Annotated in this window: 40 protein-coding genes and 2 tRNA genes; 31 read left to right on the top strand and 11 right to left on the bottom strand. The window is 52.4% G+C overall.

Features of this window, described 5'->3' with window-relative positions; translation table 11 throughout:
• Positions 1 to 491: 491 nt before the first annotated feature.
• Together RIC19_RS20715 and RIC19_RS20710 are read right to left on the bottom strand one after the other, a co-directional pair.
• Positions 492 to 2,747, bottom strand: a complete 2,256-nt coding sequence (locus RIC19_RS20715; protein WP_350180275.1) for a PKD domain-containing protein — start codon at positions 2,745 to 2,747, stop codon at positions 492 to 494.
• Between the two features lie 45 nt (positions 2,748 to 2,792).
• Positions 2,793 to 5,072, bottom strand: coding sequence for a PKD domain-containing protein (locus tag RIC19_RS20710; RefSeq protein WP_350180274.1), 2,280 nt, complete (start codon positions 5,070 to 5,072; stop codon positions 2,793 to 2,795).
• A 269-nt stretch (positions 5,073 to 5,341) separates the two neighbouring features.
• Between RIC19_RS20710 and RIC19_RS20705 the strand changes: the two genes are divergently transcribed.
• From RIC19_RS20705 to ftsY, 6 genes are all read left to right on the top strand, one after another.
• On the top strand, positions 5,342 to 5,941 hold the full coding sequence (locus RIC19_RS20705; protein ID WP_350180273.1) for an L-threonylcarbamoyladenylate synthase: 600 nt from the start codon (positions 5,342 to 5,344) through the stop codon (positions 5,939 to 5,941).
• A gap of 194 nt (positions 5,942 to 6,135) precedes the next feature.
• Positions 6,136 to 6,209 (top strand) — tRNA-Arg (locus RIC19_RS20700).
• A 96-nt stretch (positions 6,210 to 6,305) separates the two neighbouring features.
• On the top strand, positions 6,306 to 6,554 hold the full coding sequence (rpmB, locus tag RIC19_RS20695; RefSeq protein WP_350180272.1) for a 50S ribosomal protein L28: 249 nt from the start codon (positions 6,306 to 6,308) through the stop codon (positions 6,552 to 6,554).
• Positions 6,555 to 6,579: 25 nt separating this feature from the next.
• Entirely contained in the window at positions 6,580 to 6,768 is a 189-nt protein-coding gene (gene rpmG / locus RIC19_RS20690; RefSeq protein ID WP_350180271.1) for a 50S ribosomal protein L33, read from the top strand.
• 73 nt (positions 6,769 to 6,841) lie between these two features.
• Positions 6,842 to 7,018 carry a DUF4295 family protein gene (locus tag RIC19_RS20685; RefSeq protein ID WP_072013634.1) on the top strand — a complete coding sequence of 59 codons (177 nt, stop codon included), beginning with the start codon at positions 6,842 to 6,844 and terminating at the stop codon, positions 7,016 to 7,018.
• 242 nt (positions 7,019 to 7,260) lie between these two features.
• Positions 7,261 to 8,223 carry a signal recognition particle-docking protein FtsY gene (gene ftsY / locus RIC19_RS20680; protein WP_350180270.1) on the top strand — a complete coding sequence of 321 codons (963 nt, stop codon included), beginning with the start codon at positions 7,261 to 7,263 and terminating at the stop codon, positions 8,221 to 8,223.
• A gap of 85 nt (positions 8,224 to 8,308) precedes the next feature.
• On the opposite strand, the gene RIC19_RS20675 is transcribed toward ftsY, so the two are convergent.
• From RIC19_RS20675 to gltB, 3 genes are all read right to left on the bottom strand, one after another.
• Positions 8,309 to 9,346: a fatty acid desaturase family protein gene (locus RIC19_RS20675; protein ID WP_350180269.1), complete on the bottom strand. Its 1,038-nt coding sequence runs from the start codon at positions 9,344 to 9,346 to the stop codon at positions 8,309 to 8,311.
• Positions 9,347 to 9,802: 456 nt separating this feature from the next.
• Complete coding sequence (locus RIC19_RS20670; protein WP_350180268.1) at positions 9,803 to 11,269, bottom strand: glutamate synthase subunit beta; 1,467 nt, start codon at positions 11,267 to 11,269, stop codon at positions 9,803 to 9,805.
• Between the two features lie 32 nt (positions 11,270 to 11,301).
• Positions 11,302 to 15,852, bottom strand: a complete 4,551-nt coding sequence (gene gltB, locus RIC19_RS20665; RefSeq protein WP_350180276.1) for a glutamate synthase large subunit — start codon at positions 15,850 to 15,852, stop codon at positions 11,302 to 11,304.
• A 501-nt stretch (positions 15,853 to 16,353) separates the two neighbouring features.
• On the opposite strand from gltB, the gene RIC19_RS20660 reads away from it, so the two are divergent.
• The 3 genes from RIC19_RS20660 (at position 16,354) to RIC19_RS20650 (ending at position 19,850) form a co-directional block, all read left to right on the top strand.
• Positions 16,354 to 16,911 carry an HD domain-containing protein gene (locus RIC19_RS20660; RefSeq protein ID WP_350180267.1) on the top strand — a complete coding sequence of 186 codons (558 nt, stop codon included), beginning with the start codon at positions 16,354 to 16,356 and terminating at the stop codon, positions 16,909 to 16,911.
• A gap of 10 nt (positions 16,912 to 16,921) precedes the next feature.
• The gene (locus tag RIC19_RS20655; protein ID WP_350180266.1) at positions 16,922 to 18,757 is read left to right on the top strand and encodes a pyruvate kinase; all 1,836 of its coding nucleotides are present in this window, start codon (positions 16,922 to 16,924) and stop codon (positions 18,755 to 18,757) included.
• Positions 18,758 to 18,905: 148 nt separating this feature from the next.
• A complete protein-coding gene (locus tag RIC19_RS20650) occupies positions 18,906 to 19,850 on the top strand; it encodes a phytanoyl-CoA dioxygenase family protein (protein WP_350180265.1) in 945 nt (314 codons plus the stop codon).
• Between the two features lie 22 nt (positions 19,851 to 19,872).
• Here the strand turns inward: RIC19_RS20650 and RIC19_RS20645 are convergent, their stop codons facing one another.
• Positions 19,873 to 20,421: a DinB family protein gene (locus RIC19_RS20645; RefSeq protein ID WP_350180264.1), complete on the bottom strand. Its 549-nt coding sequence runs from the start codon at positions 20,419 to 20,421 to the stop codon at positions 19,873 to 19,875.
• 172 nt (positions 20,422 to 20,593) lie between these two features.
• Here RIC19_RS20645 and RIC19_RS20640 point away from each other — a divergent pair, with 172 nt between their 5' ends.
• Positions 20,594 to 21,325, top strand: coding sequence for an esterase family protein (locus RIC19_RS20640; protein WP_350180263.1), 732 nt, complete (start codon positions 20,594 to 20,596; stop codon positions 21,323 to 21,325).
• Here the strand turns inward: RIC19_RS20640 and RIC19_RS20635 are convergent.
• The 3 genes from RIC19_RS20635 to RIC19_RS20625 all read right to left on the bottom strand — a co-directional run bounded on the left by RIC19_RS20635 (position 21,304) and on the right by RIC19_RS20625 (position 25,090).
• Entirely contained in the window at positions 21,304 to 21,810 is a 507-nt protein-coding gene (locus RIC19_RS20635) for an NUDIX hydrolase (RefSeq protein WP_350180262.1), read from the bottom strand. The two genes, RIC19_RS20640 and RIC19_RS20635, sit on opposite strands and share 22 nt — an antisense overlap.
• Positions 21,811 to 21,952: 142 nt before the next feature.
• Positions 21,953 to 23,788, bottom strand: coding sequence for a glycoside hydrolase family 15 protein (locus tag RIC19_RS20630; protein WP_350180261.1), 1,836 nt, complete (start codon positions 23,786 to 23,788; stop codon positions 21,953 to 21,955).
• A 30-nt stretch (positions 23,789 to 23,818) separates the two neighbouring features.
• Entirely contained in the window at positions 23,819 to 25,090 is a 1,272-nt protein-coding gene (locus RIC19_RS20625; protein ID WP_350180260.1) for a cystathionine gamma-synthase family protein, read from the bottom strand.
• 338 nt (positions 25,091 to 25,428) lie between these two features.
• Between RIC19_RS20625 and RIC19_RS20620 the strand changes: the two genes are divergently transcribed.
• From RIC19_RS20620 to RIC19_RS20575, 10 genes are all read left to right on the top strand, one after another.
• A complete protein-coding gene (locus tag RIC19_RS20620) occupies positions 25,429 to 25,893 on the top strand; it encodes an Lrp/AsnC family transcriptional regulator (RefSeq protein WP_350180259.1) in 465 nt (154 codons plus the stop codon).
• Between the two features lie 130 nt (positions 25,894 to 26,023).
• Positions 26,024 to 26,590: a PepSY domain-containing protein gene (locus tag RIC19_RS20615; RefSeq protein WP_350180258.1), complete on the top strand. Its 567-nt coding sequence runs from the start codon at positions 26,024 to 26,026 to the stop codon at positions 26,588 to 26,590.
• Between the two features lie 100 nt (positions 26,591 to 26,690).
• Positions 26,691 to 26,972, top strand: coding sequence for a type B 50S ribosomal protein L31 (locus RIC19_RS20610; RefSeq protein WP_350180257.1), 282 nt, complete (start codon positions 26,691 to 26,693; stop codon positions 26,970 to 26,972).
• 402 nt (positions 26,973 to 27,374) lie between these two features.
• Positions 27,375 to 28,586 (top strand): GlmU family protein, encoded by a 1,212-nt coding sequence (locus RIC19_RS20605; protein ID WP_350180256.1) that lies wholly within the window; start codon positions 27,375 to 27,377, stop codon positions 28,584 to 28,586.
• Positions 28,586 to 29,263, top strand: a complete 678-nt coding sequence (locus RIC19_RS20600) for a polyamine aminopropyltransferase (protein WP_350180255.1) — start codon at positions 28,586 to 28,588, stop codon at positions 29,261 to 29,263. Before RIC19_RS20605 ends, RIC19_RS20600 begins: the two co-directional genes overlap by 1 nt.
• Positions 29,264 to 29,657: 394 nt before the next feature.
• Positions 29,658 to 31,871, top strand: coding sequence for a hypothetical protein (locus RIC19_RS20595; RefSeq protein WP_350180254.1), 2,214 nt, complete (start codon positions 29,658 to 29,660; stop codon positions 31,869 to 31,871).
• Entirely contained in the window at positions 31,861 to 32,526 is a 666-nt protein-coding gene (locus RIC19_RS20590) for a hypothetical protein (protein ID WP_350180253.1), read from the top strand. Before RIC19_RS20595 ends, RIC19_RS20590 begins: the two co-directional genes overlap by 11 nt.
• A 139-nt stretch (positions 32,527 to 32,665) precedes the next feature.
• Positions 32,666 to 33,334 carry a hypothetical protein gene (locus tag RIC19_RS20585; RefSeq protein ID WP_350180252.1) on the top strand — a complete coding sequence of 223 codons (669 nt, stop codon included), beginning with the start codon at positions 32,666 to 32,668 and terminating at the stop codon, positions 33,332 to 33,334.
• 307 nt (positions 33,335 to 33,641) lie between these two features.
• Positions 33,642 to 34,298: a hypothetical protein gene (locus RIC19_RS20580; RefSeq protein ID WP_350180251.1), complete on the top strand. Its 657-nt coding sequence runs from the start codon at positions 33,642 to 33,644 to the stop codon at positions 34,296 to 34,298.
• Between the two features lie 186 nt (positions 34,299 to 34,484).
• Entirely contained in the window at positions 34,485 to 35,567 is a 1,083-nt protein-coding gene (locus RIC19_RS20575; protein ID WP_350180250.1) for a Gfo/Idh/MocA family protein, read from the top strand.
• A gap of 175 nt (positions 35,568 to 35,742) precedes the next feature.
• Here the strand turns inward: RIC19_RS20575 and RIC19_RS20570 are convergent, their stop codons facing one another.
• A complete protein-coding gene (locus RIC19_RS20570; RefSeq protein ID WP_350180249.1) occupies positions 35,743 to 37,245 on the bottom strand; it encodes a helix-turn-helix domain-containing protein in 1,503 nt (500 codons plus the stop codon).
• A 148-nt stretch (positions 37,246 to 37,393) separates the two neighbouring features.
• Between RIC19_RS20570 and pckA the strand changes: the two genes are divergently transcribed.
• The 4 genes from pckA to RIC19_RS20550 all read left to right on the top strand — a co-directional run bounded on the left by pckA (position 37,394) and on the right by RIC19_RS20550 (position 41,093).
• Positions 37,394 to 39,022, top strand: coding sequence for a phosphoenolpyruvate carboxykinase (ATP) (pckA, locus tag RIC19_RS20565; RefSeq protein WP_350180248.1), 1,629 nt, complete (start codon positions 37,394 to 37,396; stop codon positions 39,020 to 39,022).
• Positions 39,023 to 39,316: 294 nt separating this feature from the next.
• Positions 39,317 to 40,165, top strand: coding sequence for an Rpn family recombination-promoting nuclease/putative transposase (locus RIC19_RS20560; RefSeq protein ID WP_350180247.1), 849 nt, complete (start codon positions 39,317 to 39,319; stop codon positions 40,163 to 40,165).
• Between the two features lie 50 nt (positions 40,166 to 40,215).
• Entirely contained in the window at positions 40,216 to 40,920 is a 705-nt protein-coding gene (gene rluF / locus RIC19_RS20555; protein ID WP_350180246.1) for a 23S rRNA pseudouridine(2604) synthase RluF, read from the top strand.
• Positions 40,866 to 41,093 (top strand): hypothetical protein, encoded by a 228-nt coding sequence (locus RIC19_RS20550; protein WP_350180277.1) that lies wholly within the window; start codon positions 40,866 to 40,868, stop codon positions 41,091 to 41,093. The genes rluF and RIC19_RS20550 overlap by 55 nt, the downstream gene beginning before the upstream one ends.
• 42 nt (positions 41,094 to 41,135) lie before the next feature.
• Here the strand turns inward: RIC19_RS20550 and RIC19_RS20545 are convergent, their stop codons facing one another.
• Positions 41,136 to 41,825 carry a hypothetical protein gene (locus tag RIC19_RS20545; protein ID WP_350180245.1) on the bottom strand — a complete coding sequence of 230 codons (690 nt, stop codon included), beginning with the start codon at positions 41,823 to 41,825 and terminating at the stop codon, positions 41,136 to 41,138.
• Positions 41,826 to 42,015: 190 nt separating this feature from the next.
• Here RIC19_RS20545 and RIC19_RS20540 point away from each other — a divergent pair, with 190 nt between their 5' ends.
• From RIC19_RS20540 to RIC19_RS20510, 7 genes are all read left to right on the top strand, one after another.
• Positions 42,016 to 42,705: a DUF4956 domain-containing protein gene (locus tag RIC19_RS20540; protein WP_350180244.1), complete on the top strand. Its 690-nt coding sequence runs from the start codon at positions 42,016 to 42,018 to the stop codon at positions 42,703 to 42,705.
• A gap of 2 nt (positions 42,706 to 42,707) precedes the next feature.
• Positions 42,708 to 45,686, top strand: a complete 2,979-nt coding sequence (locus tag RIC19_RS20535) for a right-handed parallel beta-helix repeat-containing protein (protein WP_350180243.1) — start codon at positions 42,708 to 42,710, stop codon at positions 45,684 to 45,686.
• A 10-nt stretch (positions 45,687 to 45,696) separates the two neighbouring features.
• Positions 45,697 to 48,408, top strand: coding sequence for a PQQ-dependent sugar dehydrogenase (locus tag RIC19_RS20530; RefSeq protein WP_350180242.1), 2,712 nt, complete (start codon positions 45,697 to 45,699; stop codon positions 48,406 to 48,408).
• Positions 48,409 to 48,432: 24 nt separating this feature from the next.
• Positions 48,433 to 49,731, top strand: a complete 1,299-nt coding sequence (locus RIC19_RS20525; RefSeq protein ID WP_350180241.1) for a hypothetical protein — start codon at positions 48,433 to 48,435, stop codon at positions 49,729 to 49,731.
• A gap of 43 nt (positions 49,732 to 49,774) precedes the next feature.
• Positions 49,775 to 51,100 (top strand): GntP family permease, encoded by a 1,326-nt coding sequence (locus RIC19_RS20520; protein ID WP_350180240.1) that lies wholly within the window; start codon positions 49,775 to 49,777, stop codon positions 51,098 to 51,100.
• Positions 51,101 to 51,270: 170 nt separating this feature from the next.
• On the top strand, positions 51,271 to 51,477 hold the full coding sequence (locus RIC19_RS20515) for a hypothetical protein (RefSeq protein ID WP_350180238.1): 207 nt from the start codon (positions 51,271 to 51,273) through the stop codon (positions 51,475 to 51,477).
• Positions 51,478 to 51,621: 144 nt separating this feature from the next.
• Positions 51,622 to 51,706 (top strand) — tRNA-Ser (locus RIC19_RS20510).
• Positions 51,707 to 52,258 lie beyond the last annotated feature (552 nt).

Here is a 52,258-nt window from a genome sequence, read left to right as displayed (position 1 = left end):
GAACACAGATTGGACTGATTGCGCAGATTTCCACGGCTTGCGCGCGGTGGCATGCTAGTGTGGCGGCACCGGATTGCCAGGATCAGTGCCATCAGTCGGATCAGCGTCATCAGTGTACTATGAGAGAGGGGAACACAGATTGGACTGATTGCGCAGATTTCCACGGATTGCGAGCGGTGGCATGCTAGTATGGCGGCACTGGTTTGCAAGATCAGTGCCATCAGTCGGATCAGCGTCATCAGTGTACTATGAGAGAGGGGAACACAGATTGGAGGGATTGCGCAGATTTCCACGGATTGCGAGCGGTGGCATGCTAGTGTGGCGGCACCGGATTGCCAGGATCAGCGTCATCAGTCAGATCAGCGTCATCAGTAGTGTACGCTTGTTTTGTTTGGAGAGTAGGAGCATGGATCGGAGGGATTGCACAGATTTAAAAGCGGGCTTCTCCAGCTGTACAATCACTGCAAAACAAATCAACCCACCCCAAACCATCACCGAATAACCGTAGCCGCACTCTTATACTCATATTCATCGCCCCTGGGCCCGGTAAAAGTCACTAACACCATATACACCCCGTTGGGTACAAAGTCGCCGGCATTACTTTTTCGCCCATTCCAGCCGTCGAAGGGGTCATTCGTTTCAAAAACGGTTTCTCCCCACCGGTTGACGATCACCATTCGGAAATTCGTCGCCCCTTCAAGAACACCGGCACCCAGGTATTCATCGTTCAGGCCATCCTGATTGGGCGTGAATGCATTGGGCAGGAAGTAGCGCACCTGAGGAATGACGTCTATCAGCTGTACCAGCGTATCCTGGCAACCACTGGGGTGGGTAACAATCTGCCGCACCTCGTACACGCCAGTGTCCCGGAATTCATGGGTGGGGCTGGGTTCGACCGACTGCCGGCCGTCTCCAAAGTCATACGACCAACGGGTAGCCCCCGTTGATTCATCAAAAAAGCTGACCAGGGGCTCCAGGTTACTGGGGCGGCTTGGTGTGAAGGAAAAACCCGCCACCGGAGAAGGCAATACCGTGATCAAATTACCGAAGGTGGTATCCGTTTGGCATCCAACCGGAGATACGATATCAACGGTAACCGTGTAGGTCCCGGGGGCCTCGTAGGTATAGGTAGGGCTGATGGTGGTGTCTGTTCCGCCGTCTCCGAAGTCCCAGGTGATGTTGTAGGCTTCACTAATGGGAGTGGAGAGGTTGTTGAAGAAGATATCCGCGGGCGCACAGCCGATAAATTCACTCGGTGCAATCACAATCAGCTCGGGCACGGGGAAGTATTCAATGGGCAAGGTGTAGGTGTCTTGGCAATCATTGATATCGGTGACTGTGAGTGTAGGAGGGAATGAACCTGGACTGGGGTAGGTGTAGACCGGGTTCTGTTCGCTTGAAGCCCCCCCATCACCAAAGGTCCAGGACCAATCGGTGATTTGACCGCTACCAGAGACCGAGGCATCAGTGAAAACAGTAGGCCCTGCCGTGCAGGTATCATATTCAAAGCTGAAGTCGGCTTCGATGGAAGGGTAAATTTCCACTCGGATGTCTGCGGTATCTCCGCACAGGGTATTGGGGTTCAAAATAAGGTTGCCAAAATAAGTGCCGGTATCAGGGAAGTTGATGGCGGGCTCCCATTCGTCAAACGAAACCTCCTGGCCATCCACCATGAAAGACCAGTTGTAGACATCTATGAAAGACTCCTGGAAGCTTTCGTTCCGGAAGTTCACGGTATTATCCCCACAGGATACGATCACATATTCCTGGTCTTCGGTGATTTCGGCTGATCCTACCACGGCTTCTACGGTAGGATCACAGGGAGCCACATTGAACTGGAAGTCGCGGGTGGTAGTACTTAGTAAATTACCGGCCGAATCGTATTCCTGCACACATACCGCCACCACGTATTGCCCCAGGTTGATGGGCGTACCGGTCAGCAGGCCCGTATTGGGGTCAATTTGGAGATTCGCCTGCGGCCCCATCGGTTGAGTGGGGGAGAAGTTGGGCCCTAAAAAGTTAATGGTGTTGTAAGGGGGCGGACAAGCCGGGCCCGGCCGCGCGCCATCACAAGTAAGGTAGAGCGGATCGGTCAGCAGGTTGCCGCCGCCGTCGTAGGAAGAGCAAAGGCTGTACACCAGTTGGTGCCCTTCGGGGTCGGTAGCGCTGTGGTCAAACTCCAGGGGTGCCCCCGCGCAAATGATAATAGGCGGGAACTCATTGAACACCGGACTGCTGTTGCAAACCTGCTGGGCTTCCGGCGTGATTTCCGTGAAGAAGGTAGAACCCGTGTCACCGGGCGCGATAATATTGGAAATGGTCACATTGCGGCAGCACCGCTGATAGGCAATGAAATAGCTTTCGGGCGACTGAGGCAGCTGCAGCTCAAAACGGTAGAGCCCCTCTTCCACGCTCACATTAGGAGGGATCAGGCAGGGGTAGTCCGGGCGTTCCACACTCGTGACATCCAGGAGCGGAGCATTCAGTGATACGAACGGGGTGGCCTGGGATTCACCTGAGCAGTTGCCTGAGCAATTATACACGGCAATAAAAGCCTGCGCATCAAATTCGGCACAATCGGTACAGTTGCCGTCCCGGTAGACCTTGAGCGTGATTTCGTAGGTATCGTTGCCCAGGCAGGCATAAGTCATTACGCCGCCAATGATATGTTTAGCTTGCAGGCCCAGGGGTAACAGCAAGCTCAGTACAAAAGCAACAGGATATCTTACAGATGCGTGAATAGCCATAGATTGTGTCGTTTTCTGCGAATGAACGCGAAAGGGCAACAGCGTTTACCGAATAACGGTCACTGTGCCTTTTATTTCAACTGCTTCGCCCCGGGGCGGTGTGTATGCCACCCGGGAAAAATAAACCCCCTGAGGCACGGGCTGCCCGTGATTGCTGAACCGCCCGTTCCAGCCTTGTTGCGGATCGTCGGTAGAAAACACATTTTCGCCCCAGCGGTTCCAAATATTCAACTCAAAGGATTTCATTCCGTTCGTGAACCCCTTGCCTTTATAGACATCATTCAGCCCGTCATCGTTGGGTGTAAAGGCGTTGGGTAGAAAGAAAGTGGCCTTCGGCTGAATATCGACTACCTGAAGGGCCGTGTCCTGACAGCCCAGCGGATGCGTCACAATCAGCCGCACTTCCTGAAAACCGGTGTCCCGGAAAGTATGTACGGGGTTTTGCTCTTGTGCCGTATAGGGGTCTTCCAGGTACCAAAACCACTGATCAGCCCCCTGCGATAAATCAGTAAAGGCCACCTCGGGGTTGAATACGTCCGGGTCCTGAGGACTAAAGGTGAAATTGGCAACAGGTGACGGATCAATAACGATCAAATCCCGGAATACAGTATCTGTCACGCAGCCGATCGGAGAAGTGATTTCCAGGCTGACATCATAAGTGCCTTCCGAGTTGAAAACATGTACCGGGCTCAGTACGGTATCGGTGGTACCATCTCCGAAGTCCCAGAAGGTTTCGTAGTTGATATTGACGGGCTCTGAGAGGTTGTTGAAGCTGATCTCCGCCGGGGCACAGCCGTCAAACCGGTTGGGGGACACTACAATCAGGGCCGGCACCGGAAAGTAGCTCACCGGTTTGAGGATGGAGTCCTGGCAACCATTGGTATCCGTAACCCGTAGTTGCACCTGTTGCAGCCCGGGCTCCTGATAGCGGTAGGTAGGTTCCGGGTTGGAAGAGCCCCCTCCGTCCCCGAAGTTCCAGGAATAATTGGTGATTTCGGTAGTAGCGAGAGTGGTATTGGCAAAGGCTACCGGGCCCGCCACACAAGTATCGTAAGTGGCCGTAAAATCAGCCTCTAATTCCGGGAAGAGCTCCACGACAATACTGGCGGTATCTCCGCACTGTGTGTCAGGATTGAGAACCAGAATGCCGCGGAAAGTACCATACTCCGGAAACTGCAAGTCGGCATTCCAGGTCGTCAGGGTGGTGTCCCGTCCATCGCCCAGCTTGAAATTCCAAAAGTACTCATCGATAAAGTTTTCATCGAAGCTTTGGTTAACGATAAAAACATCACGGTCGGAGCACTGACTAATATACAGGTCTGCCCCCACTGCATTGTCTTCGGCAATATCAGCTTTAACCGTTTGCTCGCAGAAAGTTACGTTAAACTGGAAATCACGGCGCACCACACTCAGCAGCTGCCCGTTCCTGAATTCGCTTACGCAAACCCCTACCACAAATTGCCCCTGTGCATTAGGCGTGCCGGTTATCAGGCCGGAATTGACGTTAATGCCCACGTCCGTGTTGTTGCCAAGGGGCTGAGTCGGGTTGTAGAATGGGCCGATGAAGTTCACAGGGTCGTAGGGTGGGCGCGATTCCGGATTAGGTGCCAGGCCATTTATGGCAGTGGGCATATTGAAGTTGAGGCCGCCGCCGAGGAAAGGGGCACAAAATTCGTACACCAACTGATCGCCGTCAGGGTCAGTGGCTGAATGATCGAAATTGATGGGCTCGTTGGCACAAATCACGGGCGGGGCAAAATTGTTGAACGTCGGGCTGCTGTTGCAAACCTCCTGAGCAGCCGGGGTAAGCTCCATGAAGTAGGTCGCCCCGGAGTCACCGGGTGCGATGATGTTGGAAATAGTGTTGTTGCGGCAGCAGCGCTGGTAGGTAATGTAGTAACTCTCGTCTATGACCGGCAGGTCGAGCAGTGGGAAAGTGTACACGCCTTGCTCTACGCATACGTTGGTGGGCACAATCACACAGGGGTTATCCTCCTGCGGGTCCACGGTGTTGCGGCTGGGGTTTGGCAGGAAAAGGATCTCATAAGGGTCCTCATCACTCTCGGTATAGATGGTGACAGAAGCCGGAAAGGAACCGCCCGGAGCCGAGTCAAAATCTGCGCCACCGCCCTGGCAGTCGCGGTAGATATTCATGTAGAATTGGTAAGTCCTCGACCCGGTGCTGGGGTCGCCGTTGGTCCAGCCCAGGCATTCGTAGGTGATTTCTCCTCCAATGATATGGGCAGCCCAAAGTCGGTTGAGGAACAGACTGGCAAAAAAGATCGAAAAAAAACAGCAATAGCGTAATAAGTCGGCTCTGGACATCGTTTTCTGAATCATTTAGTAAGGCACAAAGGTAATCGCTTGTGTATCACAATGACAAGATACAGATAGTTTCGAAGCACAAGCTTTTTTAAAATAGTATTTCGCTGGTTGGTAAACCTATTGACAATCAGCAGCTCCTAATACTTTAATGTGCTTTCCGATTCTTACCAAAAACCGTACCGCAGCGTTTCATGATGAGCGCCGCACTGTTCAATCAAACTAGCATGACATTGATTCATTTTTTAATTGGCATAAAACCACCATTAGGTATGATCACCTTTACTAATGGTAGAGCATCCGCCGGACAGCAGCAGGACTTTGGTCAGGCGCTGGAAGTCCTCCGCGACGGCGGGCTGTTGCTCTACCCCACAGACACGGTATGGAGTGTCGGTTGCGATGCAACGGACCCCGAAGCACTCCGTAGATTAAGGGCACTGAAATCCATTGATCAGCACGAATGCCTCGAGCTTCTGGTCGATTCCCCCAAAATGCTGAAGCAGTATATTGCGCATTTCCATCCGCGCATCGAGACGTTGCTGTCCTTCCACCTGCGCCCACTAACGGTACGCTACGAGCGGGGCCGCAACCTGCCGCAGGAAGCCCTCGATCAGGAAGGCAGCATCGCTATCCGGATCGTACAGGATGAATACTGTCAGTCGCTGATCCGCAAGCTGGGGCGCCCGATCGTTGCCCTGTCTGCCGATCTGCAGCCCGGCGCTTTTCCCGCAAATTTCGGTGCGATCAGCTCCGATATTATCGAACAAGTGGACTATATCGTGCATCACCGTAGAAACGATAAGTCTATTGCACAACCCTCGGTGATGGTTCAGCTCAGCCACAAAGATGAGCTCGAGTTCCTCCGCGAATAGCCTTTTTTACAAGAAGCGTTGTAAATGAAGATATTTTTTCAAAAAGCCGGCGAACGATTTTGCCGGCTTTTTCTGTTCATTTTATATCTTTGCAGTCCTCCCAGAGGAAAAAATCAGAGGACTGGCAAAAAAGTAGCTGTAAAGTTGCAGGTTTTAAAATCGAAACTTATCTTTGCAGCCGCTAATAGCAAAATGGCTCTGTAGCTCAATTGGATAGAGCACTTGACTACGGATCAAGAGGTTTCAGGTTCGAATCCTGACAGAGTCACTACTTAGAATTAAAAAGTCCTAGAATCACCTGAATAGCTCAATGTCCGAGCCCGAGTAGCCGGGCGTTGAGCTGTTTAGTTAAAAGGAATACGCGATGTCCAAAGTTTGTCAACTCACAGGTAAGCGCCCGGTAGCCGGCAATTCGGTTTCTTTCTCTAACAAGAAGACCAAGCGCCGTTTTCTTCCGAACCTGCACACCAAGCGTTTTTTCATTCCGGAAAAAGAGGAGTGGGTGACGCTGAAGGTTAGCGCAAGCGCAATGCGCACAATCGATAAAATAGGCATTTACGAGTTTATCAAGCGCCAGCAGAAGAAGGGGTTTGTTGTAGGTGTCGAACTGTAAGTAAGACCATAAATATTTTAGAAAGATGGCTAAGAAAAGCAAAGGCAACCGCATTCAGATTATCCTCGAATGCACAGAGCATAAGAATTCCGGGCTGCCGGGCACTTCTCGCTACGTTACGGAGAAAAACCGTAAGAATTCACCAGATCGCCTGGAGCTCAAGAAGTTCAATCCCATCATGAAGCGCGTAACGCTGCACCGCGAAATTAAGTAAGCTTGCAAAGCTTCTTTTTATCGCTTACTTTTGTGATGTTGACTTTACTTAATATTCTTTAAAGCGAGGTATAATGGCTAAGAAAGTATCTAAGAACGCAAGGGTTGCACAACGTGCAGCGAACGCAGGCTCCGGTCGTGATCATGTAAAAGTGATCAAGAGCATCAAAGACCCCAAAACAGGTAAGTACTCTTACAAAGAGGTCGTTATTCACAAAGATGCTGTGAAGGAGTTTTTCGCTAGCAAATAACCCACTTGTCTGACAGCAAGTAAACGCATATTCAAAGAGGCTTTCCTTTAATCAGGGAAAGCCTCTTTGCCTATTTATCAGCCTTGATAAGCCGGGGCAGCACAGTCAGAGGAATCTCCTTTGCGTACCCTGCAATGCTTCCGGCACATCAGGTCTTTCATACCTGACGGGAAAAAACAGATGAAACCTTTGTCAGCTTCCTGGCTAAAGACCTCATCTAACTCCGTCGCACTATTACGCCTATGAGTTTTTTTAAAAAGTTTTTCAGTAAGGAAAAAAAGGAGGACCTGGACAAAGGCCTGGAGAAAACCAAAACCAGTCTCTTTGGACAGATTACCAAAGCTGTCGCCGGTAAATCCACCGTCGACGAAGAAGTCCTCGATGAATTGGAGGGCATCCTGATCGCTTCTGATGTCGGCCTGGAGACCACGGTCAAAATCATTGAGCGCATCGAAGAACGGGTGCGGCGCGATAAATACCTCAATACCTCCGAGCTGAACGAAATCCTCCGGGATGAAATCGTACTGCTGTTGTCCGAAAACAACACCGTGGATATCGAGGACTATACCTTGCCTGCTGAACATAAGCCAAGTGTAATCCTTGTGGTTGGCGTGAATGGGGTGGGCAAGACGACCACTATCGGTAAGCTGGCGCATCAGTATAAGTCACAGGGCAAAAAAGTGGTCCTCGGTGCCGGCGATACCTTCCGGGCTGCCGCAGTGGACCAACTCGAAATCTGGTCCAAGCGGGTGGGCTGTGATTTCTTCAGCAAAGGTATGAATACCGACCCTGCTGCAGTAGCCTACGAAACCGTGCAGTATGCGATCACCAATAGTTGTGATGTAGCGATTATTGATACGGCTGGCCGCCTGCATACCAAGGTCAACCTGATGAAGGAACTCTCCAAAATCCGCCGCTCTGTGGCGAAAAGCATGGAGGGCGCTCCTCATGAGGTCCTTTTGGTCCTTGATGCGACTACGGGGCAGAATGCATTCGAGCAGGCCAAGCACTTTACCGAGGCTACGGAAGTGTCAGCTTTGGCACTCACCAAGCTGGACGGTACGGCTAAAGGCGGGGTCGCCATCGGTATTTCAGATCAGTTTAAAGTACCCATCAAATACATTGGGGTAGGAGAGGGTATTGAGCAGCTGCAGGTCTTCAATAAGCGGGCTTTTGTAGCGTCTTTGTTTGAGGGCGTGGTCTGATCCCCTCTTACAGACTACAAAAAAGGTTGTTCGGGAAAGCATTACTTCCTGAACAACCTTTTTTATTTTCCGATACCCCAGCTTATCATCCAAAGACGCCGGAACGCTCAAGCCGGTAGTATTCCCGGAATGTGATCATTCGTTCCTGTTGTTCATCCCAGAGTTTATTGAAAACGCAGGCCAGGCTCTCTTTGAATGTGACGGTGGTGACGTACTTCTGCAGGATGGGGTTTTCCTTCGCACAGCGTGGCAGGTTGTAATTGGGGATCAATGAGCTGAGGTGGTGAATATGGTGAAAACCAATATTGCCAGTCAGCCAGTTGAATGCCTTCGGTAACTTGTAGTAGGTACTCCCACGAACCGCTGCCACCAGGTAATCCCACTCGTCTTTCCACTTCTTGTACGTTTCTTCGTGCTGATGTTGTACATAGAAAAACCAGAAGGCAATTGTGCCGAAGAAAATTACAATAGGCACCTGTACCCAAAGAAATTTCCATCCCAACAGGTAAATCAGACCGGCATACACCAACCCGATCCAAAGGTTGTTGAGGAAAAGCGCCAGATAAGCACTACGTACCATCGGCACCTTAATCGTAGGCCAGCGCATTGGGCCGCTCAAATAGACGATGGGGGTGACAATAAACAAGACCACCGGCGTACGGAACAACCGGTATTTGAAACGCCCCCATTTGCTCAGATTGCGGTATTCCTCCACCGTCAGGAAAGGGACATCCCCAATATCACGGGGCTCCTCATCGAGTTGCCCGGAGTGCCCGTGGTGGTAATTGTGGATTTTCGACCAGTACTTGTAAGGAATGGTGCTGAAAAAGCTGCAAAAATTACCGATCGCATTATTCCAGCCTTTGGATTCCAGAAAAGAATGATGCCCGCAATCGTGCTGAATGATGAAAATACGGGCCAAAAGAAAACCATTAATCAGGCCCAGCCCCAAAGTAATCCAATAAGACCATTCAAGGCTGAAATACATCAGTACCCACAGCGCCAGAAACGGGCCAAAGGTATTGATAACCTGCCACCATGCCCGTTTGCGGTCGGGCTGCTGATATTGCTTTATAATCTTTTTCCAGTCTTTGAGTTGCTGCTTGATTTCCTGTTCTAGCATCGCTAATCTTTCCTAGTTTATTACCTGTTCGTTCCTGCAAATATATAAAGGAGGAACGAGCTCGAAAGTTGTAAATATAATTCAAGATGTAAAATACGGGAATGATTTATTTACAGCGGGCAGATTGGGCGAAGTTTTTTATTCTTTACCCGGGCCTGACAAGCTTTCACCAAGAGTAGATGAACTGCCCGCCGGTCTGTTGGGAGATATTTGATGATGTTTTCATAAATATGCTCTGAGGCTACGAGGGCGTTCGGCCTGGGCAGAAGGTGTACGCTATCCCTGCAGTGGCGAAGGTTTCGTAACACATGGTCTCCTGCTTGATCATTTCAAAGGCTACCTTCTGTTTGGTTGGTATGGGTTCATTACCCACCGTCAGCTCAAAGTCCAAAGTTTTTGCAGTAGACGAATGGCAAGGTGACAGGAATCGACCCATGCTTAACGACCGTCTTCCCTTCACCCTTCAGCCATCAGGAACCCCTGATCCCGGGCTTCCAGTGTCGACTCGCCCATCAGGAACTGATCCACACTGCGCGCAGCTTCCCGTCCTTCTGCAATGGCCCATACCACGAGGGACTGCCCGCGTCGCATGTCTCCGGCCACAAAGACGTTCTCCACGTTGGTCTGGTAATTTTCGTCCCGGACATTACCGCGCTCATCGACCTCAACACCAAGCTGCTCGAGCATCCCCATATATTGCGGGTGCAGGAAGCCGATAGCCAGCAACGCCAGATCACAGGGGATTTCCTGCTCGGTGCCTGCCACTTCCTGGAAGCCATATTTACCGGTTTTGCTGTTCTTTGCCCACTCAATTTTTACCAGGTGTAGCCCGGTAACCTGTCCATCCGCTCCGGTAAAGGCTTTGGTGAGCAGGGACCACTGCCGCTCGCAACCTTCCTCGTGGCTGCTTGATGTGCGCAGCACCACCGGCCAGTTGGGCCAGGTCAGCGGGTCGCGGTCGTTGGGCGGGCGGTCCATGAGTTCGATTTGGGTAACCGATTTGGCACCATGTCGGTTGGAAGTCCCCACACAGTCTGAGCCGGTATCACCACCGCCAATCACCACCACGTGTTTGTCTTTGGCAGAGATTGTAAGGTCTTCTTGTATCGCATCACCAGCCACCCGCCGGTTGTTTTGCTCCAAAAAGTCCATGGCAAAGTGCACACCCTCCAGCTCCCGGCCTTCGATGTTGAGGTTGCGGGGAATGGTGGAGCCACCACAGAGTAGTACTGCATCGAATTGATCCAGCAGTTCCTGTGGGTTTACATTGCCCCCAACTTCTGCATTGGTGCGAAAGCGTACCCCTTCGGCTTCCATGAGTGCCACGCGGCGCTCGACCACATACTTTTCGAGCTTGAAATCGGGAATACCGTAGCGCAGCAGGCCTCCGATGCGGTCGTTGCGCTCATAAACGGTGACCAGGTGGCCTGCTTTGTTGAGTTGAGCTGCCGCCGCCAGACCCGCCGGGCCAGACCCTACGATGGCTACTTTCTTGCCCGTACGCAGGGTAGGGGGATGAGGCCGCACGTATCCTTTCTCAAAGGCGACCTCCGCAATCGATTTCTCAATGTGCTCGATCGCTACCGGCGGCTGATTGATACCCAGTACACAGGCGGTCTCGCAGGGCGCCGGGCAAATACGGCCCGTGAATTCCGGGAAGTTGTTGGTGCTGCTGAGAATCTCGTAGGCCAGTTGCCAGTCTTCGTCATAAACCGCATCGTTGAACTCCGGAATGATGTTGCCCAGGGGGCAGCCGTTGTGGCAAAAGGGCACACCGCAGTCCATGCAGCGCGCAGCTTGTTGTACGGTTTTTTCTTCCCCAAAGTCCTCGTAGAGTTCTTTGTAGTCTTTGACCCGTTCTTCAGGGTCCCGTGTTTTGGGAAGTTCTCTGGTATATTTTAGGAATCCTTTGGGATCTGCCATGTTTCGTTCTTTTTTGTCCAATCAACAATTTGCTACACTGCCGCTTTGCCGGTCAGGGGTGCAGCATCGGCTACCGTTGCAGCGGCTGCTTCCCGCGCCTGTAGTACCCGCTTATAATCGCGCGGCATCACTTTGGTGAACTGCTTTTGAGCGTTGTCCCAGTCGGCCAGCAGCGCCGTTGCCCGGGCACTGCCGGTGAGCTGATGGTGCTTCGATATTAAAGCATGCAGACGGGAGACATCCCCGGTTTCCATGGGGTCGAGGTCGATCATACCGTGGTTGACCTGCTGCTCGAAGCGCCCTTCCGGATTGTAGATGTAGGCCATTCCACCGCTCATGCCGGCCGCAAAGTTTTTGCCGGTATCGCCCAGCACGACAACGATGCCGCCGGTCATATATTCACAGCCGTGGTCACCTATGCCTTCCACGACCGCTTTTACACCGGAATTACGCACCGCAAACCGCTCTCCTGCCATGCCGTTGATGAATGCTTCTCCGGAGGTCGCCCCGTAGAATGCTACGTTGCCGATGATGATGTTGTCACTGGCTGTGAATTTGGCCTCCCGGTCGGGCACCGCAATGAGCTGAGCCCCGGATAAGCCTTTGCCAAAGTAGTCGTTAGCTTCGCCTTCGAGTTTGAACGTAAGCCCTGCTGCACCAAAAGCGGCGAAACTCTGCCCTGCCGAACCCCGGAAGTGGAATTGTATGGTGCCATCTGGCAAGCCTTTGCCGCCATGCCGCTTGCTGATCTCATTCGAAAGCATCGTGCCCGTAGCGCGGTCGGTATTCCTGATATCAAAGCTGGCTTCTACTTTATTGCCCTGATTGATCGCGGGCTGAGCCACTGCAATCAGCTTGCGGTCCAGGACATGCTTAATGCCGTGGTCTTGTTCTACGGCTTTGTGCTGCCCTACCGTCTCATCGGCCGGCTCTTTGTAGAGGATAGGGCTTAGGTCCAGCCCCCGGTACTTCCAGTATTTGGGCTTGGGCTTAGCTTTGAGCAGCTCGACCTTACCAACCATTTCGTCGAGCGTGCGGAAGCCCAGGCTCGCCATAATTTCCCGTAAGTCCTCAGCCAGGAAGCGGAAGAAATTAATCACGTGTTCCGGCTTGCCGGTAAAGCGTTTCCGGAGCTCAGGGTCTTGTGTGGCAATGCCTACCGGGCAGGTATTCATGTGGCATTTGCGCATCATGATGCAGCCTTCCACTACCAGTGCAGCAGTCGCTACGCCCCACTCTTCGGCACCGAGCAGGGTGGCAATAGCCAGGTCGCGCCCGGTCCGCATCTGCCCGTCCGTCTGAAGGGTCACCCGGTCGCGTAGCTTGTTTTTCACGAGGGTCTGATGGGTTTCCGCCAGGCCCAGCTCCCATGGCAGGCCTGCATGCCGTATGGAGGTTAGTGGAGATGCCCCTGTACCGCCATCGTGCCCGGAAATGAGGATGGCATCGGCATGGGCTTTAGCCACTCCGGAGGCAATAATGCCTACGCCTGCTTTGGAAACCAGCTTGACGTTGATGCGGGCCTTACGGTTGGCATTCTTCAGGTCGAAAATCAGCTGTGCCAGGTCCTCAATCGAATAGATGTCGTGGTGCGGTGGTGGCGAGATTAATCCCACACCCGGTGTAGAGTGGCGCACCCGTCCAATCCAGTCGTCTACCTTATGCCCGGGTAATTGGCCGCCTTCACCCGGCTTGGCACCCTGCGCCATCTTAATCTGCAGCTCATCGGCATTGGTGAGGTAGTGGCTCGTTACGCCAAAGCGGCCGGAAGCCACCTGCTTGATGGCAGAACGCTCCCAGTCGCCGTTTTCTTTGCGCTCGAAGCGCACCTCGTCTTCCCCGCCTTCCCCGCTGTTGCTCTTGGCACCGATCCGGTTCATCGCGACCGCAAGTGTGGCGTGCGCCTCATGAGAAATGGAGCCAAACGACATCGCGCCGGTCGCAAACCGGGTCATCAGAGACTCCGCAGGCTCTACTTCCTTCAGCGGGATTTTCTCGCCCCGGCGGAAAGTCAGCAGCCCTCTGAGCGTCAGGGCCTGCTCCGTTTGTTCGTCTATAAGCTTGGCGTACTTTTTGAAAGTTTTGTAATCACCGGTGCGGGTGGCAAATTGCAGAAGATGAATGGCCTGCGGGCTGAACAAGTGTGCTTCTCCCCGCCGTTTCCATTGGTAGACACCGCCTGTTTCGAGCTTTGGGTTGTTGCTGCCGTTTTCCGGGAAAGCCAGGCGGTGGCGCAGCATGGCTTCCTCGGCAATACCGTCGAAGCCAATGCCCTGAATGCGGGAGATGGAGCCCCGGAAACATTTATCCACCACTTCCCTGTTGAGCCCCAGGACCTCGAAAATCTGTGCGCCCTGATAAGACTGCAGCGTGGAAATGCCAATCTTAGACATAATCTTCAGCAGCCCCTTGCCAATAGCTTTGTTGTAAGTGTCGATGATCTCTTCCAGCGTCTTCCCATCCTTGAATATGCCTTTGCCGTAAAGCTGTGCGATTGACGCATAAGCCATATACGGGTTGATTGCGCTGGCACCATAGCCAATCATCGTAGCGTAGTGTTGGGCTTCGCGTACGTCACCGGCTTCCACCACAATAGAAGTCAGGCTGCGCAGCCCTTTCTGAATCAGATGATGGTGCACGGCGCCTACTGCCAGCAGTGACGGCATAGGGGCCTGATAGGGCCCGGCGTTGCGGTCTGACAAAACCAGGATGTTGGAGCCGTTGCGGACCAGGTCTTCTGCTACGCCACAGATGTGGTCGATAGCCGCCTGCAGCAACCCTTCCTGTTTACCGGCCTTGAATACAATATCAATCACTCCTGACTTGAAGTACGGATGATTGATATGTTTGACCTTGCTCAGGTCCGTATTCGTCAGCAGGGGCGAATCCAGGTGGATGAATTTTGCCCGGTCGGCATTAATGTCCAGGACGTTGCTGCTGCTGCCCAGCATGGCGTACAGCGACATGACGGAGCGTTCCCGGATTGGGTCAATAGGGGGGTTGGTAACCTGGGCAAACAACTGCTTAAAGTAATTAGCCAGATGCTGTGATTGCTTGGACAATACAGCCAGAGGGGTATCTGCGCCCATAGAGCCGAGCGGATCTTTTCCGCCTTCAATCATTGGTCCGATGACGACTTTCAGGTCTTCTTTGGTAAAGCCATGCATCTGCTGATTGCGCAGCAGCGTGTACTGGTCAAATTCTACTTTGGCCGGTTGCTGTGCAGGTAGTTCTTTCAGGTGGACGCGGTTTTGGTCCAGCCATTCCCGGTAAGGCAGGCGCTGGCAAATGATATCTTTTAGCTCGGTGTCCCCGATTACCCGGTGCTGGTCCAGGTCGGCAATCAGGATTTTACCGGGCTGCAGCCGCCCTTTGGTCACCACTTTGCTCTGATCTACAGGCAGGGCACCGGCTTCGGAGGCTACAATCAGTACATTATCTTCGGTCAGGCAATAACGGGAAGGCCGCAGTCCATTGCGGTCGAGTGTAGCCCCGATGAGGATGCCATCGGTAAAGCAGATAGAGGCCGGGCCATCCCAGGGTTCCATAATGGTCCGGTTGTACTCGTAGAATGCCCGCTTGTAGTCTTCCATTTGGGCATCGTGCTGCCAAGCTTCCGGGATCATAAGCATGAGTGCGTGTGGCAGGGACATGCCCCCCAGCACCAGAAATTCCAGCACGTTATCAAAGTTGGCAGAGTCGGATAAGCTTTCCCCACAGATTGGCTTGAGCTGCTCCAGCTCCTCGTCGGTAAAAAGCGTAGACTTCAGGAGGTTTTCTTTTGAAGCCCACCAATTCAGGTTGCCCATGATGGTGTTGATCTCACCGTTGTGGGCAATGTACCGGAAAGGCTGTGCCAGTTTCCATTTCGGCACGGTATTCGTCGAAAAGCGGCTGTGAATTAGCGCAACCGCAGACTCACAGAGCTCGTCGTGTAAGTCCGGAAAGTAGGGCCGTAGCTGATAAGTCGTCAGTTGCCCTTTGTAAATGACGGTTTTATAAGAAAACGATGCAATATAGAATTGGTCTCTGGACTGCGGATAGGTATTGTGAATGGTGTGTGTGGAGAATTTGCGCAGCACGTAAAGCCGGCGTTCCAGGGCTTTGGGCTCCATCGGCTCCTTGGGCGTTACAAAAACCTGCTCCATTCGTGGTTCTACCGATACGGCAGACTCCCCCAGCTCTTCATGGTCTGTTGGGATTTTACGATATCCAAGCAAGTCGAAACCCATCTCATCGATGTAGTCATCAAATAGGACCCGGCACTGCTGCCGCAAGCTCCGGTCGGCAGGGAAAAAGACGACCCCTACGCCGTATTTGCTGAATTCAGGCAGTTCAAAGCCCTGTTCTTTGCATTTTTTGGCAAAAAAGGCATGCGGGGTTTGAATCAGAATGCCAGCGCCGTCCCCGGTATTGGGTTCGCAGCCACAGGCACCCCGATGCTCCATATTAGTGAGCATTGTCAGGGCATCTTCGATTACTTGGTGTGACTTTATGCCGTTCAGGTTTGCGATCAGTCCGGTACCGCAGGAATCTTTTTCCAGTTCAGGCGTATAAAGCCCTTGTTGCTGAGGTTCACTCATACGATCAGTTGTAAGCGTCAGAAAATAGCGCTCAAGCGTGTGGTAGAATCGCTTCAGCATTGGTTTGTTCAGCTCAGAAAGCTAAGCATTTGGCCCGAGGTCGGGAGCGAAAGGATTGGAGGCTCCCTCTTGGCTACGTTTTGGTTGGTTTGGCTGGGCACAGACCAGATCTTCCTCTTTGAAAAGAATTATGCTGGTTGTAAGACATTCCAAAATACGAAATAGGATTATCGTATCATCAGTCTCTAACCCATAATGGAACAATATGTTTGTTGAAAAAGTTGAGGTAAATACGATTTCAAAATGCCACTTTGCTATTGGATTCTGAATTTGGTTAGGCATTTTACAATTGGGGTTTACGGGCTATATCGGGCAGGGCAGGGGGTAAAGGTATTGGGGTCAAACTTTGTCCGGTAGTGACAATTATCATGTCCGCAGGGGCATTCCGGTATTTCTGATTTTAGGAGAAACGCCTATCTTTCCATTTCAAAAGTAAGAATAATGTTAGCACTTGCGCTTCCGGAATTGTTAGAGGCCCTGCAGTTCGCTGCGGTCAAACACCAATACGACCGGCGGGGGGGGTACGACCGCCTGCCCTACATCAACCACCTGATCAAAGTGGCCAACGGGCTGGTCAACCGCTGTGGAATAACTGAAGACACCCTGCTTCTATCTGCTGTTTTGCATGATATTGTTGAAGATACCGATGTGACAGAGAAGGAGATCGCGGAGCGTTTCGGGTACTCGGTGGCCGACATCGTTATGGAGCTCACCGATGACATGAGCCTGTCTTATGAAGTACGCAAGCAACAGCAACTGGAAACCGCTGAGCGGCTGAGCCCGGGTGCCCGGATCATCCGGTTGGCTGATAAGGCATCGAATATAGAAGACATCTTTTCTTACCCGCTGGATTGGCCAGTGGACAAAAAAGCGGCCTACCTGCACAACTCCGTGCAAATTGCAGCTATTATTAAAGGAGAAAACCTGAGATTGGACCGGTGGTTTGAAAAGACCGCGGAATGGGCCGCTCAACAATTGGAAAAACAAAGGCAGTTCTAAACACATCTTCATGCTTCAAGACCAACCCAACCTTCAATCTATGCTCGAGCAGGTGGAAGCCATTGAGCAGGCCGCCAAGACACAGGAGCTTGAATACGCTGAAGTGCTGAGCCGTGTTCATCCGGATTTGTTGGCCTCAGCCAAAAATCTGATCCACTACCGTTCGATGCGTAGCTTTGACATCCGGGAGCTGCAAAAGCAGCTGGGGCATATGGGGCTTTCCCGCCTGGCGAAAGCCGAAGGGCATACGATGGCGAGTTTATCGGTTACCGCTACGATTTTGAGGGCTTTGTTACTCGGTGAGTTTGTTGAAAAAGAGCGGATCAACCTGACCATCATCAAAGCGCAGGAAATTGTGCGTACCCACACCCGTAAATTGTTGGGCTACCGTACCGAAGGGCGGCGCACCCGCATTATGGTCACCTTGCCAAGTGAAGCTGCCGAACAGCCCGAGCTGGTGCACGAGATGGTGCGGAAAGGGATGAACTGCGCCCGCATCAACTGCGCTCACGATGGGCCGGAAGTATGGGAGAAAATGATCGGCAACGTGCGGTCGGCTTCCCTGGCGTTGGGCGTCCACTGTCAGGTAGCGATGGATCTGGCCGGCCCTAAAATCCGGACCGGTGAACTGGAGCCCGGGCCCAAAGTGCGCCGCTTTAAAACCCCCAAGGACAGCCTCGGCCGGGTCAAGCAACCTGTGGAGGTGTGGATCGCACCGGCCCCTCACCCCATAAAGCCTTTGCCACACGTGCCCATTTCCTCGGTAGAACTCAAGAAAATGAAGCCTGGCGATAAACTCTACTGCCGGGATACCCGCCATAAGAAAAGGCAGTTTAAAATCACACAGGTCCTGGACGATGGCTGCATCGCCGAAGCCTACCGTACGGTATACCTGGGTGAAGGGGGCCTGCTCTACACCGATAAGAAATTCAAGTCCCGCCCCCTCACCGTAGGAGTGCTGCCGCCTTTAGAAGCGCCCATTCTGCTTACTCCGGGCGATACGCTGCGCATCCACCGCTCACCAGAACTCGGGCAGTCTGCTCAGTATGATGACAAAGGGCAAATTGTCCGTGAAGCTCACATTTCCTGTACTTCCGAAGAGGTTTTCGATCAGGTTAGGCCTGGCGAGCCTATCTTGTTTGACGATGGCCAGATCGGAGGGGTCATCCGCAAAGTAAAGAATGGCGAATTGTACGTAGAGATTCTGCATACCAAGGAAGGCGGTGGCAGACTCCGTGCGGATAAAGGCATTAATTTTCCGGACAGCCATCTCGATATCCGCGGGCTTACCACTAAAGACCGCAAAGACCTGCCGTTTGTGGCGGAGCATGCTGATGTCGTCAACCTCTCTTTTGTCAACAGCCCTAAGGATGTAAGCGACCTGATCGCCGAGCTCGACCGCCTGGGCGCCGCCAACCGCATCGGTATCATCCTGAAAATTGAAACCCAGGCTGGGTTTGATAACCTCGTTGATATCTTGTTAGCAGGTATGGCGGTTTACCCTATTGGCGTGATGATTGCGCGCGGAGACCTGGCCATTGAGGCCGGGTGGGATCAAATAGGGCGGGTGCAGGAAGAAATCATGTCCCTCTGCCAGGCCGCTCACCTGCCCGACATTTGGGCAACACAAGTCCTGGAAAACCTCGCCAAAAAAGGCATCCCCAGCCGGGCGGAGATTACCGATGCCGTAATGGCGCAGCGGGCTGAATGCGTGATGCTCAACAAAGGGGCTTACATTACCCAGGCTATTGCGCTGCTGGATTCCATCCTCCGCAGTATGGGCCCTTACCAGGAAAAGAATGCCCCTATGCTGCCTGCTATGGAGGGGGCCAAGCGCCGGAAATGAATGAGGAGCCCCGGCGAAATTCAGAGGTTGGGGGCCTTTCCCGCCCCGGCTTACCCCTTGCGGTATGGGCAACCCGGCTTTGCTCTGAGCCCGCTTTTCTTTTGGCATTCCGGCCGATACCATTATCTTTCCGCCAAATAGGAATGGCATGATTGGATGGATACGGCAATACAAATGGACTTACGCCCTGTACAACTATTTTCAGCAGTCCCGCCTCGGGCATTTGGAAACCTTGTACCAAAAGTATGGCCTGGACAAGCGCTACTACGAGCCGGTTTCCAGTGCAGATTTTGACCATCTGCCGGGAGCTGGTGAAGAAAGTATAGTGCCAGACATTACCGGGCTGCAGGCGGATGCCCTGTTTTCCACCCTCAACCCGGCTACACAGGACAGTCTGCTCGCCTATCCTGAAGAAGGCTATGCTGTGCTCAAAGGCTGGCTGCGCCCCGATGAGGTGACTAAAGCAAATGCAGAAGTACAGCGCCTGCTGGACGATCAGACCCTGCGTTTCCGCTACAGCAACAAAAAGCTGATGTTCGCCATTCACCACAGCGATTTCCTGCGGCGTATTGGGGAGCACCCCCACCTGCAGGCCATTCTCAATTATCTCCTCGATGGGGAAGCCCTGCTGTTCCAAAGTATCAACTTCGTACATGAGGGCAGTGAGCAAAAGACGCATTCCGATTCCGTCCACATGACTACCTATCCACTGGGCGGTTTGCTTGGTGTATGGATTGCCCTGGAGGACATGACGCCAGACAACGGACCACTGCATTATTACCCTGGCAGCCACAAATTGCCTTACCTGCTCAATGAGGCCTACGGCAATGAAGGTACCCGCTGGAAGATCGGCAATCAGCCCTACACTGCCTATGAGGAAATGATGGAGAGGCAAGTGCGCGAGTGGGGGCTGAAAAAGCAAATCTTTGAAGCTAAAGCCGGCGATGTGCTGATCTGGCACGCCAACCTGTTGCACGGGGGCGAGCCTCACCGCGACAAGAGCCAGCCCCGCAAAAGCATGGTCTTACACTACTTCAGGGAAGGCTACATTTGCTACCACGAGGTGACGCAGCGGCCGGCCTTAATGGGTTAGAATGGACTTTCCCGACACGCTCTTAACCCGGAAACTCCTCTGTCTGCATCACCCGGAGGGCTTGCTGCAAATGCCGTTGCTCATGCGCTGGCAATAGCTGCACCACGTCTTCCAGCCGGAGTACAATGACTTTCGAAGCCGGAGAAGTGAGCCGGTAGGAGGCGAGGTTGCCCTGAGGGAGTTTTTCGTACTGCCGGATCAGGGCGCGGTTGTGTGCGAGAAAGTGCCCGGTGATTTCAGCCGGGAGGTTGCTCTGTAGCGGTTCAAAAGCTTTCGGTGCTTTCATCTTGCCCTGTGCTTCGGGGTGGCTGGCTTTGAGCAGCATTTTACCAAATATAGCGGGGAGGAAAGGTAGGCGCTCCCACAAGCTTTTCCGTTTGATGCCCAGGCTGATTTCTGCTAACTGGGACAGGTAGCCTTCGTTGGTGCGGATGAGGTGGTCAAGGCACTGGGCAATGCTCCATCGGTCGGGGCCGGGCTTCCAGTTGAGCTGATCGCGGGAAAGATTGCCAAAGGTGCCTTCCACCGTGGCGCTGACTTGCTTAAGGATTTCGATTTGCCGTATCGCCATAACGTAGGTTGATGTTGAGCTACTAAGATAGATGCGCTTAGGGTAGCTTGTCAATTTTTTGGGCACTTTAATTGGGGCTTTCCGGCTCTGTAGATTAGGGTGCACTTTCTGCATCTCCCCCCAACCAATTTACGCTCCAATCCACTATCTTTGCGCGAAATCATAACAAACGATGAACCGAGACATCCATTCCTGGCACAGCCCACGCCTCAACAAACAGATGGAAGTTGCCGTCTACGGGCACTACGGCTTTTCCCTGTTGCTTTTGCCAACCGCCGCCGCCGACTACCTGGAGTACGAGCGCTTTCACCTGATTGACGCCATCGCGGGGCCCATTAATGAGGGTAAGGTGAAGGTCTTTTCCATCAACAGCATCAATGCGGAGAGCTGGCTCAATCCCAATATGCACCCGCGCCACAAGGCTATCCGGCATCAGCAGTTCAACGAGTATGTCTTTGAGGAAGTGGTGCCGTTCATCAAAAGCATGACGAGCGAAGATACCCCCATTATCACTTGTGGAGCTTCCCTCGGCGCATTGCATTCGGTCAACCTGTTTTTCCGCCGCCCCGACCTCTTTAGCGGGGTTATTGGCATGAGCGGGGACTACGACCTGAGCACCTACACTAAAGGCTACCACGATCAGGATGTGTACTTCAATTCGCCGGTGCAATACCTGCCGAATATGGAAGACCATGGGCTGCTTACGCAAATCCGCCGCAGCAACCACATCCATATCGTCTCCGGGCAGGGCGAATGGGAAAACCCGGACGCTTCCCGCCGCTTCTCCGCCATTCTGAACGCCAAGGGCATTGATCATGAGCTGGACCTCTGGGGCCCGGATATGCCGCACGACTGGCCGACCTGGCGCAAGATGCTGCCATATTATCTGGAATCCCGGTTCTGAGGAAAGACGACTTTGCCGGAAATCTCCTCCCGCATTTCCAGCAGGTTGAGCTGGGCATCGTAGAGAGCGTCCAGCGCAAAGGGCTGCTGGTTTAGCAGATATTCGTAAATCTGCCAGTCGGTAGGTGGGGTAGGGACATCAAGCAGTCCGCTGCGCGGTATCCAATGCAGGGTGCCTTCGTCACAGGGTGGTGGCGGCACCCGCTCAATGTCTGCCATAAAAATAAAGCACAGCCAGTTGTACCCGACCGGCGAGGTTTCGGTCAGCACCCCGCCGTAGGCCAGTTGCTCATAGTCCAGCTGAATACCGGTTTCTTCGGCTGTCTCCCTTATGGCGGTATCAATTGGGCGCTCGTAGGGCTCTACCTTGCCGCCCACGGGCACAAACATGCCTGCATTGGGCATTTTGTTCCGCTTGAGTAGTGGAAACGCTTCTTCGTGCCGGAGCACGATCATGGAGGCGATGCGTTTGAGACCTTCTTGCATAGTGCGGTTTTTTTGGGGGGGGTAAGGTTAAATGATAAAGGTTAAAGGTTAAAGTGTCTCAAGGTTAAAGGGGCGAGCCCTGTTAGGGTGGACTTTAAACGTGAGCCCTGGCTTGGCGTACCCCCTGACTCTGGCGCGAGCGCTAATGCACCCCATTATCCAGCATATAGTCCAGCTGCAAGGCCGCACTGATGAGGGACAAGTGGGTGAAAGCCTGCGGGAAGTTGCCTACCTGTTCTCCATTCAGGGCAATCATCTCCGAAAAGAGGCCGAGGTGGTTGGCGTAGCCGAGCATTTTCTCAAAGTACAGCCGGGCTTTGTTGAGCTGCCCAGCCTTGGCCAGGTTCTCAATATACCAGAAAGAGCAGAGGGAAAAGGTACCTTCTTCGCCCTCCAGCCCATCCTCGGCGCCGGCGGTGGTGCGGTAGCGGTAGATGAGGGTGTCGGCGGAGAGCTCCTCCTCGATCGCTTTGAGGGTGGATTGCCAGCGTTTCTCATAAGGGCTGAGCAGGCGGACAATCGGGATGAGCAAGGCGGAGGCATCAATGACATCAGAGCCCCGGGCTTGCGTGAAGGCCTGTTTGTCCTCATTCCAGAAGTTATAGTAGATGTCCTCGTAAATTTCGTTCCGCACCTTCCGCCACTTCTCCTTGGGGGCCGGGAAGGACCGGTCGCGGGCAATACGGATGCCCCGGTCGAGGGCTACCCAGCACATGAGCTTGGAGTGGAGGAACTCTTGCTCGCCGCTGCGCACTTCCCAAATGCCGTGCCCTTTACGCCGCCAGTTTTCGCTGACATAGTCGATAATTTCCCGGAGCTCCTGCCAAAACTCGAAGGTGATAGAGCTATCGTAGCGGTTGTAAAGGTAAACGGTATCAATGAGCTCACCGAAAATATCTAACTGATACTGCGTGGCAGCGCCATTGCCAATACGGACCGGGCGGCTGCCCCGGTAACCTTCCAGGTGGTCCAGGGTTTCTTCTTCCAGGCTGTCGGTGCCGTCTACCCGGTAGACCAGGCGAAGGTTACCAGCATGATCAAGTTCCTTGCAGCGGTCAATAATCCAGCGGATGAAAGCCCGGGCTTCTTCGCGGAAACCCAGGCGCAAAAAGGCGTACATAGAAAAGGCAGAATCCCTTACCCAAGTATAGCGGTAGTCCCAATTGCGCGCGCCACCCATCTCTTCGGGCAAACCGAACGTAGCGGCAGCGACGGTTGAGCCATACTTACTGGAGGTCAGTAATTTGAGTGTGATTGCCGAACGACGGACAGTGCTCTGCCATCGCCCATCGTAGGTGGTTTGATTGATCCAGCTCCCCCAGAAATCCATGGTCTTTTGCAGCAGCACACCTTGAAAGAATGCTACCGGGCGGGACAAGTCTTCTACTTCTTTGATGGCTTCCATCACGAAGGTCACCTGTTCGCCTTCACTTAGCCGGAAAGAGGTGTAAACACCATCCTTTCGGGCTTCCAGTTGCGTATTGCTGCGCAACCGTATGGGCAATCGGGAAGCGCGCCCCGATATAAGCACCGTTGTGTCGGATTCCTGATGAAAACCAGGCTGCTCTCTGCCGTAATTGAAGCGGGGCGTACATTTCATATTGAACAGCAAGTCGCCCCGGATACAGCGCAGGGTGCGGACCAAAGCGCAGCCCTCTTCCTCATCTCTGACGGGCATATAATCAGTCAGCTCGGCCATGCCGGTTTCCGAAAGGAAGCGGGTCAGTAGAATGGCGGTATCCGGCAGATAGAGTTGCTTGATCCGGATATTGTCCTCAGCCGGGCAGATCTGAAAACGGCCGCCCTTTTCATGGTCGAGCAAGGCCGCAAAAATGGTCGGGCTGTCAAACCGGGTAAAAGGCAGATAATCAATGGAGCCCTCGCGGGAAACGAGGGCCACCGTATGAAGGTTGCCAATGATACCGTAGTCTGCAATGGGAAGGTAGTCGGGGGCACGTTTTTGCTGCGTATTGTCCATATTACCTTAACGCATGGCAGCCTGATTTGCTCAAACCGGTGATTCAGGGTCGGCATCGGGCACTACAGATAAGGCCGATCCCAGGTCTTGTATCAGGTCCTCTGCATTTTCGACCCCCACGGACAAACGCACGAGCTGATCGGTAATGCCCATTGTTTCACGCTCTGCTGCGGGTATGCCGGCGTGGGTCATGCTAGCGGGGTGCTGCACTAACGATTCAGTGCTGCCCAGGCTCACGGCTAATTTGACCAACTTCAGGTTGTTGAGGAAGGCAAAGGCTTGTTTTTCTCCGCCTTTGATGTCAAAAGAAAGCATGGCACCAGGGGCTTCGCATTGGGTTTGGTAGAGGCGGTAGGCTTCACCATCCGACTCGGTAAGCAAGCCCAGGTAATTGACCCGTTCTACTTTGGGGTGCTGATGGAGGAACACCGCTACTTTTTGAGCATTGGCGCACTGCTGTTCCATTCTCACCTTGAGGGTCTCCAGGCTGCGCATCAGCAGCCATCCGGTCCAGGGGCCTGCCATATTGCCCAGGAAAGTCCGCAGGGTCTTGATGGGCAGCATCACCTCTTCACTGCCAAGGCAGGCCCCGGCGATGACATCACTATGGCCGCCAATGTATTTAGTCGCAGAATAGAGCACGAGGTCTGCCCCGTGCTTCAGCGGGTGTTGCCAGAGCGGCCCCATATAGGTGTTGTCTACAGCTACGCGCACTGTTCGCTCCCCTTTGCCCAGGGTGTCGGCAATTTGGCGCATACCTTTGATGTCAATCTGGGTGTGCGTCGGGTTGGCCGGCGTCTCAATGTGGATCATAGCGAGGCGGGCGGCCCAGCCTTCAGCCTGTGCCCGTTGGATGATCTCCCCGGGGGTTTCTGTAGGGTGGAAGCCCTGTATCTCCACGCCCCATCGGGTAAGGACTTCGGTGATGAAGTGGGACGTGCCTCCGTACAAAGGCTTGCTGTACAACAGTACATCGCCGGGCTGCAAAAAGGCGAGCATAGCCGTGGAAATGGCCGACATGCCGCTTTCAAACACGGCACATTCCTCCGCTTCGTCCCAAAGGCAAAGGCGGTTTTCCAGAATCTCGAGGTCGGGGTTGTTGAGGCGGCTGTAGATGAGGCCCGGCGCTTCGCCCTGATCGGGCTCCCGCAGCCCATAGGCGAGCTCGAAGTAGGCTTTGCCTTCCTCGGCACTTTTGAATACAAAAGTAGAGGTCTGGAAAATCGGGCATTTGATGGCACCCTCTGACCATTCCGGCTTGTAGCCGTAGGACATCATTAGGCTTTCTGGCTTGAATTTCATGGTAATCTGGTTTTAGTTTAGTGTATGTTTGGAGCAAACGAGAGTTGATAATCAAAGAGTTGTGGTTATGGCTAAATGGAAAAATGCGCGTTTGGCGGGTCAAATAAGCATTTTTCCATGACGCCACTGTTCACAAGGCTTTGATTATCAGCCGAAGTGTACCTCCAAACATACACTTAACACTGTTAAGACGTTTCTAAACAAATTTACACAGGTTGAGAAAGAAAACCCATAGTGTATGAAACACCAAGAAAACAACACTTTTGTTACCCGCTATTAAAGAAAAAAGCCTAATTTTAGGTCGAACAACATCTATAACGGTAGAAATATTTTCGCCAATGAAAGCTTTGGACGCGATCGATCGCCGCATTCTAACTATGCTGCAGGCTAATGGTAAAGCCACCAATAAAGAAATTGCCAATGTGCTGGGCATGAGTATTACGCCAATTTATGAGCGGATCAAGAAAATGGAAGATGCCGGCTATATCAAGAAGTACACCACTGTGGTGGACAAGGAGATGCTTGGCTATCACCTTATGGCTTTTTGCAATGTACGGCTCAAAGAACATACTAAGGAAAACCTGGAGCGTTTTGAGCAGCAGGTGGCAGAGCTGTCTGAGGTGTCAGAGTGTTACCACATCGCCGGCAACTTTGACTACCTCCTCAAGGTAACGGTGGTGGATATGGAAGTGTACCACTTTTTTATCACGACCAAACTCGCCACACTGGACAATATCGGACATGTACAAAGCTCCTTTGTCATGAAGGAGATAAAGTGGGAGATCAACGTCCCTATTGAGTAAATCGTGCACCCGGCCTGCAACAGCAGGATTGGACCTCCGTGTAATACACCGGATTTGACATTTGAGATACGGTTAAGCCCAGGCAGTCTTGTTATCTTCGCGCTCTTATTGCTCACTGCAAATGAACTGCATGGATACCAAACAGCAAGCCAGCCTGCTCCGGAAATTTCGCGCCCTTCACCGGTACACCGGGGCTTTATTGTTTTTCTTTTTCTTCTGGATTGGCATTTCTGGTTTGTCCCTAGGCTGGAAAAAGCACAGCGGTGGTGCTATCCTGCCCGATACGCAACGTGGGGCGGCCCGGGAATTATCGCAATGGCTGCCCGTAGACCGCCTCGGGTATCTCGCGGTGGCAGCACTGAAGGCTGAACACCCAGGCCTGGCCACTACCATCGACCGCATGGATGTGCGGCCGGGCAAGGGCGTGGTCAAGGTGCGTTTTGAAGGGCACCATACGGAAGTGCAGGTGGACGGCGCTACCGGGGAGGTCCTCCAAATTGCCACCCGGCACTCCGACTGGCTGGAGGCCCTGCACGATGGCTCTATCGTAGAAAACTGGCTCGGGCTGAGCGGGGGCTACTTTAAGCTGTTTTACACTTCTGTCATGGGCCTGGCCTTGTTGCTGTTCACCGTGACTGGTTTTTGGCTCTGGTACGGGCCCCGTCGTTTGCGCGCTGCAAAGCGTAACCGGCGGTAAAGAAGTTAGGGTCAGAAATAATACCGCTTTAAAATTTTCTCCCTTTACTGAAAAAGCTTATCTTTGCCATCCGTTTTAAGAAGCTAAAGTAACGAGCGCAATGAAAAAAGATCTTCATCCCGATAACTACCGCATGGTAGTCTTTAAAGATTTCTCTTCCGGTGATTCCTTTATTACACGTTCCTGTGTAGCAACAAAGGACACGATCACTTGGGAAGACGGCAAGGAGTACCCGCTGGCAAAGCTGGAAATCTCCGCTTATTCTCATCCATTCTTCACCGGAAAGATGAAGTTTGTGGATACTGCCGGTCGTATCGATAAGTTTAATAAGAAGTTCGCGAAGACGCGCTTCAGTAAGAAAGCAGAGCAGGACGAGGATTAAGAACTTGTTGGGCTTTCGCTTTTGGTACGAACGCCGCCAAATTTGTTATGGTCGAGGCGCTGGTACAGCCATAGCTACGCGACTGAAAAGTAACGCTGAGCAAGGCAAAATTTGGCAAGAGCAGCCCAACGTGTGAAATCCCAATAAGCTCTAAACGCCCACACGGCGTCTATCGCTCGCAGGGGTAGTTTTGCAAAATGTGCAAAGCTACCCCTGCGTTTGTTATTTCTGCTCTTAAATGCAGGAAAGCTAGACACACCTCTATATATTTGCCGCATAACCCTAAGAGACGGGAACAAAATAAGCTAGGCCGTTTTGGGTTTGGCGTCCCGGTTTGACCGGGACGCAAAAGCCTAAAGGAAAACGGTCTAGCTTATTTCCGTCAAACTACTAAATGCCATTATGCCCAATATTATTCTCTTTGACAACGAAGTCCGTGACCGGCTCCTGCCGCTGACCTTCACCCGCCCGGTAGGGGAACTCCGGATGGGGGTATTGACTATTCGCGAAAAATGGGAACGCTGGATGGACACCCCGGTTTCCTACATCACACAGGACTACCTGGCGGAGCGCTTCGAAATTGACTACGGTCAGGAAAACTATATCATCAATGGCTCGGTACTGCCTTCCCCGCAGTTGGTCCGCCTCATCAGGCAGATGGACTTCAACGAAGCATACCTGCAGGGAGAAGAGCTTATTGTCGCTAAGTTGGACGGGGAGCAGATCAGCCGTCTGATCAGCGACGATGATATCAGCGAGCTCAATGGGTTTGACCTGGAAGGCACCGACTACCTCAAAATCGATCACCTCTGGGATATCTACCTGCACAATCAGCAGGCTATCGCTGACGACTTTGAGCTGATCACCAAAGGTCGGAAATCAGCTCCCCTGAGCGCGAGCAACCGGGTGGTCGGCGACCCCGCCCGGGTCTTCCTGGAAGAAGGGGCAAATGTGGAGTGCGCTACCCTGAATACCACAGACGGGCCGATCTACTTCGGCAAGGACAGCCTGGTGATGGAAGGCTGTATGATTCGCGGTGGCTTTAGCCTGGGCGAAGGTGGCGTCTTGAAAATGGGCGCCAAAGTGTACCGGGGCACCACCCTTGGCCCCGGCTGCAAGGGCGGCGGAGAAATCAACAACGTGGTCATGCTGGCCAATAGCAATAAAAGCCACGAAGGCTATCTGGGCAATGCCGTTCTGGGCGAATGGTGCAACATCGGTGCCGATACCAATGCTTCCAACCTCAAGAACAACTACGATGAGGTGCGGGTGTGGAGCTACGAGAAGGAGGGGTTCGTGAAGACGGGCCAGCAATTCTGCGGGCTCTTCATGGGCGACCACTCCAAAACGGGCATCTCCACCATGCTCAATACCGGTACGGTGATTGGGGTGTGTACCAATGTATTTGGTGAGGGCTTCCCGCGCACCTTTATCCCCTCTTTTGCCTGGGGGGGCAAGCAGGGCTTTCAGACTTATCGTTCCGACAAGGCTTTCGAGACGATGGACCGGGTAATGGAACGCCGTGGGCTGACCCTTTCGGTACAGGAGCGCCTTATTCTGCTGCGGGTCTTTGAAGATACCCGTCAGTACCGCAAATGGGAAAAAGAAGACTAATGGAGATCCCCCGCTGGAAACGCTGGCTGTCTTACCTCACGGAGGTGCATGTAGAGAGTGCGCCCAGCGAGGTCAATCCGCATTTGTACGTGAGTATGCGCAATGGTCGGTACCAGTTGTCTACCGCCAACGCCATTTACTCTTACGAAGATTTGTACACCAACTTCCTGTATGCCTTCCGGCAAATGGACTTTGCCCGCCTGCCCGGTCAGGAAGTGCTGCTGCTGGGGCTGGGGCTGGGTTCGGTACCGGTGATGCTGGAGCGCGTTTTCAAGCAGGATTTCAACTACCTGGCTGTTGAGCTGGACCCCCACGTCATCTACCTCGCCAACACCTATGCGTTGAGCGGGCTGTCCTCCCCGGTCACCACCATCTGCGCCGACGCCTTTGCCTATACGCACCAACTGGACGAAACCTTCGCCCTCATCTGCATGGATATTTTTCTGGATGACGTCATCCCCGCCGCTTTCCTCACCGCTTCCTATCTGGAAACGCTCCGTGGCCTGCTGCAACCGGGCGGCGTGCTCCTCTACAACTGCCTCTACCGCAACCCGGAAGATAAGCGGGATACGGAGGCCTTCTACACCAACATTTTCCAGGAGGTCTTCCCCAATGCCACTTCCCTGGATGTCCAGGGGAACTGGATTTTGGTGAGTGAGGGGGGCGTGGTGGGGTAAGAAGCTGTCTTTTTTCGTGCTGGTACATCGGCGAGTGTTACCTGAGCAGCAACTTGACCATAGCTAAAAGATTGATTATTAGCTTAATATCTGTTCTTTCATTTGTAATTGCCTAAAATCTGCTCTGTCTTTTTTTGGGGAAAGTGTTACAAAAAAGTTTCCGGAGCCTTCTTATCTTTAGGGTGACAATAGGATAAGCGCTTATTCTTTATCTCTCAAGTTTTAAACACTGAACAATGAACTTGCTTAATCTTTTGCGTGGCGCTGTTATTACAGAAGTCACACACACACATCCGCCGAAGCCAGGAGGCGAAGGAGGACACAAGCACTTCCCTCCAGGCAACTTAGGCTAAGGAGGGCACGCATTGCGTCTTTTCTGATACTCTTCAGTATTATGATACTGGGCTGGAGTTGTGAGAAGGAGGCACTGCCTGACATTTCAGCCCCAGCGGATGTGAACAGCGCCATTGAAAACCGCTCTATTGGAGGCGTACTTAGCGGGTCAGGTGAAACCGTCTTGGGTAATGTATTGAACAACCCTTATGCTTTGGATAATATCAATCAGGCTTACCAGATGTTAAGGGGGAGTGCTGGTAATTTACAGCCCACGCATTACTACCTGAAGTGGGTGCCTCAAACGGGTGAGCATATCGAAGCATTAGAAGCTTTTGAGGAGGCATATGGTTATGAATTTGAAACACAGCCTATTCACTTTGAGGTCGTATATGAAGGGACAGAGAACTATGTAGATCCTGCGATCGGTGAAAATGGGTTTTCTCCTGAATATGGAGCTATTACGGCTGCTCATTTTAACGCCAGTGCGATGCCTGCCGTCCCTTTCGAATTGCTCGAAGTTATGCATATCCCTCAATATGAAACAAGGCTTACCTTCACCGCATTTGTTATCTCAGGAAATGAAGCCTACTATGAAGCGACAGAAGGTTTGTGCCATCCGGATTGCCCGACTTGGCCGGATTGCCTTGAAGACAGCAGCCTCACCTGTGAGGTGGTGCCGGGGACCGCTTTAGGCACTATAGCACTAGCTGGGGCTGGTAGCGCCAGCACAGTAGCGTCTGCAGCACCTAAGGCTAATTTCCCTGATTACATTCTTGATGATCGGATGGGGCTGTATGGAGAGCATGAGGTCATTAACGCCATTATTCCAGAGCCGATCGAGTGCCCTCCGGGCTGTATCGCAAAATTGAGGCTGAATCCTAGTGCCGGCCCTTTCCACCTCGAGTGGTACTGCGACTGCGATGGAGACCCCACCGAGGGTGACGACGATGATGACGAAGAAGAAGACCCTGAGCCACCCGCGGGCCAGGTAGAACAATGCGGTTGCTTCGTTTATGAAAATAAAAAGAAGCCTGGCGGGCGCATTATACTGACCGACACACAAACAGGTGACGAGGGCGTAAGGCGGGTGAAGGTGAAAACAACCAGGCACCACTGGGGGTTCATTTGGCGGAATACAGACACGGATGATGAGGGCTGTTGGAAAATCAATAAAGCTTACAATGTCCGCCGGATGAAAACCAAAGTGGTGTTTAAAGACCGGGTGAGCGACCGGGCTGTAATCCGGTCGTTCCGTGGAGCGCGGTTTTGGAATGCTTTTCTCAAGCCGGTAAAATACACCTGGAAGGTACGGCGAAATGGCAAAAACTGGCATGCCCTGTGCTTACGACTGGAAGATGACCCGGAAGACCACACGAGCAAACAGGAAGAAGGCTATGTAGCCGCCCTGACCAATAACGGCATGCATGAGTATTATGACGACTTTGGTATTGACTTGCCCAACCCTGGCAAGCTACGGATTTTGATTCATAACTTAGATGATCGCCTGAATGCGGCCCCTATGTTCCGAACTATTGATAATGAACAGTTTGGGCTTGGGGATATTGCTGGGTACCTATTAGCGTATAAAACTCCCTTTACAGGTCTCTTGTACACTTACTGGGAGCTCTCAAAACCTGATATCTTCATTAGTTTTGGTGATCCTGATCCCTCCGACGATAAGCGGCAAACGGTCTATCATGAGATGGTGCACGCCTCACAGTATGCTCAGGTTCAACGGCAATGGTGGATAGACTATGTGGTTTACACCATGACCCGGGGCATTGCCAATGAACCTACGCCCTACGGAGATGGCACAGCCCCTGGCGCCGGCCGGGCAGAACTGGCAGAAGGCATGGCGGAGTCCGTGGAGCTTTATCTGGCGGATTTGAAGTATGGGTTGTTGCATAGTGATGGATTTGCTCAGTTACGAAGATATATGAACCAAGCCGAACTCCTTGAGTTTTGGGAAGACCCCGATTTGCCACCTAATGCCAACTTTATACCGGAAGGATTGTTTTTTGATTTGTTTGATGAAAATGGGGCTAACCCGGCAGCCGGTATAGTTACCGTGGGAGAAGGAAATCGGGTCAACAGCACTACTTTGCCCATTCGAGATAATGCCGGGGGCTTTACCTTCCTTGAGCAGTTGAATGCCTTCGGGCCGTTTACGGAGACTATAGAAGAATTCCAGGATCAGCTCTGGCAGCAAAGCGGCCCCAATGGAAATACTTTAGCTAACTATAACCAACTCTTCCAGGATTATGGCTTCTAGAATATTTGCTTTCTGCGGACTTTTAGGGTTTATCCTGTTCATCAGCAGTTGCGGCTGCAAAGAGGATGAGTTTGGCGAGCAGATGATAATAGAACTACCGGTTTCCACCTACCCAAATAAGGATACCTTTCAATTAGGAGATACCTTATGGGTAGAGTGCCTGTTTCCTAAGGTATTTTCCGTAAAGGATGCCAGTGGGGAAATCGTCTTGGAGGACTTTCAATTCCGTACTTCACTATTTTTCTCCGAAGTGTCTGATACCATAGAGCAGTATGGTAACGAAGTGGGGGTGCTTGAAAGGATAGGTACAGTAGACTTTTTACCTTCATTTACTGCTGCAGAATATCCCATAGGTATTGTTGAGGACTCTTTGAATTATTACTTCAAAGCAGGTTTCGTTCTGTTAGAGCCAGGACTATATTGGTTTGGCTTTAGTACTCCGGAGTTTTTGTATGAAGATTATGAACACCCGGCGATGTACACCTGTGGCCGGAACAGGCGGTCGAGCGTAAATTTCTTCCATCAAAACCCTGCGACTTCTGAAGAAGGATACCAAAGGTTGATTTCAGAAACCAATGTGGAGTATATTCCGGAGCTAACCGAATTGGAAGAGTATAAGGGAGGTGGCTGTCTGACTTTCCGGGTGTTGGAGTAACCTACTTAATCCCCAGCCTGTCAGCCCAATCTGAAGCGATGGCAGGCTGGTTAGTTTTCGTTTATAATTGACCGCCTCTGGTAGCAAAGAGGCCCTAACGGAAACATCTTAGCAAACTATAACCAACTTTTTCAGGATTATGGCTTTTAGAATGATTGCTTTCTGCGGGCTTTTAGGGCTTATCCTGTTTGTTAGCGCCTGCGGCTGCAAGGAAGACGAGTTTGGCGAACGGATGACGCTGCAAGTGCCAGTCCAAACCGGGCCTAGCAAAGACACCTTTCAGTTAGGTGATACGATTTGGGTGGAAGCCAACTTTGGGAAGCAGGTAGCAGTGAAAGACGCTGCATCTGACATTTACCTGGAAGACTTTGACTTTTTCCCTCAGCTTTCCCTCTCTGAAATATCAGATACCACGGAATTCTTTGAGGCTGAAGTTGATTTTATAGAGCAAATAGGCCAAATCGAAACCTTGCCGCTGGCAACCGCTTTGGTTTACCCCATGCAGTTTTTGGAAACAGATAGTGCTTATCAGTTGAGAATTGGGGTTGTTTTGAAGACAGAAGGTCTATTTTGCCTTACTGTTTATTCAAGCCCATGGTCATTTGAAGGTTTAAACCATCCTGCATTGTTTGCTTGTGGGAACAATTTCAGAAATTATGTTAATGTACATTATTTAAATTCTTCTACTACCAAGGAGCAATATGAACAGCTGTTTTTATCTACGCGAGTCGACTATCTCTTTGAGTTAATTAGTTTCGAGGAATACTCTTCGGTTGCTGGGCATACCTTTGTTGTTTACAAGCCTTGAGGAGGTGTTTCTTAAGGAATCAGCCATATGGGATAGTAAACGATAGTCCCATATGGCTATACTCAGGATAAATGGTTATTAAGTGTAGTTTCGTTAATGGGTTTTGAGTGAGCAGCAAAGCGGCCCCAATGGAAATATCTTGGCAAGCTTCAACACAAAAAGTAGTGCCCAACATATGGCATGAAGCTAAAAGCATAAAGTTGAAACTGCCCTCCTGATTTCCAGAAAGAATAGGTCATGCCTACTTTGTATTATCTTTCCAGAAAAAGAAGCAATTTTGGAAATCAGGAGGGCTAAAAATATAGCCATGAAACAGGACTTCAAACGCACCTTTACTGCTTTACTTCTACTGCTCAGCGTAAGTGCCCTGCGTGGGCAGACCTATTTTAGCATCATAGTAGGGGCGAGTTTTATGGAGATGCAAGAGGGACGTAACCTTGATGATATCACCTTTAGGCCATTTATGGAAGAAGGCTGGGTTTCCAACTGGCATTTGGGATTGGGAGTTGAGCGGCATTTAGCAGATAAGTACTTGCTGGCATGGCAGAATACATATATTCATCAACAATATTTTAAATTTTGGCCTCATGGTATCGTAGCAATTAAAGGTACAAAGTTTTCTGTTTGGAGAAGCGCCTTGGCACTGAAGCGTGAGCTGTTCGATAGAGTGGTATTGGGCATTGGGCCAAGTCTGGATTATTTTCACGAAATTAATTTCGTAACGGGAAGTGGATATGAGTTCGATGCGTTTTATAATGATAACCTGGGCTATGCTGCAAATATTTCGGCTGCTTTTTACTACAAACGCTACATGATAGAGCTTTCTTATTTCAAAGGATTAGGCTATCGTAGTGATTACAGCCGGTTTATTGCACCTGCCGATGCGCTGTCACTTTCGTTTATTGTGCAGTTCAAGGCTCCGTGGTCCGACAAGGGGCGCAGGGGGATGGAGCTTCGGTTTTGAAGGCGCTTTCTTGGTTTAAACTCAGGCGATGATTTCGGAATCTTGGCCAGAGGGTGAGAGATAAGGTTAGCTGTCAGGTCGCCTCCGCATAGCTATCGGCGCTAAAGTCACCACCTGACTTGAAATGCAAACCAGGCTTAAAAGCAACAACTCAACCCCCAAGGCAGTTATTCAAAGTAAAAGCTTATGGATAAATGGTCAACCTCCCGCCGCCACTTCCTCCGACAGTCCGCTATGGCGGCCGGTAGCCTGCTGGCTGCCCCCGCACTCCTGGGCTGCCAATCTCCGAAAAAACGCCTGGGCGTTGCCCTCGTCGGGCTGGGCGGCTATGCCCGCGGGCAACTCGCGCCTGCCCTCCAAATGACGGAGCACTGCTACCTCGCCGGTATCGTTACGGGCAGCCCGGAAAAAATTCCCACCTGGCAGCAGCGGTACAGCATTCCGGATAAGAATGTCTATGCCTACGATACCATGTACAAAATGGCGGATAACCCGGATATTGATGTGATCTACATCGTGGTACCAACCGGGCTTCATGCCGAGTATGCCATCCGCGCGGCCAACGCCGGCAAGCATGTCTGGTGCGAAAAGCCCATGGCCATGAATGTGGAGGAGTGCCAGTCAATTATAGATGCCTGTAATCAAAACGGGGTGAAGCTCAGCATCGGCTACCGTATGCAGCACGAGCCCAATACGCAGACGGTCATTCAGTACGCTCAAACGCTGCCTTATGGCGCTATCCAATCCGCCGAGGCACTGGCGGGTTATGCGGGGTCCGGGCAGGGCAGCGGCTGGCGCTTTCAGGCCGATATGGGCGGTGGTGCGCTCTACGATATGGGCGTGTACACCATCAACGGGCTACGCTACGCCACGGGCATGGAGCCGGTGCAGGTGCGTTCGGCTTCCCGTGATATCCCCAATGAGGTCGATGTGACCACCACCTTTGAGCTGGCATTCCCGAATGGGATCAAAGGATCCGGTAAAACCAGTGTGGTGGAAACCATCAATCGCCTGCGGGTAGACTGCGCCGATGGCTGGTACAAGCTGGAGCCTATGCAGTCCTATAGCGGCGTGCAGGGTCTCACCAGCGATGGTAAACGGCTGAACCAACCCATTAAAGACCAGCAGGCCCGACAGATGGACAACGATGCCCTGTCTATTCTGAATGGTACGCCGGTGCTGGTCCCGGGCGAAGAGGGGCTTCGGGACATCCGCATCGTACAGGCGATTATGGAGGCGGACCGCACGGGAGAAGTGGTGGATTTGTAGGATGGTGCCCGGGGCAGTGGCAATGCGTGAGACTAGGAAAAGGCTGAGGATAAGGTTGAGGTTGAGACCACCCGGGGTCCTCCGCAGGGAGCGACAGTTCACTGTCGCCGCAAGGGAGACCATGCCAGGTTCTCAACCTTAACCTCAGCCTCAACCTCCCCCGGGACAGCACCCGTTAGCCCTCCACCCGGTGCCGTTCCAGTTCTTCCAGCGTAGCACGGATGTTCTCCTTTCTGCGGTGATGCTGCAGCACGGTTGGCGGCACTGCCCGTGCTCCGCAATCCGAAATACCACAGCGCTCGCAGGTGGTGTGTACGTCTTTGATGACCAGCTTCGGGTCATTCAGGAATCGGAACAGGCGTTTGAGTTTGTCATTCACCAGCAGGCCGATAGTGACGCTTGAGCTGTTTTCGGCATGGTGGTGGCCAGGCTTGGCAATGGTGATGCACAGGTAGGCATTGGGCGTGCCCCAGTAACGCGAAATCTGCGCCCCGGCAATAGGCCCTTCCGTATTGCTGATACCCTGCTGCGCTTTCAGCTGACGGATGAGGTTGATGCTGATCCAGCGGCGGCAGTAGTGCTCGTCCAGTTGGTTGGCGTGGGGGTTATGGAGCTGCGAAAGATGCATCTCCTTGGTCATTTCAAACTTCTGCAGGTCGGGGCGTGCAAAAAAACGCAGGAAGAACAAATCCTGAATGTTGAAGTGCCGGGGCAGGAGATTGGTCAGGCGCTGTATGAGCATCTCAGAAGTCACATCGTACTTGGCAAACAGCTCCAGAAAAGCCTCTGCGTCCCAGGTCCGCCAACGGGCCATTGTCTCAATATCCTCGATCATTTCCTTTTCGTCCATCAGCAGGGCAACGGAGAAGTAGGAAGCTTTGAAGTTGTTGAGGAGTTTGTCGAAGGAGTCGACCTCCATCATGCGGGTCTCGTAGGGGCGTTCCTCCAATTTTAGGAACTGAAAGCCTATTTCTTTGCCCAGCAAGGATTTTTCCTGAGCAGAACTCAGCCCGCCGTTGAGGTACAGCACTTTATTTTTTACAGAATAGTAGGAACGCACTTCCGTCAGGTCCGGCCGGCTGCTGAGGAAGTCACGGTCTACCCTGACCTCGAAGTTTTTGTGCAGGAGGTGCTCCAGTTCAGACGTTTCGAACCCGGGCTGTTGCTTCAGCGTGTTTTTGGATTTAAACTCTTGGACTGCCAGTTCCAGGTCATCAAAGTAGTTGTCGTGCAGGTCCTGATAGGAGCGAAGGGCAGCTTTGTAGAAGTCCTCGCCCTGCAGGTGGTGGTTGCGCACAATCTTGATCACCGTGCTGATGAAGGCATTCACCTTGTCCGGCGTCACCGAAAGCAGTTCTATCAGCTTAGGGGTGTTGATACCAAAGAGCTCCAGGGGGAAGATTTTGAGAAAATCCGAGTGGATCAGATCGATAATGGGCTTCAGCCGCTTGTCTGCATCCAGAGAAACGAGGTAGTTATATTCCGTATTCAGGGCACGGGCGAGGGCCAGGATTTTGTCGGCCTTGGGGTACTTTTTGCCTTTCTCGATATTGTGCAGGTAGGAAATGGCCAGCCCGGTGCGGTCGGACAGTTGCTGATAGGATAAGTCCTGCTCCTGCCGCAACTGATGCACCTTGAGCCCGAAAATGAGTTTTACCGTGTCGATTTCTCTTAACATAGGTGCAAATTTAAGCATTTGAAAAAAAATCTGTTAGAGAAATTTTCTCTAAATGCGAAAAACATCTTTCTTTGCCCCAACGTTTCAAGTTTGTACTGCCGACAGGCAACGCAAATTTTTCCCGAATAGCAAAACTAACCTTCCTACAATGGAGAAGTTTGAGATTAAAAACCCTGCTGCAACATTGGAAACACTGGGCATCAAGCAGGTCAGGAATGCCTTTTGGAACCTGAGCCCGGAAGCCCTCGTGCAGGAGACGATCCGGCGCGGACAAGGCTTCCTGACTGACTTGGGCGCTATCGCTGTGGAAACCGGCGAATTTACCGGCCGCTCTCCTCAGGACCGTTTCATCGTTGAGGACGCAGAAACAAAGGATACCGTTGATTGGGGCAACATCAACAAGCCTATTGACAACCGGTACTTTCAGCAGCTCAAAGGCAAAATCATCGACTACTTCGCGGACAAAGATGTATTCGTACGCGATGCCTACGTTTGCGCAGATGATGACTACCGCATGAACCTGCGCCTGGTAAGCGAATATCCATGGAGCAATCAGTTTGCCTACAATATGTTCCTGCGCCCTACCGGAGCTGAGCTTGAAAACTTTGAGCCGGAGTGGAGCATCCTCTGTGCGCCGGGCTTCCACGCCGACCCGGAAGTGGACGGTACCCGTCAGCACAATTTTGCCATCATCAACTTCACGGAAAAGCAGATCATCATCGGCGGTACGGGCTACACCGGAGAGATTAAGAAAGGCATTTTCTCTGTCCTGAACTATGTCCTGCCCAAGCACCGTGATGTATTGTCCATGCACTGCTCTGCCAACGTAGGGCAGGAGGGAGATACCGCTGTCTTTTTTGGGCTGAGCGGTACCGGCAAGACTACCTTGTCTGCCGACCCTAACCGCAATCTTATCGGCGATGATGAGCACGGCTGGTCCGAAAACGGCATTTTCAACTTCGAAGGCGGCTGCTACGCCAAAACGATTGACCTGTCGGAGGAGAAAGAGCCGGAAATCTACCACGCCATCAAGCACCGGGCGATCCTGGAGAACATCAAGTGCTACCCTGGCACCCGCACGCCGGACTTTGAGAACAGCGACATTACCGAAAATACCCGGGTCTCCTATCCGATTTACCACATTGATAATGCCCTTGAGCCTTCGCGCAGCGGGCACCCGACGAATATCTTTTTTCTGACTTGCGATGCATTTGGCGTACTGCCTCCGATCAGCAAACTGACGCCTGGCCAGGCTATGTACCACTTTATGTCAGGCTATACCGCAAAGGTCGCCGGAACAGAAGCGGGCATCACGGAGCCACAGGCTACGTTTTCGGCTTGCTTTGGCGCGCCCTTTATGCCCCTGCACCCGGCAGAATATGCTGAGATGCTGGGTGAAAAGATGCAGGAGCACAACGTCAATGTCTGGCTGGTGAATACCGGATGGACGGGCGGTGCTCACGGTACTGGCCACCGCATGAGCCTGAAGTACACTCGTGCCATGATCACGGCAGCCCTGCGCGGCGAACTGGATGCCGTGGACTACCACACCCACGAAATCTTCGGCCTGAGCATGCCGGTAAGCTGCCCCAATGTGCCTGATGAGGTCCTCGACCCTAAGCAGACCTGGTCAGATGCCGATGCCTATGACGCAAAAGCCAATGACCTGGCCGAGCGTTTCAATAAAAACTTTGAAAAATTCGCTGCGAAAACCAGCGGTGAAATCCTTGCTGCTGCGCCAAAAGTACTGGCTAGTGCGACTAGGCCGAATTATTAGCTGGGCTTTTAACTCTAAAGCTCTTGCTGGTGCTGAGCGTTGAGCTGTTGGTTTATTGCAGCTCAATCCATTAGCTAGCAAGCGTTTGTCCCTCAGCCTTACACTACTTTTTTACCAAATTGAACCAAGTTGAACTTATGCCCCGGCAGTGACCGGGGCTTTTTTTATCCGCCTATAAAAAGTGCAATTGCAGTGTATATCAAATAAGCAAGGAAAAGGGGATTGATGTAGATTGACAACTCGAAATTGGTTATCTTTGTATTGCTAGTTTCATGTGAGTGCAAATGTTTGAATATGAGTGCTTTAGATGACAAGTATATCAACCCGCTAACTGATTTTGGATTCAAAAAGCTATTTGGCACAGAACCTAATAAAATTCTGTTAATAGATTTCCTGAATCAGATTCTTCCACAGAGACACAGGATTAAGGATTTATCCTATTCAAGGAATGAACAAATGGGGCTGAATGAATTGGATCGAAAAGCCGTCTTTGATCTATATTGTATAGGAGAATCGGGTGAGCGATTTATAGTTGAAATCCAAAAAGCAAAACAAAATTATTTCAAAGACAGGAGTATCTATTATTCATCATTTCCTATCCAGGAACAAGCAAAAAAAGGGGAGTGGAGTTATAGGCTAGAACCAGTGTATACAGTGGGTATTTTAGATTTTATTTTCGATGACCATAAGTTAGAGGATGAATTGCTTCATATTGTTGAGTTGAAAAATCAGAACTGTGAAGTATTCTATGACAAATTGAAATTCATTTATATTGAACTTCCCAAGTTCAGGAAAAAGGAAGAAGAGTTAGATACACAATTTGACAAATGGCTATTTGTATTTAAGCATCTATCTGGATTACAAGACCGCCCAAAAAAATTACAAGACAAAATATTTGAACGATTATTTGAAGCTGCCGAAATAGCCAAATTTACTCCTGAAGAAAGAGAAGCATATGAAGAGAGTTTGAAAAACTACAGAGATTTGAAAAATGTTGTTGATACATCCAGAGAGGAAGGATATCGGGAGGGATTAGATAAACGGAATATTGAAATTGCGAAAAATATGAAAAACGATGGTGAACCAATAGAAAAGATCGTGAAGTACACCGGCTTAAGCAAAGAAGAAATAAGTAAATTATAAGGTTAAATTAGCTCCTGCTTTCGTTAATAAAAGTAGTCGCTATATCATCTATGTCAGACCCTTCCATCAGCCTCAATAAATTCATCAGTTCCACCGGCATTTGTTCCCGGCGGGAAGCAGACCGTATGATCGAGGCCGGGCGGGTACAGCTCAATGGCACTACTGCCAAAAAGGGCAACCGTGTCAACCCCGGCGATGAGGTCCTGCTGGATGGCGCGCCCCTGAAAGCTAAACCCAAAGCGGTCTACCTCGCCCTCCACAAGCCTCCCGGCATCACCTGCACCACTGACCGCAAGGATAAGTCCAACATCATTGACTTCCTCAACTACCCGGAGCGCATTTTCCATATCGGCCGCCTCGACAAAGCTTCCACCGGGCTGATTTTTCTGACCAACGACGGCGACATCGTCAATGAAATCCTGCGCGAGCAAAATGAGCATGAAAAAGAATACATCGTTACCGTCAATAAGCCCATCAACGCTTCTTTTGTCAGGCGGATGAGCCAGGGCATCCCCATCCTGGGCACCGTGACCAAAAAGTGCCAGGTGGAAAAAATCGGGCGGCAGGCCTTCCGCATCGTGCTCACTCAAGGGCTCAACCGGCAAATCCGGCGCATGTGCGACTACCTGGGCTACGATGTCGTGACCCTCAAACGGGTGCGCATTATGAACGTCCATCTGGGCGGGCTCAAGCCTGGGCAGTGGCGGTATTTGACGGAGGGGGAATTAATGGAGCTGAGGCGGCACTTGGGGTGAACGGGGAAGTGTTTATAGCCAATGGGCAGAATGACCTTTTTCTTTTTCAGCAAACAGCAGAGGCCCGGGCTTTTCACCTGATGGTAGGCATCAATTATTTTGAAGCTTGTATTGGGGAATTGGAGGGGTTGTATGGGGAGGTGCTTGCCGTTGATGATGTGTATTCGGAATAAGAGCGCTTTCTGATTCTACCTATACATTGACGTCTGCAACCCTCAACGCTCCAGCCCCCGCGTCATCTCCTCCAGCTGCTTTTGCAATTCCTGCACATGCTCCAGGGAAAGATTGTCCGGGACTTTCAGTGACAGCTCATCGATAGTGTCCAGATAGAGGGTTTCCAGTTCCATGTCGGAGCGCAGGGCTTCCATATCTGCCAGGTCCTCGTAGTGGTGCTCTTTGAGGCGGCGCAGTTCGGCTTCTTTGTCGGCCAGTGAAAGGGACAATTGGTGGTTGTGCAGCAGGCGGTTGAGTTTGTGTTTAACAGTTTTGTAGAAGGAGGATTTGGCCCGGCGCAGCTCCAGTTCGGCTTCAAATTCCCGGATGAGATACTGCGCATCAGTTCGGTTTTTAACGTTTAGCGCCTCTTCGTCTCTTAGCTCCCGCTGTAATTCCCGCAGGTTTTTGCGGATATCTTTTATCTCCCGCTCGTTGCGGGCCAACTGATCCTCCACCTGCTCCATGCGCTCCTGCACACCGGCAGGCACGCTGCCCCGGTTGCGGAAGTTACTGTTCTCCTGCCGGATGTACTCGTAGACCAGGTAGCCTAAAAAGCCAATACCGCCCAGGATGGTCAGCGTAAGGATCATAAAACGCAGCGGGCCCGCAAAACGGAGCAACAGAATGATACCTACCACGATCAGGATTATACGAAACGGACTAAGCCAATTGTTTTTTTGCTGCGGCATGAAATTTTTTTTGTGTTTTGTTGAACCCTTTTTTATTTGCCCTGTTAGGCTCACAGTTTTATGAATCGCTAATGTTTTTTGTTTGTTTATAGTTTATGCAGGTACTCCATCCGGAGTACCTTTTTTTGTTCCTGCCTGACGCTTCCCGAAAAACCAATATCTTTGTTCCTTCATTCGACAAAACAGAAGTATGGACCTGATCCAGAAATTACAGGAACAATATATACAGGAATTTTCGAATAACGTACCGCTGGACGAATTCCTGCTCAATGTCATCGTCACAGCCATCCTTGTAGCCTTGCTGCGGCTGTTCTATATCCACTTTGGCAACGCCATTTCCAACCGCCGCCGTTTTGGCAACAACTTCCTGCCCCTGGCGTTGGGCACTTTGCTCATTATCATGATTGTTAAGTCCTCTATCGCGCTGTCCCTTGGACTGGTAGGAGCACTTTCCATCGTGCGCTTTCGCGCTGCCATCAAAGATCCGGAAGAACTGACCTACCTGTTCATCGCCATCGGATTGGGACTGGCCGGCGGGGCAAATCAGCCCATTCTGGCGATTGTGGCTTTTGCAGTCATCCTCGGCATTCTCTACCTTAGTAAACTGCTTGGGCGGCAACAAGTGTTTCGTCAGGAAAATCGTTTGTTTGTCAATATTCAGACCGACCAGGAAGATGTGGAGGCCATTGCCGGTATTTTGGCACAGCACCTGCCCTATGTGGAGCTAAAACGCATGGACACCCTTGAGCAGGGCATGGACTTGTCCTTCGTTTGCCGTGCAAAAGAGCTGGGCGATATTGCGCGTTTAAAAACAGCCATGCAGGAGCTCTCCCCCGCCACCCGCCTCTCGGTCATCGACCAGCCAGATCTGATTGTGTAATTATGATCATCAAAGACCAGGAAAAACAACAGCGAAAAAATGCCGGCCGCTTGCTCCTCGGCGTACTGGGCGGTGCCCTTGTGCTCATCCTCAGTGTTAGCCTCTGGCCGGAGCCCTCGCCCTATGATTCCCTGCCCGATGGACAGGTGTTCTGCGGTGCAGAAAAGGTACGGGGTGAAACTTTTGTGCACGATGGCGTAGCTTTTAAAGGTGGCACCACGCAGTCTGCCCAATACGCCCGCCACGGAAAACACAGCTGCTACCTGCCCCAGGCATCCGAACCACAGTATGGCATGGAATATCAGCTGGAGGCGCCCCGGCCTGGCTCTGCTTACCGGGCAAGCGTCTGGCGCAAACAAACCGGGCAGCAGCAGTCCTACCTGGCAGTGAGTGTGGAAGGCCCGGAAAAGCGCTACCATCAGGAAAATATACCGGCCACAGCAGACACCCTGGGGTGGGAAAAGCTGGAACTCCACTTCAGCGTGCCATTTGGTGCCCCCAGTGAGCGCTTCAAAGTCTACGTCTACAGTACCGGGCAGGGACCGGCCTGGTTTGATGATTTGCTCATCGAGCCTTTATCAGCGGATAGTGCCTTTGTGCCGGAGGTCTTACAGTTGGAAATCAAGCCCCGCCACCTGCAAAAGCTGGAAGCCAAGCGGCAGGAAGCCCTCCGCTCCGGTATTCTCGAAACGGACGGGGGCGACTGGGTGCCTGCGCAATTCAGTAGCAGCGCCTACGATGAGCCTATCTCCGTTGAAGTCCGCCTCAAAGGTGACTGGCTCGACCACCTCAGTGGCGACAAGTGGTCTTTTCGGGTGAAAGTCAAAGGCACGGAAGCCTGGCGACGTATGCGGGTCTTTTCTCTCCACACGCCCCGTGCCCGCCACTTTTTGCACGAATGGCTCTTGCACCAGTTTTGGGAGCAGGAAGATGTGCTCACTACCCGCTATGATTTCGTTGAGCTGCAGCTCAATGGCGAAAGCCTGGGGGTATACGCCTACGAAGAGCACTTTGAGAAACAACTTGTGGAATCGCGCCGCCGCCGGGAAGGCCCGATCATGAAATTCTCGGAAGACGGCTACTGGAAGACGATCCGGCGGCAGTTGCAGTCGCATGGCTATGTCAAACCGAATGCCCACTACGGGGCTGCCGAATTAGAAAGCGCCCCCATTGAGGCTTTCGACGATAAGCCCACTGAAGACAACCCTGGCATGGCGGCTCAAATACAGGCCGCCCGTCAACTCATGCAGCAGTACCGGGACGGGCTGCAACCAGCAGGTGAGGTCTTTGATTTACGGCGTATGGCGAACTATCTGGCCTTCTGCGATGTCTTCAACGGCTACCACGGTATCGCCTGGCACAATCAGCGGTTTTACTACAACCCCATTACCGGCAAACTGGAGCCCATTGGTTTTGATGGCTTTGGCGGCCCGCCGGCTAGTCAGTACGAAGTGCTAGGCAGCGGCGCCCTGAATCCGTACAAGGAGGCTTACCACCCGCTTCTCGGCAGCTTGTTTATGGAGGAAGATTTTGTGCGGCTTTACCACGAGGCGCTTTACCGGTACAGCAGCCGGGAATACCTGCTACCGGTCCTGGACAGTCTGGCCCCCGCCTGGTACGCCCGTTTGGAGTACCTGAACCGGGAATTTCCCACCTATCAGCCTGAGCTGGATGATTTTATCCGCAATGCGCAGTACGTACATTCCCTGTTGCTCCCTTTTGGCGCTTACAGCCTGACCGTCTATACCACCCAAAAGCGCGGCCCCGAGCAACAGCTGGAGATCGTCAACCGCCACCATCTTCCCCTGCGTATCCGTGGCTATGGCCGCAATAGCCGTCAAATGCGCGGTGGGCTGGAACACCCGGTGATGCTCCCGGCCCGCATGCCCCGGGTGTACGATATGCGGCTGCGAAGGGACACTACGCTCCGCAATCCCGGTTTTCTGGAACAAAAAGCAATGGCTGTGCAGGCACCTCCGGGCAGTACGAGCGTGACGATAGGGTCGGCTGCGGAATACCTGTTCTATGAAGTGCCCGGCATCGACAGCTTATTTGCAGCGCCCATTTTAGCACAAACGCCTCCCGGCCATCTCACCGGGCGGCAGCTGCTGGCGGAGGAAGCTGTACTGGACGAGAACAGCACCTATAGCGTCGCTGCCGATGCGGTGGTTTTCCCATCCGGTGTGCATGAAATACGTAAAACGGTTATTGTTCCCGCTGGCCGGCAGCTGATCCTGGAGGCCGGTGCGGATATCCGGTTGTACAACGGCGCCAGCCTGCTGAGTTACAGCCCGCTGCAAGCCCTGGGGACAGAAGATGCCCCCGTTCGCATCAGTGCCCCTAACCGCGATGGGGGAGGAGTGGCTGTTTTTGGGGCACCGCTGCCTTCTTCCGTTGCCTATCTGATGGCAGAAGGGCTGGATGCGCCTCAGTACAAAGGCTGGTCCCTGACCGGAGCGGTGAATTTCTATGAATCTGAGGTCCGGATGCACAACAGCGCCATTCTCCAAAACCGCAGTGAGGATGCCCTGAACATCATCCGGTCTGACTTCAAGCTGGAACGCTGCTACATCGGAGAGACCTTCTCGGATGGCTTCGATGCCGACTTTTGCAAGGGTGAAGTATTGAATTGCCGCATCGAAAATACGGGCAACGACGGGCTGGACTTCTCCGGAAGTACAGTTATAATCAGCGATTGCCAGTTGAAAGGGAATGGAGACAAAGGCATCAGCGTAGGGGAGGAGAGCGATGTGACGGTCTTCAGCACGAGCATCAAAGGCGCCCCCATCGGCGTGGCGAGCAAAGACTTATCGGTATTGCGGGTACGCGACCTTTCCCTGATTGACTGCCGGCAGGGTTTTGTAGCTTACCAGAAAAAGCCCGAATTTGGCCCGGCGACCATCATCGTGGAATCCCATCAGGCCGAGGGCGTGGACCGCCTGACCAATATTGCAGAAGGGAATACATTACTGGGTTTGTAAAAAGTAGACTATGGCTTATCGTTTTTTAGCATTCTTGTTACTGATCACCGGCGGGCTTTGCGCTCAGGAATTGCCCGAAGATTTTTACGATATCACTTACCTCACGGAGCTGGATAACCCCATGGGGATGACTTTCGATGAGAACGGGCGCATGTACGTCTGGGAAAAGAAAGGTGTGGTGCGTGTGGTGGACACTGCGGGCAATCTCTATCCGGAGCCCCTCATCGATATCTCAGAGGAAGTCAGCAACTGGAAAGACCATGGGCTGATGGGCTTTACGCTGGACAACGACTTTCTGGCCAACGGCTATTTCTACCTGCTCTACGCTCTGGATTTACACCACTATGAATATTACGGCACACCGGAATACAGCCCCGACAGCACCGTCACCTGGAAGCCAACGATTGGCCGGGTGGTGCGCTACCGGGCAGACCCCACGACAGCCTACCTCCGGGTGCTGGAAGACAGCAGGCAGGTGCTGCTGGGCGAAACGATCGAAGATGGCATCCCGTTGATGTATGAATTTCATGGGCTGGGTGACCTGGTGATGGGGCAGGATGGCACCCTCCTCATTAGTGCCGGCGATGGGACGAGCAACGGTGGCCCCGATACCGGCGGCGATGAGTACGGAACGATGGCGAGCGAAGCCATTGCTACCGGCATTATTACCGAAGATGAAGACCTGGGCTCTTACCGGGCACAGTACCTGGCCAATTACAATGGCAAAATCATGCGGATAGACCCCGAAACCGGCGATGGGCTAAGCAGCAACCCTTTCTTTCAGCCGGATGCGCCCCGGTCACCCCAATCCCGCATCTGGGCCTACGGTTTCCGCAATCCCTACCGCATTCAGGTCCGGCCCAATACCGGAAGCCATTATCCGGAGGACGGCGATCCCGGCACCTTATATATAGGCGACGTGGGCAACGGCGCCTGGGAAGAATTAGATATTGCGACAGAAGGCGGCCTTAATTTCGGCTGGCCCATGATGGAAGGCTTTGGCAGCCACTGGCCCTATATCAATGAGCCGGCTCCTGCCAATCAGCTGCACCCCAATCCGCTCCACGGAAACGGAGGTTGCGATCAGCCTTTTCTCAATTTCAAAGACCTCTACGTGAACCCACGGGAAGATGGCCACCGCGTACCCTCCAACCCCTGTGACGATAGCGTGCCTATTGAAGGCTACACGGTAGGAACGATGCCCACACTGCAGTGGAGCAATGCCCGCTGGAACCCGCCCACCCGGGCGCAGGTAGCGAGCTTTGATGATAACGGCTGGTACAAAGGCCTGAATGTTGATGCACCGGAGTCCAGCCTGGAAGACACAGAGCTGTTTGATGGCTTCTCCTCTCTGGCAGGCGTATTTTACGAAGGCGATCAATATCCGGAGGAATACCACGGCAAGTACTTCATGGTCGACTTCAGCGGCTGGATCAAGGTGGCAGATTTTGATGATGCCGACCAATTGCACAGCGTCAAGCCCTTCCACAGCAATGCCAAGGATATTATTCACCTGTCGCTGAACCCAGCAGATGACAAACTCTATTACATCAGCCTTGAAGGTACCGTACATCAGATCAGCTATGGGGGGAATCCACCCCCGGTGGCAAAGATTCAGGCGGAGCAATTTTTTGGCCCCGGACCGCTGACCGTGGCATTTGATGGCAGTGGCTCCTACGATTCCAACCTGCCGATCGTGAAGTACGAGTGGGATTTTGGCGACGGCACCACTGCCGAAGGCCAAAATGTGGAGCACACCTACACCGGCACCGGCCAGCAGAGTTACACCGCTGTGCTGACCGTTTACGACAGCCTGGGCGCCTCCGCGACCGATGAAGCCGTGGTCGCCCTCAACAACACTCCTCCACAAGTAAACATCATCAGCTTTCAGGATGGCGACCGCTACCCGCTCGATCAGAGTACCACCCTCCTCCGCCTCGAAGCCGAAGTAACGGATGCCGAGCATGCTGACGAAGAGCTGATGTATGAATGGCGTACTTTCCTGCACCACAACGACCACTTCCACCCCGATCCTGTGGACTTTGAGCACCTCAGCTTTGCCCTTATCAGCCCGCTGGGCTGTCAGGAAGAGCTCTACTGGTACCGCATTCAGCTTACAGTGACTGACCCCGCCGGCCTCAAAACCTCGGTAACGCAACGGGTGTACCCTTACTGCGGCGACCCGTTCCTGGAATGGAATGAACTGGCAGGAGCAGCTGCAGAAGGCGGTGTCAACCTGACGTGGGATACCCAATTGGAGGACAGCCTGGCCTACTTTGAGGTGCAGCGCAGCCCGGATGCGCATAAATTCACCGCGCTAGGTCAGGTCGCTGCTAAAGGCAACGGGCAATACGCATTCTTCGACGATGGCCCGAGAAGAGGTACCAACATTTACCGTGTAAAGGCCGTAACTGAAAACGGTGCTTACCGCTATTCCAATCCTTTGCGCATAGGCTATCCGGAGCCGCTGGCCATTAATGTTTTTCCGAATCCGGCGCGGGATGCCTTTACGCTTGAGCTCCTGGAAGCACAGGCAGGGCAGGTCCGTCTGGAATTGCTGGACGAGACCGGGCGTGTGGTGCTGGAAAAGTCCTGGGAAACGGACAATGGGGCGCCCTTTAGCGAACGTATCCTGCCCGGGCAACTGCCCAACGGCGCTTACTTCTACCGGGTGACCAACGGGGCGCAACGGCACTACGGGCAGCTCATACTGCTCCGCTAAATCAGAAGTTGAAGGCAAAACAATATGAAAAACTTCCTCAAAAGCATAGGCCAGTTCTGGATGCGGTATTATCTGCTGATCCTGTTGCTGTTTGCCGGTTACCGGGCAGCAGAGCTTGCAGGCCGGTTTTACCGCGGGCTGATTTGGTCGGATGCCGAAGGGTACTACCTGTATTTGCCCGCTCTGGTTGTCAACGATGGGTTCGAAGATTTTGAGGTAAGAACAAAGGCACAGTTTAAGCCTTTTGAAGGGACGAATAAAACCTTTACAAAATACACTTGCGGCGTGGCTATCATGCAAGCGCCATTTTTCCTGGGGGCACATGCCCTTACGCTGGCTACGGGCGGAGAGGCGGATGGCTACAGCGATTATTACATTCGTGCCTTACAATTGGCAGGCCTCTTTTATGGCTTCCTGGGCCTGCTGCTGCTGAAGAAAATACTGGCCCGGTACTTTAAGCCCGTAGTCGTCATGATGACAGTGACTGGTTTTTTTCTTGGCACCAACCTTTACCACTATATCCTGCAGGAGCCGGGGATGTCGCACGTGTACTCCTTCTTCCTGTTTGGGCTTTTCGTCTGGCTGACGCCCCGGTTTTATGAACAGCCCGGCTGGAAAATCTTTGGAGGTATGGGGCTGCTGGCGGGACTGATTGTGCTCATCCGGCCCACGAACATTTTGTTGTTGCTTTATTTGTTGTTGTTCGGTCTGCGCTCCTGGGCGGATGTCAGGGAGCGGTTGCTCTTTTTCAGGAAACATCTGGGCGCATTACTCCTGGCACCAATAGCAAGCTTCCTGGTCTTTGTACCCCAGTTTTTGTACTGGAAGCACATCTCCGGTGACTGGCTCATCTATTCCTACGGGGAGGAAGGCTTCAACTGGCTGGAGCCTCGGGTTGACATGGTCCTCTTCCACATCAAGAACGGCTGGCTGCTGTTCAGTCCTATGGCAGGCCTGGCGATTATCGGCTGCCTGGTTGGGATGTGGAAAAATCGCTACAATATTGCCCCTATATTCCTCATTTGGCTGCTCCTGCTGTACATCACCTCCTGCTGGTGGTGCTGGTGGTTTGGAGGCGCTTTCGGGCACCGGCAGTTTGTCGAGTTTTATGTGCTCCTGGCGATTCCCTATGCCTGGCTGTTTACGCAGGTGCTGGAGAGCAAAGTTTTAGCGCTGAAGATTTTCCTGGTGGCGCTTTGGGTGTTGCTGGGGTACTACGGGTACATGCTCGCCGTGCACTTCCGCGGGCCACATTACGAATGGTGGAGCTGGAAGGAAGTGGTGGAGTACATGTGGCAGTTTAAGTTTGATAAGAAGTACTGACGCGTTTTCGCACGACTAAAATAACGAAAAACACCTTTGCCCTATGGCTGTACTGGCCACCGTACTCAGCATTTTACTCCTTTTGCTACTCATTCTGAAATGGCGCATCCCTGCTTTTCTCGCCTTGCTGATCGCTGCCATTGCGGCCGGTTTGGGCAGTGGGCTGGAAGGCCCTGCTGTGATTGAAGCCATGCAGAACGGTATGGGCGGCACCCTGGGTTTTGTGGCTACAGTAGTGGGGCTGGGCGCGATGTTTGGGGCCTTATTGGAGAATGCCGGTGGGGCACAGGCGATTGCACAATACCTCATCCGTAAGCAAGGGGTGGAACGGGCGCCTGCCGCGATGGCGCTCACGGGCTTCCTGATTGCGATACCGGTATTTTTTGATGTGGCGTTTATCATTTTGATTCCCGTGCTCTACGCGCTAAAGGAGCGTACCGGAGCCTCCCTGCTGAAGTTCGCCCTGCCGCTTCTTGCCGGATTGGCGGCCACCCACGCCTTCATTCCACCAACCCCTGGCCCTATTGCGGTGGCTGAAATTGTTGGCGCCGACTTGGGCTGGGTCATTCTGCTGGGCGCAATAGCAGGTCTGCCTGCCGTTTTGGTGAGCGGGCTGTGGTTTGGTCAGCGCGCTGCCCGCCGTATTGACCCTGAACCCCCTGCTTTCTCGGAAGCGAATCCCCCGGATACTCTGCCACCGGTGGGGTTGATCCTATCGATTATCGGTATGCCTATCGTACTGATTGTGCTGAGTACGCTGGCGCAATCAGGTGCATTGCCGTTGCCCGCTGCTGTGCTGCCGGTCATTCAGTTTTTGGGGCACCCCTTCACGGCATTATTACTGGCCAACCTCCTGATTTGGTACCTGCTGGGGTTGCGGCGTGGCTACAGTTCGGAAGTGTTGCTCAAAGCCACCACGGACTCCATGTCAACTGCCGGCAGCATACTCTTGCTCACCGGCGCAGGTGGGGTGTTCAAACAAATGCTGGTGGATACCGGCGCAGGTCAGCAGATTGCCTCCTCTATGTCGGCAGCGGGCTTGCCCGTGATAGTCTTTGCGTTCCTCGCTGCTGCTTTGATCCGGGTGGCACAAGGCTCCGCTACAGTCGCTATGATAACCGGAGCCAGCCTGACTGCACCGCTATTGAGCAATGGTGTACAGTTTAGCGCCGGGCAGCTGGGTGCGGTAGTCATTGCAATCGCGGCAGGTGGTACGGTACTGTCTCATGTCAATGACAGCGGCTTCTGGCTGGTGAAATCCTACCTCGGGCTTAGCGAAAAAGAAACCTTCCGCTCCTGGACCCTGCTTACCGTAATACTGGGGTCGGTTGGGTTTGGTGCCGCCGCTTTGCTCTTCTATTTATTCTAAAACCCCAACAAGCTCTCTAAAACTTCTTTCCCATAATGGGAATCCACTCTAGCTGTTAGATCAATTTGCGAAATTGTCTATGCTTAACTATTTGATAATCATAGGTTTTTGGTTTTTGGCACAGCTTTGGTATAAGAGTAGAAGTGACAGGAAATCAAAAGCTTAGCCCAATGAAATATGCACTAACAACAATTCTGGGGATTTTGATGATTGCATTCGTTGCCGCAGGCAATCATCAGGGGTCTAACCAAACACACTACATTTACGACACTAAGGACATTGAGGAGAGCAAAATGCCAACTGTAGAACCGGACGGTACACTAGTGTATGGGTTCTATCAGGCTGAGCACCGCCTCAGTGTAGACATAATGCTATAAGCACTAAGATTTAGGGAGTTTTTTAACATGATTAATGGATTGTTTTGGGTATAGGAGCAGCCTTCGGGCTGCTTTTTTTTGCTCCTGCTCTTGCGCAGTTTCCAAAATAAATTTACCTTTGCAATCGCTTAAGAAAAATCAACCGGAGGAGTGGCAGAGCGGTTGAATGCACCGGTCTTGAAAACCGGCATGGGTCACACCATCGGGGGTTCGAATCCCTCCTCCTCCGCAAAAGCTGAAGGGAAAAGCCACCTTGAAAAAGGCGGCTTTTTTTATGCCCTTTGCCGTGGGAAGGTTGCCCTTCCCTAAGGCAGGAGGGCATAAAAAAGGAGCACGGAGTGCTTTTTCCTTCAGCTTTTGTTTCTCCCCTCCTTAGGGAAGGGCGAAGCCAATCCCTCCGCCTCCGCCCGACGAAGCTTTACGCGAAGTCGGGCTTTTTTTTGCCCATATTTATTCTCCTAAATTAAAAGCTTATTCTCCCATCGGGCTACGGCGGACAGCGTCCGCCCCCAGGCGCTCCAACCTCAATAAAACATGGAACAGCAGCAGTTTTACGTTTACACGCTAAAGTGCCGGGATGGTAAATATTACACCGGGCGCACCCGGATAACAAACCAGCCCAGATTAGTGTGCTAAGACAATAAGAGCGTGTTGGGACTTTTGTCTTCTAGTCGAAAACTAACAATTTTTTGGTTAGACGAGGCACGAAAACCGGAGTTTAGCCTTAGCTAAATGAGGATTTTCGGGACGAAGTATAAGCAAAAAAGTGTAGTTTGCAGGC

Origin of the sequence: Phaeodactylibacter sp. (genome assembly GCF_040219495.1) — a bacterium.
GTDB lineage: Bacteria > Bacteroidota > Bacteroidia > Chitinophagales > Saprospiraceae > Phaeodactylibacter.
The sequence above is the reverse complement of the archived record's forward strand: the minus strand, read 5'-3'. Positions and strand labels throughout refer to the sequence as shown.

Coding starts and splice junctions, on each gene's coding strand:
- RIC19_RS20595 (WP_350180254.1), top strand. CDS start 29,658: ATGATACTGGGCTGGAGTTGTGAGAAGGAGGCACTGCCTGACATTTCA.
- gltB (WP_350180276.1), bottom strand. CDS start 15,852: ATGAGTGAACCTCAGCAACAAGGGCTTTATACGCCTGAACTGGAAAAA.
- RIC19_RS20515 (WP_350180238.1), top strand. CDS start 51,271: ATGAAATATGCACTAACAACAATTCTGGGGATTTTGATGATTGCATTC.
- RIC19_RS20580 (WP_350180251.1), top strand. CDS start 33,642: ATGAAACAGGACTTCAAACGCACCTTTACTGCTTTACTTCTACTGCTC.
- RIC19_RS20570 (WP_350180249.1), bottom strand. CDS start 37,245: ATGTTAAGAGAAATCGACACGGTAAAACTCATTTTCGGGCTCAAGGTG.
- RIC19_RS20715 (WP_350180275.1), bottom strand. CDS start 2,747: ATGGCTATTCACGCATCTGTAAGATATCCTGTTGCTTTTGTACTGAGC.
- RIC19_RS20670 (WP_350180268.1), bottom strand. CDS start 11,269: ATGGCAGATCCCAAAGGATTCCTAAAATATACCAGAGAACTTCCCAAA.
- RIC19_RS20585 (WP_350180252.1), top strand. CDS start 32,666: ATGGCTTTTAGAATGATTGCTTTCTGCGGGCTTTTAGGGCTTATCCTG.
- rpmB (WP_350180272.1), top strand. CDS start 6,306: ATGTCCAAAGTTTGTCAACTCACAGGTAAGCGCCCGGTAGCCGGCAAT.
- RIC19_RS20640 (WP_350180263.1), top strand. CDS start 20,594: ATGAACCGAGACATCCATTCCTGGCACAGCCCACGCCTCAACAAACAG.
- RIC19_RS20660 (WP_350180267.1), top strand. CDS start 16,354: ATGTTAGCACTTGCGCTTCCGGAATTGTTAGAGGCCCTGCAGTTCGCT.
- RIC19_RS20650 (WP_350180265.1), top strand. CDS start 18,906: ATGATTGGATGGATACGGCAATACAAATGGACTTACGCCCTGTACAAC.
- pckA (WP_350180248.1), top strand. CDS start 37,394: ATGGAGAAGTTTGAGATTAAAAACCCTGCTGCAACATTGGAAACACTG.
- rluF (WP_350180246.1), top strand. CDS start 40,216: ATGTCAGACCCTTCCATCAGCCTCAATAAATTCATCAGTTCCACCGGC.
- RIC19_RS20675 (WP_350180269.1), bottom strand. CDS start 9,346: ATGCTAGAACAGGAAATCAAGCAGCAACTCAAAGACTGGAAAAAGATT.
- RIC19_RS20655 (WP_350180266.1), top strand. CDS start 16,922: ATGCTTCAAGACCAACCCAACCTTCAATCTATGCTCGAGCAGGTGGAA.
- RIC19_RS20705 (WP_350180273.1), top strand. CDS start 5,342: ATGATCACCTTTACTAATGGTAGAGCATCCGCCGGACAGCAGCAGGAC.
- rpmG (WP_350180271.1), top strand. CDS start 6,580: ATGGCTAAGAAAAGCAAAGGCAACCGCATTCAGATTATCCTCGAATGC.
- RIC19_RS20600 (WP_350180255.1), top strand. CDS start 28,586: ATGGAGATCCCCCGCTGGAAACGCTGGCTGTCTTACCTCACGGAGGTG.
- RIC19_RS20620 (WP_350180259.1), top strand. CDS start 25,429: ATGAAAGCTTTGGACGCGATCGATCGCCGCATTCTAACTATGCTGCAG.
- RIC19_RS20525 (WP_350180241.1), top strand. CDS start 48,433: ATGAAAAACTTCCTCAAAAGCATAGGCCAGTTCTGGATGCGGTATTAT.
- RIC19_RS20635 (WP_350180262.1), bottom strand. CDS start 21,810: ATGCAAGAAGGTCTCAAACGCATCGCCTCCATGATCGTGCTCCGGCAC.
- ftsY (WP_350180270.1), top strand. CDS start 7,261: ATGAGTTTTTTTAAAAAGTTTTTCAGTAAGGAAAAAAAGGAGGACCTG.
- RIC19_RS20560 (WP_350180247.1), top strand. CDS start 39,317: ATGAGTGCTTTAGATGACAAGTATATCAACCCGCTAACTGATTTTGGA.
- RIC19_RS20610 (WP_350180257.1), top strand. CDS start 26,691: ATGAAAAAAGATCTTCATCCCGATAACTACCGCATGGTAGTCTTTAAA.
- RIC19_RS20590 (WP_350180253.1), top strand. CDS start 31,861: ATGGCTTCTAGAATATTTGCTTTCTGCGGACTTTTAGGGTTTATCCTG.
- RIC19_RS20540 (WP_350180244.1), top strand. CDS start 42,016: ATGGACCTGATCCAGAAATTACAGGAACAATATATACAGGAATTTTCG.
- RIC19_RS20630 (WP_350180261.1), bottom strand. CDS start 23,788: ATGGACAATACGCAGCAAAAACGTGCCCCCGACTACCTTCCCATTGCA.
- RIC19_RS20615 (WP_350180258.1), top strand. CDS start 26,024: ATGGATACCAAACAGCAAGCCAGCCTGCTCCGGAAATTTCGCGCCCTT.
- RIC19_RS20575 (WP_350180250.1), top strand. CDS start 34,485: ATGGATAAATGGTCAACCTCCCGCCGCCACTTCCTCCGACAGTCCGCT.
- RIC19_RS20625 (WP_350180260.1), bottom strand. CDS start 25,090: ATGAAATTCAAGCCAGAAAGCCTAATGATGTCCTACGGCTACAAGCCG.
- RIC19_RS20605 (WP_350180256.1), top strand. CDS start 27,375: ATGCCCAATATTATTCTCTTTGACAACGAAGTCCGTGACCGGCTCCTG.
- RIC19_RS20645 (WP_350180264.1), bottom strand. CDS start 20,421: ATGGCGATACGGCAAATCGAAATCCTTAAGCAAGTCAGCGCCACGGTG.
- RIC19_RS20535 (WP_350180243.1), top strand. CDS start 42,708: ATGATCATCAAAGACCAGGAAAAACAACAGCGAAAAAATGCCGGCCGC.
- RIC19_RS20710 (WP_350180274.1), bottom strand. CDS start 5,072: ATGTCCAGAGCCGACTTATTACGCTATTGCTGTTTTTTTTCGATCTTT.
- RIC19_RS20520 (WP_350180240.1), top strand. CDS start 49,775: ATGGCTGTACTGGCCACCGTACTCAGCATTTTACTCCTTTTGCTACTC.
- RIC19_RS20530 (WP_350180242.1), top strand. CDS start 45,697: ATGGCTTATCGTTTTTTAGCATTCTTGTTACTGATCACCGGCGGGCTT.
- RIC19_RS20545 (WP_350180245.1), bottom strand. CDS start 41,825: ATGCCGCAGCAAAAAAACAATTGGCTTAGTCCGTTTCGTATAATCCTG.
- RIC19_RS20685 (WP_072013634.1), top strand. CDS start 6,842: ATGGCTAAGAAAGTATCTAAGAACGCAAGGGTTGCACAACGTGCAGCG.